The organism is Kordiimonas lipolytica (assembly GCF_001550065.1).
Genome location: NZ_LRUB01000002.1, coordinates 238301 through 293968 on the forward strand (window position 1 = coordinate 238301; position 55668 = coordinate 293968).

Annotated in this window: 61 protein-coding genes and 1 tRNA gene (2 of these 62 only partly in view); 27 read left to right on the plus strand and 35 right to left on the minus strand. The window is 56.2% G+C overall.

The window, feature by feature from the left end; all coding sequences use genetic code 11:
- A protein-coding gene (locus KORM41_RS01235; protein ID WP_068143547.1) for a TauD/TfdA family dioxygenase crosses the window boundary here: on the plus strand, window positions 1-1333 show its 3' portion. The gene continues 830 nt to the left of window position 1, outside the view; the window shows 1333 of its 2163 coding nt (coding positions 831-2163); the start codon falls outside the window, past its left edge; it ends in the stop codon at window positions 1331-1333.
- A gap of 176 nt (window positions 1334-1509) precedes the next feature.
- Window positions 1510-2082, plus strand: coding sequence for an HNH endonuclease (locus tag KORM41_RS01240; RefSeq protein WP_068143550.1), 573 nt, complete (start codon window positions 1510-1512; stop codon window positions 2080-2082).
- A gap of 152 nt (window positions 2083-2234) precedes the next feature.
- On the opposite strand, the gene KORM41_RS01245 is transcribed toward KORM41_RS01240, so the two are convergent.
- The 3 genes from KORM41_RS01245 to KORM41_RS01255 are packed head-to-tail and all read right to left on the minus strand — an operon-like array spanning window position 2235 to window position 3916.
- The gene (locus KORM41_RS01245) at window positions 2235-2831 is read right to left on the minus strand and encodes a demethoxyubiquinone hydroxylase family protein (RefSeq protein ID WP_068143552.1); all 597 of its coding nucleotides are present in this window, start codon (window positions 2829-2831) and stop codon (window positions 2235-2237) included.
- A gap of 10 nt (window positions 2832-2841) precedes the next feature.
- Window positions 2842-3327 carry a disulfide bond formation protein B gene (locus KORM41_RS01250; protein ID WP_068143554.1) on the minus strand — a complete coding sequence of 162 codons (486 nt, stop codon included), beginning with the start codon at window positions 3325-3327 and terminating at the stop codon, window positions 2842-2844.
- A gap of 10 nt (window positions 3328-3337) precedes the next feature.
- A complete protein-coding gene (locus tag KORM41_RS01255; protein WP_068143556.1) occupies window positions 3338-3916 on the minus strand; it encodes a YqaA family protein in 579 nt (192 codons plus the stop codon).
- 199 nt (window positions 3917-4115) lie between these two features.
- Between KORM41_RS01255 and KORM41_RS01260 the strand changes: the two genes are divergently transcribed.
- Both KORM41_RS01260 and KORM41_RS01265 read left to right on the plus strand, forming a co-directional pair.
- A tRNA-Leu gene (locus KORM41_RS01260) sits at window positions 4116-4200 on the plus strand.
- A 343-nt stretch (window positions 4201-4543) separates the two neighbouring features.
- Window positions 4544-5089, plus strand: a complete 546-nt coding sequence (locus tag KORM41_RS01265) for a hypothetical protein (RefSeq protein ID WP_068143558.1) — start codon at window positions 4544-4546, stop codon at window positions 5087-5089.
- 21 nt (window positions 5090-5110) lie between these two features.
- Here the strand turns inward: KORM41_RS01265 and KORM41_RS01270 are convergent, their stop codons facing one another.
- The 3 genes from KORM41_RS01270 to KORM41_RS01280 all read right to left on the minus strand — a co-directional run bounded on the left by KORM41_RS01270 (window position 5111) and on the right by KORM41_RS01280 (window position 7170).
- A complete protein-coding gene (locus tag KORM41_RS01270) occupies window positions 5111-5602 on the minus strand; it encodes a YybH family protein (protein ID WP_068143559.1) in 492 nt (163 codons plus the stop codon).
- Between the two features lie 89 nt (window positions 5603-5691).
- Window positions 5692-6318, minus strand: coding sequence for a class I SAM-dependent methyltransferase (locus KORM41_RS01275; protein ID WP_068143560.1), 627 nt, complete (start codon window positions 6316-6318; stop codon window positions 5692-5694).
- A 135-nt stretch (window positions 6319-6453) separates the two neighbouring features.
- Entirely contained in the window at window positions 6454-7170 is a 717-nt protein-coding gene (locus tag KORM41_RS01280) for a hypothetical protein (RefSeq protein ID WP_068143562.1), read from the minus strand.
- Between the two features lie 148 nt (window positions 7171-7318).
- Between KORM41_RS01280 and KORM41_RS01285 the strand changes: the two genes are divergently transcribed.
- Window positions 7319-7678, plus strand: a complete 360-nt coding sequence (locus KORM41_RS01285; protein ID WP_068143564.1) for a GFA family protein — start codon at window positions 7319-7321, stop codon at window positions 7676-7678.
- Between the two features lie 27 nt (window positions 7679-7705).
- Here the strand turns inward: KORM41_RS01285 and KORM41_RS01290 are convergent, their stop codons facing one another.
- The gene (locus KORM41_RS01290; RefSeq protein WP_068143566.1) at window positions 7706-9439 is read right to left on the minus strand and encodes a sensor histidine kinase; all 1734 of its coding nucleotides are present in this window, start codon (window positions 9437-9439) and stop codon (window positions 7706-7708) included.
- On the minus strand, window positions 9436-10407 hold the full coding sequence (locus tag KORM41_RS01295; protein WP_068143568.1) for an ABC transporter substrate-binding protein: 972 nt from the start codon (window positions 10405-10407) through the stop codon (window positions 9436-9438). Before KORM41_RS01295 ends, KORM41_RS01290 begins: the two co-directional genes overlap by 4 nt.
- Before the next feature lie 198 nt (window positions 10408-10605).
- Between KORM41_RS01295 and KORM41_RS01300 the strand changes: the two genes are divergently transcribed.
- On the plus strand, window positions 10606-11898 hold the full coding sequence (locus KORM41_RS01300; protein WP_068143571.1) for a serine hydrolase domain-containing protein: 1293 nt from the start codon (window positions 10606-10608) through the stop codon (window positions 11896-11898).
- Window positions 11899-11985: 87 nt separating this feature from the next.
- On the opposite strand, the gene KORM41_RS01305 is transcribed toward KORM41_RS01300, so the two are convergent.
- From KORM41_RS01305 to pabB, 12 genes are all read right to left on the minus strand, one after another.
- Entirely contained in the window at window positions 11986-12402 is a 417-nt protein-coding gene (locus KORM41_RS01305; protein WP_068143573.1) for an ExbD/TolR family protein, read from the minus strand.
- Between the two features lie 11 nt (window positions 12403-12413).
- A complete protein-coding gene (locus tag KORM41_RS01310; RefSeq protein ID WP_068143575.1) occupies window positions 12414-13037 on the minus strand; it encodes an energy transducer TonB in 624 nt (207 codons plus the stop codon).
- A gap of 70 nt (window positions 13038-13107) precedes the next feature.
- Window positions 13108-13698, minus strand: a complete 591-nt coding sequence (locus KORM41_RS01315; protein WP_068143578.1) for an NAD(P)H-dependent oxidoreductase — start codon at window positions 13696-13698, stop codon at window positions 13108-13110.
- Window positions 13699-13852: 154 nt separating this feature from the next.
- Entirely contained in the window at window positions 13853-15211 is a 1359-nt protein-coding gene (locus KORM41_RS01320; RefSeq protein WP_068143580.1) for a tetratricopeptide repeat protein, read from the minus strand.
- 15 nt (window positions 15212-15226) lie between these two features.
- Window positions 15227-15844: an energy transducer TonB gene (locus tag KORM41_RS01325; RefSeq protein ID WP_068143582.1), complete on the minus strand. Its 618-nt coding sequence runs from the start codon at window positions 15842-15844 to the stop codon at window positions 15227-15229.
- Window positions 15841-16245, minus strand: a complete 405-nt coding sequence (locus tag KORM41_RS01330; RefSeq protein WP_068143585.1) for an ExbD/TolR family protein — start codon at window positions 16243-16245, stop codon at window positions 15841-15843. Before KORM41_RS01330 ends, KORM41_RS01325 begins: the two co-directional genes overlap by 4 nt.
- A 63-nt stretch (window positions 16246-16308) precedes the next feature.
- Window positions 16309-16725 (minus strand): ExbD/TolR family protein, encoded by a 417-nt coding sequence (locus tag KORM41_RS01335; protein ID WP_068143586.1) that lies wholly within the window; start codon window positions 16723-16725, stop codon window positions 16309-16311.
- Window positions 16726-16748: 23 nt separating this feature from the next.
- Window positions 16749-17276: a MotA/TolQ/ExbB proton channel family protein gene (locus KORM41_RS01340; protein WP_068143589.1), complete on the minus strand. Its 528-nt coding sequence runs from the start codon at window positions 17274-17276 to the stop codon at window positions 16749-16751.
- Window positions 17263-18630 carry a MotA/TolQ/ExbB proton channel family protein gene (locus KORM41_RS01345; RefSeq protein WP_068143590.1) on the minus strand — a complete coding sequence of 456 codons (1368 nt, stop codon included), beginning with the start codon at window positions 18628-18630 and terminating at the stop codon, window positions 17263-17265. The genes KORM41_RS01340 and KORM41_RS01345 overlap by 14 nt, the downstream gene beginning before the upstream one ends.
- Before the next feature lie 2 nt (window positions 18631-18632).
- Window positions 18633-19400: a DUF3450 domain-containing protein gene (locus tag KORM41_RS01350; protein WP_197420915.1), complete on the minus strand. Its 768-nt coding sequence runs from the start codon at window positions 19398-19400 to the stop codon at window positions 18633-18635.
- Window positions 19401-20044: 644 nt separating this feature from the next.
- A complete protein-coding gene (locus KORM41_RS21635) occupies window positions 20045-20251 on the minus strand; it encodes a hypothetical protein (RefSeq protein WP_156431847.1) in 207 nt (68 codons plus the stop codon).
- Window positions 20252-20496: 245 nt separating this feature from the next.
- A complete protein-coding gene (gene pabB, locus KORM41_RS01355; RefSeq protein ID WP_197420916.1) occupies window positions 20497-22356 on the minus strand; it encodes an aminodeoxychorismate synthase component I in 1860 nt (619 codons plus the stop codon).
- A gap of 180 nt (window positions 22357-22536) precedes the next feature.
- Here pabB and KORM41_RS01360 point away from each other — a divergent pair, with 180 nt between their 5' ends.
- The 3 genes from KORM41_RS01360 (at window position 22537) to KORM41_RS01370 (ending at window position 27156) form a co-directional block, all read left to right on the plus strand.
- Window positions 22537-24897: a transketolase gene (locus tag KORM41_RS01360; protein WP_068143597.1), complete on the plus strand. Its 2361-nt coding sequence runs from the start codon at window positions 22537-22539 to the stop codon at window positions 24895-24897.
- Between the two features lie 95 nt (window positions 24898-24992).
- Complete coding sequence (locus KORM41_RS01365) at window positions 24993-25895, plus strand: TIGR02285 family protein (protein ID WP_068143599.1); 903 nt, start codon at window positions 24993-24995, stop codon at window positions 25893-25895.
- Between the two features lie 103 nt (window positions 25896-25998).
- A complete protein-coding gene (locus KORM41_RS01370; protein ID WP_068143601.1) occupies window positions 25999-27156 on the plus strand; it encodes an acyltransferase family protein in 1158 nt (385 codons plus the stop codon).
- Window positions 27157-27202: 46 nt separating this feature from the next.
- Here KORM41_RS01370 and KORM41_RS01375 read toward each other — a convergent pair whose 3' ends face one another.
- Window positions 27203-27592 carry an MAPEG family protein gene (locus KORM41_RS01375; RefSeq protein ID WP_068143603.1) on the minus strand — a complete coding sequence of 130 codons (390 nt, stop codon included), beginning with the start codon at window positions 27590-27592 and terminating at the stop codon, window positions 27203-27205.
- A gap of 68 nt (window positions 27593-27660) precedes the next feature.
- On the opposite strand from KORM41_RS01375, the gene KORM41_RS01380 reads away from it, so the two are divergent.
- A complete protein-coding gene (locus tag KORM41_RS01380) occupies window positions 27661-28248 on the plus strand; it encodes a hypothetical protein (protein ID WP_068143605.1) in 588 nt (195 codons plus the stop codon).
- An 88-nt stretch (window positions 28249-28336) separates the two neighbouring features.
- On the opposite strand, the gene KORM41_RS01385 is transcribed toward KORM41_RS01380, so the two are convergent.
- From KORM41_RS01385 to KORM41_RS01400, 4 genes are all read right to left on the minus strand, one after another.
- The gene (locus KORM41_RS01385) at window positions 28337-28516 is read right to left on the minus strand and encodes a hypothetical protein (protein WP_068143608.1); all 180 of its coding nucleotides are present in this window, start codon (window positions 28514-28516) and stop codon (window positions 28337-28339) included.
- A 122-nt stretch (window positions 28517-28638) separates the two neighbouring features.
- Window positions 28639-29775: an acyl-CoA dehydrogenase family protein gene (locus tag KORM41_RS01390; protein WP_380084399.1), complete on the minus strand. Its 1137-nt coding sequence runs from the start codon at window positions 29773-29775 to the stop codon at window positions 28639-28641.
- 231 nt (window positions 29776-30006) lie between these two features.
- Complete coding sequence (locus KORM41_RS01395) at window positions 30007-30357, minus strand: hypothetical protein (RefSeq protein WP_156431848.1); 351 nt, start codon at window positions 30355-30357, stop codon at window positions 30007-30009.
- A 156-nt stretch (window positions 30358-30513) separates the two neighbouring features.
- Window positions 30514-31299 (minus strand): hypothetical protein, encoded by a 786-nt coding sequence (locus KORM41_RS01400; RefSeq protein ID WP_068143614.1) that lies wholly within the window; start codon window positions 31297-31299, stop codon window positions 30514-30516.
- 244 nt (window positions 31300-31543) lie between these two features.
- On the opposite strand from KORM41_RS01400, the gene KORM41_RS21640 reads away from it, so the two are divergent.
- Window positions 31544-32017 carry a hypothetical protein gene (locus tag KORM41_RS21640; protein ID WP_156431849.1) on the plus strand — a complete coding sequence of 158 codons (474 nt, stop codon included), beginning with the start codon at window positions 31544-31546 and terminating at the stop codon, window positions 32015-32017.
- A 54-nt stretch (window positions 32018-32071) separates the two neighbouring features.
- Complete coding sequence (locus KORM41_RS01410) at window positions 32072-32551, plus strand: GrpB family protein (protein WP_068143618.1); 480 nt, start codon at window positions 32072-32074, stop codon at window positions 32549-32551.
- A gap of 8 nt (window positions 32552-32559) precedes the next feature.
- Here KORM41_RS01410 and KORM41_RS01415 read toward each other — a convergent pair whose 3' ends face one another.
- From KORM41_RS01415 to KORM41_RS01425, 3 genes are all read right to left on the minus strand, one after another.
- Window positions 32560-33087, minus strand: a complete 528-nt coding sequence (locus tag KORM41_RS01415; protein ID WP_068143620.1) for a hypothetical protein — start codon at window positions 33085-33087, stop codon at window positions 32560-32562.
- Between the two features lie 21 nt (window positions 33088-33108).
- Entirely contained in the window at window positions 33109-33408 is a 300-nt protein-coding gene (locus tag KORM41_RS01420; RefSeq protein WP_068143621.1) for an SCP2 sterol-binding domain-containing protein, read from the minus strand.
- 73 nt (window positions 33409-33481) lie between these two features.
- Window positions 33482-34207 (minus strand): DUF748 domain-containing protein, encoded by a 726-nt coding sequence (locus KORM41_RS01425; RefSeq protein ID WP_068143623.1) that lies wholly within the window; start codon window positions 34205-34207, stop codon window positions 33482-33484.
- A gap of 174 nt (window positions 34208-34381) precedes the next feature.
- On the opposite strand from KORM41_RS01425, the gene KORM41_RS01430 reads away from it, so the two are divergent.
- Window positions 34382-35896 carry an EAL domain-containing protein gene (locus KORM41_RS01430; RefSeq protein WP_068143626.1) on the plus strand — a complete coding sequence of 505 codons (1515 nt, stop codon included), beginning with the start codon at window positions 34382-34384 and terminating at the stop codon, window positions 35894-35896.
- A gap of 65 nt (window positions 35897-35961) precedes the next feature.
- Window positions 35962-36849, plus strand: a complete 888-nt coding sequence (locus KORM41_RS01435; protein ID WP_068143627.1) for a TIGR01459 family HAD-type hydrolase — start codon at window positions 35962-35964, stop codon at window positions 36847-36849.
- Window positions 36850-36916: 67 nt separating this feature from the next.
- On the opposite strand, the gene KORM41_RS01440 is transcribed toward KORM41_RS01435, so the two are convergent.
- Complete coding sequence (locus KORM41_RS01440; RefSeq protein ID WP_068143629.1) at window positions 36917-37891, minus strand: protein phosphatase CheZ; 975 nt, start codon at window positions 37889-37891, stop codon at window positions 36917-36919.
- Window positions 37891-38277, minus strand: coding sequence for a response regulator (locus KORM41_RS01445; protein WP_068143631.1), 387 nt, complete (start codon window positions 38275-38277; stop codon window positions 37891-37893). The genes KORM41_RS01440 and KORM41_RS01445 overlap by 1 nt, the downstream gene beginning before the upstream one ends.
- 257 nt (window positions 38278-38534) lie before the next feature.
- On the opposite strand from KORM41_RS01445, the gene KORM41_RS22330 reads away from it, so the two are divergent.
- The 13 genes from KORM41_RS22330 to KORM41_RS01505 all read left to right on the plus strand — a co-directional run bounded on the left by KORM41_RS22330 (window position 38535) and on the right by KORM41_RS01505 (window position 51051).
- Complete coding sequence (locus KORM41_RS22330) at window positions 38535-38663, plus strand: hypothetical protein (protein WP_269448945.1); 129 nt, start codon at window positions 38535-38537, stop codon at window positions 38661-38663.
- Between the two features lie 202 nt (window positions 38664-38865).
- A complete protein-coding gene (locus KORM41_RS01450; RefSeq protein ID WP_231727057.1) occupies window positions 38866-39906 on the plus strand; it encodes a bifunctional riboflavin kinase/FAD synthetase in 1041 nt (346 codons plus the stop codon).
- A gap of 36 nt (window positions 39907-39942) precedes the next feature.
- Window positions 39943-40665 (plus strand): TerC family protein, encoded by a 723-nt coding sequence (locus KORM41_RS01455; RefSeq protein ID WP_068143633.1) that lies wholly within the window; start codon window positions 39943-39945, stop codon window positions 40663-40665.
- A 146-nt stretch (window positions 40666-40811) separates the two neighbouring features.
- Window positions 40812-42068: a hypothetical protein gene (locus tag KORM41_RS01460; protein ID WP_068143635.1), complete on the plus strand. Its 1257-nt coding sequence runs from the start codon at window positions 40812-40814 to the stop codon at window positions 42066-42068.
- A 145-nt stretch (window positions 42069-42213) separates the two neighbouring features.
- Window positions 42214-42717, plus strand: coding sequence for a response regulator (locus KORM41_RS01465; RefSeq protein ID WP_068143637.1), 504 nt, complete (start codon window positions 42214-42216; stop codon window positions 42715-42717).
- Window positions 42718-42824: 107 nt separating this feature from the next.
- Window positions 42825-43358 carry a response regulator gene (locus KORM41_RS01470; RefSeq protein WP_068143639.1) on the plus strand — a complete coding sequence of 178 codons (534 nt, stop codon included), beginning with the start codon at window positions 42825-42827 and terminating at the stop codon, window positions 43356-43358.
- 225 nt (window positions 43359-43583) lie between these two features.
- Window positions 43584-46436 (plus strand): isoleucine--tRNA ligase, encoded by a 2853-nt coding sequence (ileS, locus tag KORM41_RS01475; protein WP_068143642.1) that lies wholly within the window; start codon window positions 43584-43586, stop codon window positions 46434-46436.
- Between the two features lie 8 nt (window positions 46437-46444).
- Window positions 46445-46978: a signal peptidase II gene (gene lspA, locus KORM41_RS01480; RefSeq protein WP_068143644.1), complete on the plus strand. Its 534-nt coding sequence runs from the start codon at window positions 46445-46447 to the stop codon at window positions 46976-46978.
- Complete coding sequence (locus KORM41_RS01485) at window positions 46975-47400, plus strand: DUF3035 domain-containing protein (protein WP_068143646.1); 426 nt, start codon at window positions 46975-46977, stop codon at window positions 47398-47400. Before lspA ends, KORM41_RS01485 begins: the two co-directional genes overlap by 4 nt.
- A 242-nt stretch (window positions 47401-47642) precedes the next feature.
- Window positions 47643-48002 (plus strand): hypothetical protein, encoded by a 360-nt coding sequence (locus KORM41_RS01490; protein ID WP_156431850.1) that lies wholly within the window; start codon window positions 47643-47645, stop codon window positions 48000-48002.
- Window positions 48003-48007: 5 nt separating this feature from the next.
- A complete protein-coding gene (locus KORM41_RS01495) occupies window positions 48008-48442 on the plus strand; it encodes a hypothetical protein (RefSeq protein ID WP_068143650.1) in 435 nt (144 codons plus the stop codon).
- A gap of 81 nt (window positions 48443-48523) precedes the next feature.
- The gene (gene mutL, locus KORM41_RS01500) at window positions 48524-50446 is read left to right on the plus strand and encodes a DNA mismatch repair endonuclease MutL (protein WP_068143652.1); all 1923 of its coding nucleotides are present in this window, start codon (window positions 48524-48526) and stop codon (window positions 50444-50446) included.
- 11 nt (window positions 50447-50457) lie between these two features.
- Window positions 50458-51051 (plus strand): hypothetical protein, encoded by a 594-nt coding sequence (locus KORM41_RS01505; RefSeq protein WP_068143654.1) that lies wholly within the window; start codon window positions 50458-50460, stop codon window positions 51049-51051.
- Here KORM41_RS01505 and KORM41_RS01510 read toward each other — a convergent pair.
- The 5 genes from KORM41_RS01510 to KORM41_RS01530 all read right to left on the minus strand — a co-directional run.
- Window positions 51035-52171, minus strand: a complete 1137-nt coding sequence (locus tag KORM41_RS01510; protein ID WP_068144072.1) for a DUF2891 domain-containing protein — start codon at window positions 52169-52171, stop codon at window positions 51035-51037. The two genes, KORM41_RS01505 and KORM41_RS01510, sit on opposite strands and share 17 nt — an antisense overlap.
- A 112-nt stretch (window positions 52172-52283) precedes the next feature.
- Window positions 52284-52505, minus strand: a complete 222-nt coding sequence (locus KORM41_RS01515) for a hypothetical protein (RefSeq protein ID WP_068143656.1) — start codon at window positions 52503-52505, stop codon at window positions 52284-52286.
- Between the two features lie 52 nt (window positions 52506-52557).
- Window positions 52558-52938, minus strand: coding sequence for a phage tail protein (locus KORM41_RS01520; RefSeq protein ID WP_068143659.1), 381 nt, complete (start codon window positions 52936-52938; stop codon window positions 52558-52560).
- Between the two features lie 205 nt (window positions 52939-53143).
- A complete protein-coding gene (locus KORM41_RS01525; RefSeq protein ID WP_068143661.1) occupies window positions 53144-55531 on the minus strand; it encodes a patatin-like protein in 2388 nt (795 codons plus the stop codon).
- Window positions 55532-55665: 134 nt separating this feature from the next.
- On the minus strand, window positions 55666-55668 hold the 3' end of the coding sequence (locus KORM41_RS01530; protein ID WP_068143662.1) for a phage tail protein. The gene runs 711 nt beyond the window's last position; only the last 3 of its 714 coding nucleotides appear in the window; the start codon falls outside the window, past its right edge; the stop codon is at window positions 55666-55668.

Sequence of the window (55668 nt, forward strand, 5' to 3'; positions counted from 1 at the left end):
TGTGCGGCGGGACCCTGTTCATGACCTTAGGGATCAGGTCGCTGAAAGCCCGGATGATCCGCTTCTGGTGCGGCGGCTTTCCACAATACTGGCCTCGCGCGGTGCTTTTTCAGAAGCCGCTGTGTGGAACCAAAAGGCGCTGGCGCTGGCGCCCACGGCGTATGACAATCTTGTCCTCAAGTCCTGCTTGCGCTGGGAAGAGGGGGACCGCGAGGGTGCGCAGGAAGCCCTACGCCAACTGGCGGAGCATCACCCCTATGAATTCCCGCGCCGCGCTGATCCGGCAGGCCCCAACATTCTTCGGGTGCGGGGCATGAAGAATGTGAAATATCAGCTGCGCACCAAGGCGCGCGGATTTGAACCCTCGCTTGAAGGCGGGCATTTCTCGGTTACCAATTTCCTCCGTGACCGGCGCTATAATGTGTGGCTGCATAATATCTATGATACGCCGGCTGAGTGGCCGGGCGACAGGCCAGCCCCTGACCTGGTGCTGAACACCATTGCCTGCGCCGACAGAATGACCGACAGCCTGAAGGCCCTGTCAAAGTTCCTGGCGGCATGGCCGGGCGTGCCGGTTATCAACCACCCTGACAAGGTGCTGCAGACCACCCGGGAACAGAACTGTCGCCGGTTGGGGGCTATCGACGGTGTGGTGTTCCCGAAAACAGAGCGTGTGCATTGGGACGGCGGCGACACCGGCAGCATGGTGTGTGCGATCACTGAGAAGGGCTTTAGCTATCCGCTGGTGCTGAGGCCGGTTGAGACCCATACCGGGGTTGAAGTGGCTCTGGCGGCGGACACTGAGGCGGTGCAGGACTATTTCAATGCCGCGCGTGCAGGCCGGGATTATTACTTCATCCAGTATCATGACCTGTCGGACGAGAGAGGGTTTTTCCGCAAAAGCCGGACCTTCTGTATCGACGGGCAGTTCCACCCGGTGGCGAGCCTCGTGCACAACGACTGGAATGTCCATTCGGGCGACCGCTACAGCGTGATGGTGGACAGCGAAGAACTTCAGGCCAGTGAACAAGCCTATCTGAAGGATTTTGAAGGCTGGCTGGGGCCGGATAACATGGCGCGGCTTGAAGAGGTGCGCAAGCTCATCGGCCTGGACTTTTTCGGCATCGACTTCTGCAAGCTGGATGACGGACGCCTGTTCATTTTTGAATGCAACGCGGCCATGCGCCACAACTATGACCACGCCGGTGCCTTCCCCTATACCGAACCCTATCTGGACCGGGTATCGGACGCCTTTGACGCCATGCTCACCGCCCGAACGGGGCCGGTGGCGCACGAATGGATGAAGCTGAGCCAGCGCGCCGCGCGTTTCTAGGGCAAATGTTCGACCCGGGGTTGATATGCTGTGCGGGCACAACATAATGCTTTGTCATCCGCGTGTAACACTGTATCTTGTATATATGACCTGTCGGAGTTGAAGCCCTTATGTTGCGGGGCGGTGCCGATGGTGGGCGTCGGTACCCTTTCCGGCTTGTCGGGGGGATATAGACTATGGGTGTTAACTTTACGCCCCACTTGCCTTCGCCGGACAGTTGTCCGGCCCTTGTGCTGAACGCCGATTATCGGCCGCTCAGCTATTTTCCGTTAAGTTTGTGGAACTGGCAAACGGCCCTTAAGGCCGTTTTTTTGGATCGGGTGTCGATCCTGTCGAATTACGAGCGTGAGGTGCACTCACCCTCAATGACCATGCCGCTACCAAGCGTGATCGCGCTGAAGAAATATATCAGACAGCCGAAATATCCTGCTTTTACGCGGTTCAACCTGTTCCTGCGCGATGAATTCACCTGCCAATATTGTGGCTCAACGGAAGACCTGACGTTCGATCATGTCATCCCCAGAAGCCAGGGTGGCAGAACCAGCTGGACCAACATTACGGCAGCGTGCGCGCCGTGCAACCTCAGGAAGGGGGGTAGAACACCGGAAGAAGCGCACATGTTCCCAAGGCGCAAACCCACGAGGCCCTCGGCACACGAGCTTCACGAACACGGTCGCCAGTTCCCGCCAAACTATCTGCATGAAAGTTGGCGGGATTTTCTTTACTGGGACGCGGAACTGGAGCGCTAGGCGAAGCGGGTTTGTTCGTCATGCTGAACTCGTTTGGCGCACCGCCAGCATTGCAAACAGCATCCAAGCTATGTCTGCGGCAGCGACCTTGAGTGATTTGGGCGACAAATAGACCCTGAAACAAGTTCAGGGTGACGGCCTTGCGTGTGATGTCAGACCCGCTTGGAGATCCAGATGGCTGCGCGGCAGCCGGCCTTGATGGCGGCGGAAAGAACCGGGTAACCCACGGCTTCTTCAGCGCCATGTTCTTCGGCGATCTTTTTGTGTTCGACCTCTTCGGCCTGGAACTTCTCAATCACCTCTTCAAGCTCGGCGTCCTTGCCCTTAAGCGCATCGCGCTGGTGCTGGTAATGGTCGTCGATCACTTCTTCGACCGCCTGGGTGCAGGCCATGGCGGCCTTTTCGCCCATCAGCGCGGTGGTGGCGCCAAGCGCGAAGCCTGCCACATGCCAGAAGGGAGTCATCAGCGTGGGGCGCACGCCGCGTTCGGTGATCATCTTGTTGAAGCGGTCCAGGTGAACCTCTTCCTGCTCATACATGTGTTTGAGTAAGCCCGCTTTCGGGTGTTTGTCACCCATCACGGCGCGTTGGCCCGCATAAATCCGCACCGCGCCATATTCGCCCGCATGGTCCACGCGGATCATGCGCTCGGTCTCTTCCTTCAGGCTGCGATCACCCGGCAGCGGGCGCGCAGGCGCTTGTTTTTCAAGCGTTGGCTTCGGAAGTGTCTCTTTTGCGGTTTTGCTCATATCCAGTCCTTCAGGCCGACCTTGCCTTGTTCACGCAAAACAGCGTCATGCCGGTTGCGATCAGGAAATTATAGCCTGCCATGGATATGCCGAAAAGGGACCATGCTATATCGTCGCAGCGAATAAGTGGCGCGTCCATGATGGCCTTCAGCGCGTCATCAATGCTGTCGGTGACATTCACATAGCTTGAGCAGGTCGCAAGGCCTTCCCACCAGCGCTGCTCGACCCCGAAGTGGAAGGCGGCGATGCCTGCGTCTGTCGCGAACAGAAGCGCCAGCAGAACCAGCACCCATTTGCGTGGCAGGCTTTTCATGCCGGTAGCCAACAGGCTGACGGCCATGATGGCCATATAGGGATAGCGCTGCCACCAGCAGAGCTCGCACGGCGGATAGCCCGCAAGCTGGAAGCCGAAGGCGGACCCAAGCACAAGCGTGGCCATAATGCCTGCAAACAATACCGGTTCGCGGTCAGGGAAGGATGTGAGTGTCTCGCTCATGCGGATGGTCCTACAAATATTTCAGCGCAACAAAGCCCAGAATGCCTACCACCATGAAGGCCGTGGTGACAAGCCCGAGGCGCTTTTCAATAAAGTCGCGGATTGGGTCCCCGAACTTCCACAGAAGCGCGGCCACAAGGTAAAAGCGCGCGCCTCGCGCCGGAATGGACGCGCCAATGAACACAAGCGGGTTCAGGCCCACAACGCCGCTTGCTATGGTGACCACCTTGAAAGGAATGGGCGTGAAGCCCGCCACCAGCACAATCAGGATGCCATAATCGGTGTAATAACCGCGGAAGGCTTCAAACTGCGGCCCGTAGCCGTAAAACTCGATGATCGGTCGGCCGATGGTTTCAAACAGGAACATGCCGATCAGATAGCCCGCAACGCCCCCCAGCACGCTGGTGATCAGCGTAATGGTGGCCAGCCGCCAGGCCTTCAGCCGGTCGGCCAAGATCATGGGGATCAGCATGATATCGATGGGGATCGGGAAAAAGCTGGATTCCGCGAAGCTGATCGCGCCCAGCCATTTTTCGGACGCCGGGCTCTGGGCCTTTTCGATCGTCCAGTCGTACAGTTTCCTGATCACGGTGGTTATGTCCCCTCTGAATGCTGGTCCAGCAGCAAACCTCAAACTTCCTTAGCAATGGGGCAAGCTCAAGGCAACTGAATGCGCGTGTGCGGCTGAATAATTTATAAGGGGCCCAAAGGGCGGCCATTGTGCGCTTGACGGGAAAAGAAACGCGTATATTATGCGCGGGCTTTCTACCGCAGATTCTATGCGCAGTGCCCCTGTGGCGGAACTGGTAGACGCGCGGGATTCAAAATCCCGTTCCTTCGGGAGTGTCGGTTCGATTCCGACCGGGGGCACCAAAACAAACGGCGACCATCTGGTCGCCTTTTTGTTTTGTACCTTCCTTGAGGAATAACCGTGTTCGTTCACGAAGCGAATGGAATGAGCGGAGTAGACGTGAGCATGGCAAAGCCTGCGCAACGTCATTCCGACCGGGGGCACCATATCTTCCAGTTGCAATATATCGTGAGCTATCGCGGGCCTTCTTGCACGGCTTGGGCCTATTCAAGCCTCTAGCGCGTCAGCCGCCTCAAATAACCCCATATAATACTGAACTATTTGCCACGATAGCTATCGCAATTTGTGCAGAAATGGCTACAATCACGGGGGATTGGCGGTCATAACTTGAGGGTGGGGGCTTTTATGCTTGGTTTCTTCGCGGATTTTGAAACGCTAAAGACGATCCCTAATATCCCGGCTTCCAGCCGCACGTTCCAGTTGCCCGTTTATGCTCAGGTGGGGGATGACCTGTTCCTCTCATACTATACCGACGAGCAGGCCCCGGGATGGGAAGATGCCCTGGCGCTGGACCCGGCGGGGGCCATGTCCCACATGGCTTATGCCGTGCTCCGCTTTCATGATGTACTGTATTTTTCCTGCGAGACCTACGAAGACGATACCATTCGCGAACACCGGCTGGCGGAGTTCGGGTTGAAGCCTTTCAGCCAATATGTGGTGGAGCATTCGGCGCTGGTCGAGCGCCTGTTCGATCGTCAAGAGAAAAGCACGATCAAGCAGCAGCGGTACCCGCGGGAGGCGAGGCATTTCATTTTTACCATGCATGGCCATGTGTTCGAGCTGGTCGCCGCTGGGTTTGAGTTGGCGCGTGGGCGTGGGTCGCTCGTGGATGCCATCGCGCCCATGGTGACACGCCGGATGAACGGCCACGCTGCCGCGCAGCAGCCCTGAAGTACCCCTTTTTCCGCGGCGCTATTCCGCCGCGGCTTCGGGCGCTGGGGGCGGGCAGAAGCGCTGGCCCTTGTCGAATATGATCTTCCACTCGCCGTCGGCGTTTTTGCGCCAGGTGCTGTGGAAGTAGGCCACAACCGTGCCGTCGGGCGCCATTACCGGGCCAGTGGAGCGGGCGAGCGTACCGCTTTCAAGCACCAGCACGGTCTCAGGCTTCCATGAGAAAGGCGCGGCCTCGCCCTCATAATAGGCTTTCCAGCGTGCCATCACGGCTTCCTTGCCGCGGTCCGGCACATTCGGGCCCCAGAAGACCGTCTCTTCATCCAGGAAGCTGGCGAAGGCTTCGAAGTCGCGGTCGGCCATGGTTTTGGCGAAAGCCGCCTCCACCGCCGCCACTTCTTGTTCGAGCGCCGTGGCCTCATAGCCTGTCAGCAAGTCTGCCGCACTGAGTGCTGGTGCGCCCATGGCCATGGCTGCTGCCAGCACCAAGGATTTGAATTGAATATGGGTCATGCTGTTTCCTCCCCAGCTTATGTCTGGCTACCAGTTTACCGCTAAGCTGGAAGGATTGTCTATTATACGTCCGTTCAGGGCAGGGCCGATTACTCCGGCTTCCTGAGTACCATGAAAAGCGCCTTCTTCGGCCCCGGTTGCCACTTGTAGGCCACGCTGAAGCCAGCGTCCGTGAACTCTTTTTCAAGCTCCGCCGCCGAGAAGAACTTCACAACACTTGGGGCAAAACGCACAAGGCGCATCAGCGGCAGCAGGAACCGCACCCAGCCAAGCCCATCCTTGAGACAGGCGGTGCTGGTAACCATCAGCCCACCGGGCTTCAGCATATCATAGCAGCGCTGGATGACGGCCTGCCGGTTTTCCAGCAGGTGCAGGATGGAATGCGCCATCACCATGTCCTGGCTTTCGTTCGGCACATCCAGATCATCAATGGCGGCAACCTCGAATGACACATTCGTCACGCCTTCCGCTTCCGCCTTGGTGCGCGCAATAGCGATCATCTCTTCGGAGATGTCAGTGGCGCGAATGTGCTTTACATGGGGCGCATGCAGAAGCGCCGTGCTGCCGGTGCCGCAGCCGATCTCAAACACCTCCATGTCAGGCGTGAAGTAACTGCGCGTGACCTCAAGCTTGCGCTCATAAGACGGCATGTCGCCGATTTTGGCTTTGGCATAGCGCGCGGCTACGCGGTTCCAGAATTTGGCATCCTGATGCATGAATGTTCCCCATCGCTGCTGTCGTTTACGGCTTTGGTGCCGATTTCTGTAAATGTGGGGTGTTTGATGCCTGGTGTAAAGGGCTGTTGCGGGGCAGACGCCCCGCGCCGGTTGGTTGACCTCTGCATAGGCGGATCAATCGTTCAGTTTGACGATATCCTCGATCATCACACTGGCTTCGCCAAGGAGGGTGTTGATGGTTTTGGGGTCATCAAAGATACGGTAGACATTGACCGACAGCATATGATCGTTGACCAGGGTTATCCCGATCACGGCACCAACCGGCATCCGGCCATTTTCTGTCGCGACCTGTAGCTGAAGGCCTGCATAGACACCAGCATCGGTTTTCGCCAACAGTGACGGTACGCCGGTGCCGGAAATTTCAATAGGCGCCATGTTGTCCGTGCCCAGAACGCTCTCGCCGGCCTGGTTTACATTTTTGCTGATCTCGGCAACATCCACCTTCACGCCCTTGTCGAATTCCACGGCCAGGGCCTCGACCAGCTGTTTTCGCGTTATACCCTTGATCGGCTGGGCTTTGGTGCCGCCCTGTAGCGGTGACAACAGGATGACCCAGCGGCTTAGATTCAGAGAAACCCCCTCACGCAGCTGAGCAAGCTCATCGCAAAGCAGGTAAGCCCCCGCCACTTCGTTGCTGCCGGCGTTGGCCCTTACCTGAATATCTAGCCAGGCCTTGTCGAAAGGCTGTGCTTTGTCGATGGCGCAGAAGTCATCGTCCGCACGAACCGTCACGCTTGTTTCACCGAAGCTGACCTGATTGTCACCAGCATGGGTGGCGATGGAAAGGGCGATGGCAAGGCTGAAGGCTGTGGCCAGACGAATAAGTTTCATGGTTTCCCCCGAAAAAAAAGATTGAAGGACAGGCTAAGTCATCGGTGTATCAGAGGCAACAGCTTTGGATACAGTGCGGCTTCAAGGTTGATCTTTCATTCATGTTGCAAACTACCGTATTGTTGCCCTGCAAAATTGGGAGGCTGGTATGATCAAGGGAAGTTGCCACTGTGGTGCTGTAAGGTTCGAATTTCCAGGTTCGCCGGAATGGCTGACGGAATGTAATTGTTCCCTCTGTCGACGTCTGGGCGCGCGCTGGGCCTATGCCGATGAAGCGAATGTGACGCTTCATATGGCTTCAGGCGCAACGGAGAGCTATATCCAGGGCGACAGGACGCTGGCGACACACCGCTGCAGGACATGTGGCTGTGTGACCCACTGGGAAGCCCTTGATAAGTCGGAAAGCAGCCGCATGGGCGTGAATATGCGTCTGGCGGACCCCGCGGATGTGGCCGGCATCCGCGTGCGGCATCTGGACGGCGCGGATAGCTGGCAATATCTGGATTAGGGCACCTGGCGGGCCTGCGCGGCCTGCTCAGATATAATCGAAATCGTCTTCCCCATGGTGCGCTTGCGGTGCCTCGGGGTGGATGGGCACGGTCAGGATGACGGTCGTTCCCTTGCCTTTTTCAGACTCGATCTGCATGCCCCCCTTCATCAACAGCATGAAATGTTCCACCAGCGGCAGGCCAAGGCCCGTGCCTTCGCCCTCGGCCTGAACATACATCTGTTTGCTGACCTGGGCAAAAGGCTGCATGGCCAGCTCGATTTCCTGTTTGGTCATGCCGATGCCGGTGTCCGTTACTTTCAGTTCGAACTGGTCTCCCAGTTCTGTGGCCTCGATGGATATATGGCCCTCGGCGGGCGTGAACTTCACTGCGTTCGACACCAGGTTGATGATTACCTGCTTGAGGATGCGCGGGTCCGTAGTGATCTCCAGCGCGGGCACTTTCAGGTGCAACTGCTGTTTCTTGCGGTCCATCAGTGGCTGGCTGAATGCCACGGCTTCTTGAACAATCTGGTCCAGATAGGCGTCATTGAATTGAAGCTCGAACCGGCCGGCTTCCAACTTCGACAGGTCAAGAATATCGTTGATAATATCCAGCAGGTGCTTGCCGCTTTCGCAGATATACCCCAGATATTCGTCAGTTTGCTCCGGCGTGACGGCCATGTCCTTCTGCAGCATTTCTGAGAAGCCGATCACGGCATTCAGCGGCGTGCGCAGTTCGTGGCTCATGGACGCAAGGAAGCGTGACTTGGCGATGCTGGCGGCTTCGGCCTCCTCTTTCGCCTGCGTCAGTTCCATGGTGCGTTCCACCACCATTTGCTCCAGCCGCTCTTTCTGCTCTTCCTGCAGCTTATAATGCAGCCTCAGTTCGTGGATCATGTCCGCGAAGGCGCTTTGCAGTATCCGCAGTTCATCATGGCTGTGGCGTTCGCTGTTGGCCAGCAGGTCGCGGGTGACTTCGTCGTCCAGTTCTTTCTGCAGGCCACCAAATCGGGCCCGCCGGGCCAGGCTCGTGACGGTCTGCAGGGGTTTCAGCCAACGCTTCAGAAGCCATGCGGCGACAATGAGCCCAAGGAGCGCAAGCCCACCCGCATAGAGGCTCGCCTGCTGGATCAGGGCGTTGATGTTGCCGCGCACCCGTTCGGTGGTGACGCCCAGATGCACGATGCCGATCAGCTCCTGCTTTGGCGAGGATGTTGTGGCTGGTGGCTCCGTATCATTGTCCTGCAGTAATTCTTCTTCGAACAGGTCGTCACTGTCGCTTGTCAGCAGATCGCGCCAGATGGGGGCACCAATGTGCATGCCCGCGCCCAGCGTATCCGTATCTTCATCGCTGCTTTCGGAATGCTGCAGCACGATAGGGCCCCGCGACCGTTTCACGCCCGAGGCGACATTGGCGTCTACGGCCTCTGATACTGCCCCGGCGGGCAGGGTGGCGATCACCTGTCCTTCCGGGTCCAGAATGCTGATGTAATTGATGTCCGGGTCCTCAAGGTATGGGCCTAATGTCTGCTCCAGAAGCAGCCGGTCGCGCACCAGAACCCCAAGCTTGACGTTCTTTGCGATGCCAGTTGCCGTGGCTTGGCCGCGGCGCGCCAGGTCGTCTGTGAAAACCTGCGATGATGTCACAACGAAAGCGGCGGCCAAAAGCCCACCAACGGAGACGACTAGCAGCACAAGGAAACCTGTTGCCCTTTGTGTCAGGCTCAGGTTGTCGGCCAGCCAGCGACCCGGCGCCCATGTCCGTCTTTGGGCTTTCATCGCATCACCATTTTCACCCCTGCGGGCGCACCGCCGGTAACATCCGGTGTCTGGCGCAGGGTTTCCTGGTTGACGAGCAATTGAAAGAGGGTTGGATCATCCGAAAGGTCAGGCGGTGTTCCGGTTTCCAGATAGTGTTCAATGGCCTTGCCCAGTTTTTCGCCCAGGCGCTTTGGGTCAATGGTCAGGGCCGCCAGCATGCCGCGGTCCACCAGCCTGTCGCTGTCCACCAATGTGGGGACCTGGTTTTCAAGCGTAAGCTGAAGGATATATTCCACCGTGTCGGCGTTGATCGCCACGCGGTCCTTGATGAAGACGATTGCGTCCATCTCCTGAATCGCGGTGCGCAGGCCCACCGGCACATCATAAGGGCGCTGGACATAATAGAATTTTATCTGCAGCCCCAGTTCCTGCGCGGCCAAGACCGTTGGCTCGCGAATATCGTCCAGCCTGTGCCGGGTGGCCAGGAAGCCGACGCGCTCGATATTGGGGGCCAAGGCCTTGAGCGCTTGCAGCTTCAACTTGGGTGAAGGAGGGACCACCAAGCTTACAACGCCTTTGCTGTATCGGGTGTCATCCATCTCAGACCGGCCCAGGCTGTAGAAGATCGGCACATCCTGAAGTTCGCGGGAAATCATGCGTGTGGCCGGTTTGCCCAGGGTGATCACCAGATCGAGTGCATTATTCTGTCTAAGCTGTGCCAGCTCATAGGAAATCTGGCGGCCGACCCGGACGCTGCCTTTCATATCCATATATTTGACAGGGCGGCAGGGCAGGCAGTGCTCATTAAGCGCTTCTGCAACCGTGATGCTGCGCTCGTGTTTCAGGGTATCGACAATATAAACTTCAGCGGCCTGAACGGTGGCAGGCGCATGCAACCAGCCCAGAAGCATCCATGCACTTCTGCATCCAATAAGCCGCCACAGCGGGCGAAAGAACCCGTCAAATTTCCTGTTTTCCGCCGTCATATGCGATCGGATTGTCCCTTTCCCGACAAAAGGGTTAGCGGCCCCAAGCGAGGCTTGCTTACCTTTTGTAATCATATCAGCCAATAGGTTAGTAGGCCGTTAAGGACAATTTTATCCTTTTTGGCTGATTTCCACCATATGTGACTTGCTTCCCCTCAACTGGGGCCTATTGTTTTGGTGAAGCTGGAAGGACGTCCTATGAACAAGCTGCGCCTGATTGCCCTGTTGTTTGTTGCCTGGTCGGTGATGCCAACCGAAGCGGCGGATATGCCGACTGCCGCCCCCGAAGATGTGGGCCTTTCGGCCACGGTGCTGGATGACATGACCCGTCATTTTGACGCTTATGTGCGGGAGGGAAAGCTGACCGGCCTTACGACGCTTGTGGCGCGCCACGGCAAGGTGGTGCACTTCAAGGCCTATGGCGACCGGAAGCTTGCAAGCGACGTGGCGCTTGGAAAAAATGACATCTTTCGGATCTATTCCATGACCAAGCCAGTCACGGGTGTGGCCCTGATGATGCTGTATGAAGAAGGCCGCTTCAGCCTTGATGATCCGGTTGGCGCCTATCTGCCGGAGTTTGCAGGCGCGCGGGTTTTCAAGTCGGAGCGTGAAGATGGCACAGTTGAAACCGTTCCGGCGAAGCGTGAGATCACCATCCGGGACCTGATGCGCCACACAGCCGGGCTGACATACGGTCTTTTCGCCGATACGCCGGTGGACAAGCTATACCAGAAGAATGGCGTTCTTGAATCTGGCCTGTCGGCCAAAGAATGGATTTCGCGTCTTGCGCGCCAGCCGCTTCTTTACCAGCCGGGGGACAAGTGGGTTTACAGCTTCGCTGTGGATGTGCAGGGCCGCCTTATCGAGGTGCTCTCCGGTCAGCCGCTGGACCAGTATTTTGAAGAACGCATTTTCGCGCCGCTGGGCATGAAAGACACAGGTTTCTATATTACCGACAGGCAGGCGGAACGGCTTGTGGATATGGTAAAACCCGACAAGGACAAGGGGCTTACGGTCATTGTCGATCCCTATTTCCCGGACTATACCAAAAAACCCTCCAGCTTTTCAGGCGGTGGTGGGCTGGTGTCCACCACAGTGGACTATTGGCGCTTCGCCCAGATGCTGGCGAACGGCGGCGAGCTTGACGGCGTGCGGATACTGAAGGGTGAGACCATTCGCCTGATGGCGACGGACCAACTGCCAGCGCCCGCGGCTGCGTCCTGGGGCGGTGATCGCGGGCTCGGATTCGGGCTGGATTTTGCGGTAGTGAAAAACGTCCAGAAATATGGCGGCTACGGCAGCGAAGGCCTTTATTATTGGAGCGGCATGGCCAATACCAATTTCTGGGTTGACCCCAAGGAAGACCTGGTAGTGGTGATGATGACCAACCTGCAGCCATATGGTGCCCTTCCGCTCAAGGAAGACCTGCACAAATATGTCTATGAAGCCCTTGGGCAGACGGGCGGCGCAAACGCCGCCCAGGCGCGTTAGTCTTTAGCAGCATTGATAATAAAGAAAAGCGGCGGGGCAAAAGCCCCGCCGCGCGCCTGTCGATCGCTCACAACTGAAGACCCCCATCTACTCAGGGCGAACGACAATGGCGACTTTACCCGCTGGCATACCTGCCTTGACGGCTTCGTCATGGATGCGGATGAACCGGCCCATGGCGGCGTCTTTGTGGGTTTCCACCAACACGGGCGCGTTTGGCCGCGCGGTGTGGGCTTCCTTCACGATTGCCTCAATCGACCAGTGGTCAATCATGCGGCCTGCGTGAAAAATGCGGCTTTGGGCATCGACGGAGAAGCCGATCGGCTCGGTGGGCGACTTCGGACCCGATAGCGGCTTCTGGAAGTTGGGCTCAATGCCGTTTTCCCGGACAAAGCTCGCCGTCACGATGAAGAAGATCAGCATGATGAAGACGATATCCAGCATCGGCGTCATATTCGGCTGGGCTTTGGCCTGTGTCTTCGCCTGTGTGCGAATAGGTGTGCGCATAGCCTGCCTCCTTACCCGTTTTCGGCCATTTCAAAGACCATGCGGAACTGGACACCCGGTGTGGCGCGGGCTTGCCCGTCTACAACGGTGGGCTTGTATTTATATTTCTTGATGGCGGCGAGCGCGGAGCGATCAAACCACCCCTTCGGATTTGCATCCACCACAACGGCGTCTTCTACATCGCCTGACTCGGAAACCGTGAATTCCAGAATCACCCAGCCTTCAACGCCTTGTTCCAGCGCACGGCGTGGATATACCGGCTGCACGCGTACTAGCGGCAAGCGTTCGCCGTCAGACAAGCCCAGCGCCAGCTTGGTTTTGCCGGGAGTAACGATCTGGGGCTTTGGCGCCCGTCCGACCGTGACATTGATACCTTCGAGCGAGGCAGAGCGATCCACTGTTATTTCCGGTTGAGGCTCGACTTCTGGCGGCGGTGTTACCCGGTCGATTTCCCGGGCCTTGAGCTCGGTGATCTTTTCGATTGTGAAATCGCGGAATTGCTTTCTGGGGGTCTCCTGAAAGTCGAGATCATTGGAGGCAACAAGCCCCTGCATCAGATAGAAGAGCCCGAAAGTGGCGGCCATAGCGCCGCCGGCAATGGGAACAAATTTGGATTGGTTGGTAGCTGCAAACATAACGCCCTCCATCAATGTTATGATGTAACATTAACAGACTTTTGGGCACCTGAAAAGTTATAATATAACTTTATTGAACAGAGGCCCCAAGGCGACGCATTTTGGCGAACCAGCGCTGTTTTTTGGTGTCCGTCGCACGGTCGACCATGCCGAAATAGCTGGTGCGGATCGGCCCACAACCGGAAAAGGCCAGCACATTGCGCGCGAAGAATTTAACCCCGTGGGAGAGATAGAAGAGGCGGTAGGCGAAAGCGGGCATGCCCATGGTGACCACCAGGCGTACCGAGCGGCCTTTCAACAGGCTGCGCCATGCCGTCAGCTCATCTCCCTCAGGCAGAAGGGTAGGGCGGAAGATCTGCTCGAAGAAACCTTTCAGAAGGGCCGGCAGGCTGCCAAGCCATAGCGGGAAAACGATCACAAGATGGTCTGCCGCCAGAAGGGTGGCCTGCACATCCAGAAGGCCGGCTGGTGTGGCCCCGCTGTTCCAGTCGTCGGGTGAGCGCAGCATGGGGAAATCCAGATCCGTGACCGCGACGGTCGTGACCTCATGTCCGGCGTCCCCGGCACCTGCTTCGTATGCGCTTGCGAGCGCATGACACAGGTGGTTTTTGGCGCTGTCAGGATGGCCCTGCAGGATGACGATTTTCTTCTTTGTGTCCATGATACCGGTCTCCGTGTTGGAAACTGGCAGTATAGTTCCAGGGCCAGACGATGTCCTTGATGCCGGTCAACCGGGGCGCAGGTGTTCATAGTGGGGCCAAAGAAAAACGGCGCCCCGTATGGGACGCCGTTTCTCGATTTTTCTGTGAAGGCCGTTAGCCGTTCAGCATTTCTTCGCGCGCTTCCTCAGCTTTGAGATAGCTCTCCCACTGAGTAACCATGCGCTTGTCTCTGCGGTCGGTTGCCATGCGCTTCGCGGTCTTGAAGGCCTCACGGGCTTCCTTGAACCGCTTCAGCTCGGTAAAGGCCTGACCCCGCTGCATGGTCGCAGACAGTGTCTTTTCCTTGGCCTTTTCCGACTTGTCCTTTTCGAACGCTTTTATAACGCTCGCGAAGGAATCAAGGGCATCCTTATAGTGACCAAGCTGCATCTGCACCTGACCGATCTGGAACCAGAGATCACCGTCTTCATCGCCAGCTGCAGCCTTGGAGAGAGGCTCGAGCGCCTTCTCATACTCATAGGCCATCATATAGCACTGACCGAGGATCTTCTCGTTCTTCGGGGATTTCTCGACACGGTTTTCCTTGAAAGCCTTTTCGAGAATCCAGGCACATTTGATTGGTGCACTACGCGCCAATTGGATTTGGGCAACATTCACAAGCTGTGTCTCGTTATCGTCGAGGAAGCCTTGCTTGTAAGCTGCTTCCGTCAGCGAGTAGGAGGTCTGCTCGTCACCCAGTTCCTGATAGATACCTGCCAGCTGGGTCCAATAGCGAGGCTTTGGCCAGTTGATCAGCAGGATCTCCAGCACGTCACGGACTTTTTCGTATTGGCCGAGTTCCCAGTGAGAGGAAAGAGCAATGCTGTACCAGCTTTCTTTCACTTCCACAGTTTCAAGGGAATTGCCAATTTCGATGGCCTGATAGATATACTTCAGACACTCTTCGAACTCGTTCCGTACATAGTGCAGGTTGGCGATGAACTGCAGGTTGCTGACGCTGATCAGCGTCGGGTCAACACGGTTCTGCCAACGCTGGATATATTCCAGCGCCTTGTCGAAATCTTCCTCACTATAATAGAGTTGCCCCAGATTATAGATGATGCCGATTTCAAGAGCTTCCGGAATGGAATCTGCGAACTGCAAGATTTTTTCGTAGGCACTGATAGTGCCGCGAACGTCATCCTGCTCGTAGAAAACCTGTGCCTTCAACTGCCAAGCGACGGCGCGCTCGTAGTCGTTGGCCTTGCGCGCAAGCGCATCGTCCAGGATTTCCATACCTTCCGCATAGTTTTTGGCGTCGATGGCTTCCTGAGCCTTCTGCAGCTTCTTGTGGAAGTCTGCAGTCAGCGCCTGAACCTTGCGGGTGCTCTGTTTCTTGTTTGATTCCGCCCGTTGGGCGAAAGCAGTTTGCTCACCAAAGATTGGCGTACCTTCCGGCATTGGCAGGGCAGCGAGTACCGCTGCCGCAGCCACAGCCATTGGAAGAGATTTGATGGTCTTGATCATGCTCATGACTTTTCTCCTCCCCTAGTCTGCCAGATCGAAGCTGAACCGGTATTTAACGCCGGTCACCTTCTGCGGTTGGCCATTGACGACTTTCGGCTTGTATTTGAACTTCTGCGCAGCTTTCGTTGCGGCACGCTCAAAGTAGCCTTTCGGGTCGGCCTCGATGATGATGATGCTGTCAGCCGGTACAGTACCGTCTTCGTTCACCGTCAGTTCCACAATCACATATCCTTCGATGCCGCGCTCCTGAGCCCGACGTGGATATTGTGGTTGCACGCGTACGAGCGGCAGATAGTCACCATCCTGGCTTGGGCCGAGGTCGATGGAACCCAGATCTACGCCAGCGCCACTGTTGGCACGGCCGATCGCCAGGTTCATCTTGTTCGGACCCTGAACGTCCACTTGCGGAGCTTCGATCTCCGGCGGTGGCGCCTCCACTTCTGGTGGCTTCTCTACTTTACGCTCCATGCGTTGTGGCGGTTGCTCCTCGATGTCTTCAACGACATCGACAAAGCGTACGCGGGTCTGTTCTTCAAGATTCACTTCCTGACCGAAATCAACAAGCGCCTGCATGACATAGAACAGACCGAAGGTAACGCCAGAAGCGGCTATAAGAGCTGTTACAAATCTTGCAATCATGAACTCTGCTCCGCTGCTATGGCAATTGTTGGGACGCCAGCATCGCGCACGGCGTCATAGACTTTCATTACCAAACCGGCCTTCGCACTTTCGTCTGCCTGGATAGCCACAGTCCCTTTCGGGTTTTCACTGTGCAGCTTCTCAACCGCCGTCCGCAGAGCATCAAGCTCTACCTCTTCACGGTTGATCCAGATTTCGTCCGTTGGCGTGACAGCGATCAGGATACTAACCTGTTTCCTGGGAATCGCTGTTTCGGCCTCGGGTTTCGTCACCTGGACCCCGGCTTCCTTTACGAAGACCGCAGTAACGATGAAGAAGATCAGCATGATAAACACGATGTCGAGCATCGGCGTCATGTTGATATCCGCTTCTTCTTCCTGTTTTTGTGCGTGGTCTCGCATTGTTTTCTCCACTATGCCCCCGAAGGGACTGCCCTTGAGGCAGGGGCGAAGCCCCTACCGGCTTTACTTCTTGGGCGTCATCACGACTTTGTCAGAGCTGATCCCGATGGCCATCGCCGCATCATAGATGCGGAGGGAAAGGCCAAAATGGGAATCTGCGCCAGCCTGAATTACAACCGGTGCCTCCGGACGCTCTACGCTTTCTTTCTTGATGATCGATGACACGGACGAGATATCCACATAACGGAACTCATGCATGATCCGGCCGTTGTTATCGATAATGAAAGCGATAGCGCGCTTGTCATCTTCCGGTGGCGGAGGAGTTTCACTATTGTTGTCCTCCGGTTTGTTGATCTCCAGACCAGACTCTTTGACAAAGGTTGCGGTCACGATGAAGAAGATCAGCATGATGAATACGATGTCGAGCATCGGCGTCATGTTGACTTCGGCTTCGTCGCCCCCTTTTGCAAATTTACGCATTGGTAAATACTCCGATTCTGGTCTTAGTGATCCGTTGTCAGGCTGTCTTCGAGCCGCTCGGATTCGCGTTTTGCACGACGTTCGATATAGGTGCTCAGGAAAATGCCGGACAGTGCAGCAACCATGCCCGCCATAGTCGGGATTGTTGCCTTCGACACACCTGCCGCCATGGCGCGAGCGTTCGATGAACCCTGTGTCGCCATAACTTCAAACACCTCAATCATACCCGTAACCGTACCCAGCAGCCCGATAAGCGGACAAAGGGCAACGAGCGTCTTGATCATGCCAACACCCTGATTCAGGTTGTTGTTGACCTCGGAAATCATGGCTGTGCGAATTTTATGCGCATACCATGACCGACGCTCGGCACGGGATTCCCATGCATCGACAACGCGATTCTTCTGCTTGTTGTACTCCAGTGCGAAGTACCAAATACGCTCGATGATCAGCACCCACATGATGAACGTGACGCCAAGCACCAGGAACAGGACGTTACCGCCCCGCTCCATGAAGGCTTGGATCGCGCCGAATGCTTCATTAAGCGCTAGCATTCGCGTGCTCCTTCTCTGCGTGAACCGCGATGATACCAGCGGACTGTTCTTCCAGTACGTGAATCACGGACTTGGAAGTGCCGGCAACAAAGCTGTGCAGGAGCAGAGTAGGGATTGCAACCACGAGGCCCTCTACCGTCGTCATCAGAGCGGCGGAGATACCTGCGGCCATCATGCTTGGGTCACCAGTACCGAACAGGGTAATCGCCTGGAAGGTCTGGATCATACCAGTCACTGTACCCAGCAGACCGAAGAGCGGTGCTACTGCGGAAATCAGCTTGATCAGCGTCAGGAAGCGCTCAAGGGCAGGCGTTTCCTTCAGGATTGCTTCGTCAAGCTTCAGTTCCAGTGTTTCGACATCAACATTCTTGTTGCTGTCGTAAACAGACAGAACACGGCCCAGTGGGTTGTTGGTGTCAGCAACTTCGGAGCGAATCTGCTTCTTCACTTTGCCGGAAACCATCATCAGATAGAGCCACTGAACAACAGCCATCAGAACACCGATCGCCCCCAGAGCAAGAGTGAGGTAACCGATGAAACCACCCTGAGCGAGATACTCAGGCAGTGTTGGCTTTTCAACTTCCAGGCTCAGGATCTGACCACGGGATGGGTCAAGAGCGATTTCAGAGAAGCCGCCGGATGCGTTCTGGAACGTGTCAATTGTACCAGTCAGACGACCGGAAGGCTGACGCTGCAGCTCTTCAACTTCGCCAGTGCTTGGCTTGTAGATGTAGAATTTGCCGTCGCCTACGATGCCGAAGTCACCGATACGGGTTACGTCGGTTTCGTAGGTGTTGCCATCTACGCCGCGAACAGTCTGGTTGAAAGTCACGATTTCAGACGAACCGATCATTTCCTGAACCATCACTACTGGCCATGCGCGGATTTCTTCAATCGTTGGCAGTTCAGCAGAGTCAGAAGCTTTTTCTACCAGCGTGTTGATTGGGCCCATACGGCCAGGGTTGTCGATTGTCACGTGAGACGTGGAGATAATCGACTTGGCGTCACCAGCGTTTTGTTGAAGAACACCGAAGAGTTCCTGAAGCTGACCGAGACGCTCGCGCTGGACTTCCAGTTGACGGGCGATTTCAGCTTCGTTGTTGCGGCGTGTTTCTTCAAGACGCGCGGATTCACGCTCAAGGCGTTGCTGCGTCTGGCGCTCTTCGGCCAGAAGCTGAGCTTGTTGCTCTTTGCGTGCCATGAACTCACGCTCACGCTCTTTGTGCTGTTGCGTTTCAGTAGCACGGCCTTCTTTCACTTTGTCCAGAAGGCTATTGAGGTCTGCGGTCTGGGCGTTCGCTACGGCGGACAGACCCATGACGAGAACTGCAGCAGAGGTCAGAATCTTTTTCATTGTTATCTCCCCTTCTGAACCGGTGCTTTGACAGGCAGTACCAGTACATCTACAGGCATCTGGCTGCGTGCCATGCGAATGAGCTGCTTAACTGGCGTTGCATATTCTGCGTCCAGTTGAACCCAAGAACGGGAGTCCTGATCCCAGGTAGCAGTCTCTTTACCGTCTTTCGTCTGGTAGTAGAAACCAACGCGACCGATACGAACGAAGTCAACACTACGACCGTCAGCCAGCTGACCTTCGTAGGCGTTACGCGTACGACCGTACTGAACTTCAGCTTTGTAAGCTTCAAGAATCACACGGAAACGCTCTGGGTCGCTTACGTTTGGATCGTCAATGACGTCCGTCAGGTTTGCGACACGCTCGCGGCGCTCTTCGATCTGGAATGGGATATCGAGCTCAACAAACTCAGACAGGTCTTTGACCATGTCTTCCATGAGCGGAATCACCTGACGTTTGATTTCGTCAATCTGCCCGATGGAGCGTTTGATTTTCTCGATTTCTTCTTCCTGCTTGGTGATCACACGGCGCTGTTGAGCATTGTAGGCGCGCAGGCCTGCATTGGTCTTCAGAACCGTTTTGAAATCCGTGTAAAGTTTGGAAGTAGCGTCGGCTGTTTTATCAATAGTAGCCTGGGACGCTTGTGCGATTTTATTGGCCTGGTTTACCTCTTCAACAATCGACTTCAGGCGTGCGTCTTGTGCGTTTGCAACAGTAGCACCCAGAAGGATCGAGGCAACCGCAGCCGTCGAGACAGCTATACGTTTCACTTTAGCCTTATCCATTTTCTGCCCACATGGGTTTTAACAAAGCTACCAGCCTCCTCGGAAACCGAGGCCGCCAGCAGCGGATTAAACCTTGCAAAGAAAAGGTGCCCGAAGGCTCCTAACCTTTACCCTTTCAAAAATTGGGAGCAAGCCGACAGCTATGCATAGTCCCGGACCCAAGAGCCCGTTCAGTCAAAGTGTCGTATCAAAAGGCTTTCCCGTACCTCTCCCAATTGTGCCGACCACCACACGGATTTTCTCCGCTTCTAATCTCATTGTCTCGCCGTCTAGGTTCCGACCTCGGGGAGGCAGGAGGACGATTTATTATGATTTTCCCCGCCTCCAGAAACTGTCGTCTCTGAAAGTGGAGATGAGACGGGCGGTCCGGCTCGGAGCCTATCATCCAAGAATCTTCTGTGATTCCAAGCAAAAATTTCACTTTTCGTGTCAGAATCCCGTCAAGCATATAATTTTACTGCTTTCATTCCTGTGGATGAATAGGTGAAACTAGTATGTAATAATATAACTATTGCAATGCAAAGTCAATTGTTTAGCAATGATCTATGCAAGCAGATGGGAATGTATCGGATGCATTCGGACTTTGATTGGCACCTGAGTGCGCTCGCCAAACCATGGTTTAGAAAGTGTCAGGAACGGGTAGCGTTTTTCTGCTGCAACTCCATCAGCGCGGCAACGACGCCGTGCCACTGATTCTCGGTAGATACCTGAATTGCATGTTCAATTCCCATATGGCTGGACAAGCGACTGGCCAACATCCGGCTATCTTCAGAGATGTGTCCGGTGTCAAAATCGCTCGCGCCGCCGTGGGGTGAAGCACAAGATGTTGAACGCATACTGTAACCCTTAACTAAGCACTTACCTCTCGCAGCCAGCTACTGCCGACAAGCAAAGATGCTAGCAGTCAGTTCTAAAAATCGGGTTAACAGTTGCCGACGAATTGATCCAAAGCAGGTGAAAATTTATTCAGCGCTGATCAGCTTTTTTCCACCAAATTGCATGCAAAACCTCCCCTGAGGGAGGGTGATTCGGTGTCACGGTACATAAAAATCGGCGCAGCAGGGAGAATCAGGAGCCGTTTCTAGCGGGTGTCGTCAGAGACCGTGACCCGCCGCAGGCCCCGTACGCTGTTGCCGATATATACCTCGTCTGCCGCCAGAAGGTCCTCGCGGCGAATCATCTGTTCTGCGATGGCGGGTGTATGGTCTGCCAGAAGCGCTTGCCTGAGCGTGCCAGCCAGAAGACCGCATGCAAGGGGCGGGGTCAGCCACAGGCCGTCCTTGACAATAAAGACATTGCTGATGGCGCCTTCCGTCAGTTCATCCTTTTCATTGAAGAAGAGGATATCGTCGTACCCGGCCTTGAAGGCGCGCGCGAAAGCGCCGTCATAGAGCTCTCGTCTCGTTGTCTTGTGGTGCAGGAAGGTATCGTCTGACTTCACGCGGTCTTTCGCCAGACAGACCCGTCCTGTCTGCGCCTGGGGCAGAAGCGGGGCACTGGTCACGGTGACAGCGCCAGTTTGGCCTAGCAATAGGCGCACCCGGCGCGGCGCATCCAGTGGCATGCAAGCCTCGCCGTGCTCATCAAGCATGGCCAGCGCGTCGGCGCGGTCTAAAGCGAAATCGAAATAGCGGGCGCTGGCCTCAAGCCGCGCCAGATGCTCGTCCAAAAGGTCGAAGTTGCCGTCCACCTCAAGCTTCATTGTTTCAATGAGCGAGAAATCCTTGGCTTCTGTGCGGGTGAAGCGCGCCTTCAGCAGGCATTCTTCATATTCGCCCGTCGGGTCGCTGTCCGCCACGACGCCGCTGCCCACGCTCAGGCGGCCTTTGCCGTCAGGCCCGAAGGTCAGGGTGCGAATCGGCACGTTGAGGGACCAGTCCATCTGGCCGTTTTCGCCCGCAGACGGATCAGGCGGGCTGAAGTGGCCGATGGCGCCGCAGTAGATACCGCGCGGCGCGGCTTCAAGCTCAGCGATGATCTCCAGTGCCCGTACCTTCGGCGCGCCGGTTACAGACCCGCAGGGAAACAGCGCGTTCAGAAGCCCTGATGGTGTCAGGCCTTCGCTGGCCTTTGCCGTGATGGTGGAAGTCATCTGCCACAGGGTCGGGTAGCATTCAGTCTCGAACAGGCCCGTGACCTGCACGCTGCCGGGCTCGCTGATGCGGCTCAGGTCATTCCTGATCAGGTCGACGATCATCAGGTTTTCGGCGCGCGATTTCTCATCGCTCTTGAGCGCGGCGGCCACGGCTTCGTCCGCTTCAAGGGTCAGCCCCCTGGGCGCTGTGCCTTTCATCGGCTTGCCGGTCAGCCTGTCGCCCTCGCGCCTGACGAACAGCTCCGGCGAAAGCGATAGCACCTTGTGCCCGCCATGATCCGCCCCTGTGTCGATATAGGCCCCGAAGGGCACCGGCTGGCTGGCCCGCAGGCGCTCGTAAAGCGCAAGCGCGTCGCCTTCAAGGGTGCAGGGAAGCGGGAAGGTGTAGTTGATCTGATACACATCCCCCGCATGAATATAATGATGCACCTTCTCGATCGCGGCCAGATAGTCGACTTCCGTGACGGGCGAATCACCGATCTCAAGCTTTGCCATATGCCGGTTGCCGCGCCGGGCGCTGAAAAGGGCTTCCGTCATATCTGATGGCGTCAGGGTCTTGCGGTGGCGGGTGGCCATCATCCAGATCAGCGGCTCATCGGCGCGCTTGGTCATCCGGGGCTTCAGGCGCGGCTCGAAATGGGCAGCGCATTCGTATGATATCCAGCCCGCCAGGTGCAGGCCGGATGCGAGCGCGGCGTCCATGGCCTCAAGCGCAGGGCCGACTTCCTCGAGCGTGTGTGCCACAATCACCGTTTCCGGGTCATGAAACAGAAGCGACCGACCCGCCCGGTGCGCCGGGCGGCTATCATCAAGGAGCACCATCGGCGCGTGTCTCAGGTCGGTCACATTCATGTCTCAAATTCGGGCACGCCGGTGGATTGGCGCGCTGGCCTGCTTTCCAATATTTAGTTACTATTGAAACTGTTGGGCTGGCGGATTAGAACCAGTCCCGAAATCCGGGTCCTTATGTGACACAGCTTCAGGCGCGTCAATATGCGTGCCCCATAATATAGAGGGAAAGTCCCGATGCCCCCAATAACTGATGCCGCAGGGAGCCAGCACGCCACCGTTGATCCGGCTGAGCTTGAAACCATCACTGATCTGTATGATCGGGTGCAGTGGCTGTCGTCCTGGACCATCCATCACGCCAACAATATCCGCGAAAGCCGCGACGGCCTCAAGGTGGGCGGGCACCAGGCCTCAAGCGCTTCGCTGGCGGCGATCATGTGCGCGCTTTATTTCGGGGTGCTTCGGCCCGAAGACCGGGTGGCGGTAAAACCGCACGCAAGCCCGGTGTTCCACGCCATCCAGTATCTGTTTGGCAAACAGACGCGCGAGCAGCTGGAGCGCTTCCGGGCGCTGGGCGGCGCGCAAAGCTATCCCAGCCGCACCAAGGATATCGACGATGTGGATTTCTCCACCGGGTCTGTAGGGCTTGGCGTGGCCATGACGGCTTTTGCCTCCATGGTGCAGGATCATCTGATCGACCGCGGCCTGATGGACGCCAGCAAGGCTGGTCGCATGATCGCCCTTATGGGCGACGCTGAGCTGGACGAGGGCAATATCTATGAAGCACTGATCGAAGGCTATAAGCATAACCTCAGGAACTGCTGGTGGGTGATCGACTATAATCGCCAGAGCCTCGATTCGATCACATCCGACCGCATGTTTACCCGATTCACTGACATCTTCGAGACAACGGGCTGGAAGGTGATCAATATCAAATACGGCAAGAAGCAGCAGGCGGCGTTCAAGAGGCCCGGCGGTATCGCGCTCCGTGACTGGATTGATGCCTGCCCCAACACGCTTTATAGCGCGCTGACCTACAAGGGCGGTGCGGCCTGGCGCGAGCGCCTGATGGCAGACATCGGCGCGAAGCGCGGCGTGAAGAAGCTGCTGGAAGGCTATTCAGACACTGAACTGCAGGCGCTGATGACTAACCTGGGCGGTCATGACATTGAACTCCTTTTGGAGACCTTCCGATCTATCGACAGTGACCAGCCACACTGTTTCATCTGCTATACGGTCAAGGGTTACGGCCTGCCGTTCCAGGGCCACAAGGATAACCATTCTGGCCTGATGAACCCATCCCAGATGGCGGAGCTGCAGGCGCAGATGGGCGTGCCGGAAGGCAAGGAGTGGGACCTGTTCGCCGGCATGGAAGACAAGGCAGCACACCTTGAGAAATTTCTGACGAAAGTGCCGTTCAACCAGCCGGCCACCCGCCGCCATGATGCGCCGACACTGAAGCTTGAAGACGCGCTTGAGCCCGGCTCAGGCAAGCAAAGCACGCAAGTTGCGTTTGGCAAGATCATGAACGCACTTGGCAAGGGCACCAGCAAGCTCGCAGACCGCATCATCACCACCAGCCCGGACGTGACGGTATCGACCAACCTGGGCGGCTGGGTGAACCAGCGCGGCATCTACAGCCGCGACCTGATGGAAGACGTTTTCAAGGCAGAAAAGGTGGTCAGCCCGCAGATATGGCAAGGCCACGGCAAGGGCCAGCATATGGAACTGGGGATCGCCGAAAACAACCTCTTTCTGGCGCTTGCTGCCATGGGGCTGGCGGGCAGCCTGTTCGGCGAACGGCTGATCCCGGTGGGCACGCTATATGACCCCTTCATTAACCGCGGCCTGGATGCCCTCAATTACGCCTGTTACCAGGACGCCCGCTTTATGCTGGTGGCCACGCCAAGTGGCCTGACGCTCGCGCCGGAAGGCGGCGCGCACCAGTCAATCCATACGCCGGTGATCGGCATGGCGCAGGACAAGCTGGTGTATTTCGAGCCCGCCTATACCGATGAGCTGGCGGCCATTATGGCCTGGGGGTTTGATTACATGCAGGCGCCGGACGGCAGCTCCGTCTATCTGCGTCTTTCCACCCGCGCGCTCGAACAGCCATCGCGTGATGGCGATGCCTGGCAGGCCGATATGCTCAAAGGCGCCTATTGGGAACACGCGCCGGCCCAAGGTGCGGAGCTGGCGATCATCTACACAGGTGCGGTGGCGCCGGAAGCAAATGCCGCCCTTCAGGAAATTCTGGAAGACGTCCCAGGCGCAGGCCTGATGGCTGTGCCGTCGCCGGACCTGTTGCACAAGGACTGGTCGGAAAGTGTTCGCTCGCTCGGGCGTGACGGCGTGCGGCGGGAAAGCCATATTGGCCGTCTGCTTGCCAGCCTGTCGCCGAACGCAGGGATCGTGACGGTGATTGACGGTGCGCCCACCACGCTCAGCTGGATAGGCGGCGTGAAAGGGCACCGCACCATGCCGCTGGGGGTCGATCAGTTCGGCCAGTCGGGCGACATTGATGACCTGTACGACAAGTACCGTATTGGCACGGATGCGATCCTTGATGCCTGTGCGTCGGTGTATGTGGTGGATTGATTGACACATTTCGCGAAAAATTTTCCCTTCTGAGTTGTTTTGTGTAGTCTGCCCTCATAAACAGCCCGACGTTTGGTGAAGGATAGGCAGTGCAAGTGTTTAGTTTGAAACGGCTTCAGGCGAATACCTGGTGGAAGAAGCTGGCCATGGTGCTGCCTGCCTTTTTTACGGCTGCTGCTTTTGCTGACAGCGACACGTCAGAACCTGTCGACATCTCATGGTATCTGTTTGACTATCCGCCCTCCTATATCACCGAAGGCCCCTATGAGGGACAGGGATACCAGGACCAGATTCTGGCAGATATCGAACGGTCCGCGCCTTCCATTCGTATCCACCGGATTGCCACGTCAATGGCACGGGTCATATCGAACATGGAACATGAAAAAGGCGCCTGTGCCGGGGCACTGGCGAAAACGCCCGAACGCATGACCTACATGGTTTTTTCTGATCCTATTCTTGTCTCCATGCCGCTCCGGCTGGTGATCAGGAAGGATATGATGGCAACCTTTTCGCCATTTCTTGATGACAAGGGCCAGGTGATGTTGTCGGCGCTTTTAAACACCGAAGCCGGACTGAAGGGCGGAGTTGTGAAGGGGCGTGCCTATGGTCAACAGCTGGACGTCGCCATGGATAAAGAAGCCCGGTTGGGCAATGTGGTGCGCGCGGGGCAGGGGCATCTGGTCCTCCGCATGCTGGCCCGTGGCCGCATCGGCTATACCTTCGGCTATCCGGATGAGATTGGGTTCTACGCCCGTATGCTGGAGAGCGAGGGTGTGGAAGCGAAATTTGCGATGCTTCCTGTTGCTGGTCATTCCACAAACTCTCACAGCCATATTGGCTGCACGAAAGATGCGGCGGGCAAAGCTTTCATTACGGCCGTGAACCGCGTCATCGCGGAACCAAAAACGCATGCAAGATGGCAGTCTTACTATCTGAACTGGGTGGACCCTTCGGCGCGCGCTGCAGTTACCGCCACAATTGATCAAGATATTCAATAGCAGTAGCCCATACAGCGCGCGGTACCATTTCAGCTAAATTGACAGCGCTGTCCTTAAGCGTATGATCGTCAAATAATACAAAAACATCAGCGAGGAAAATTAAGTGAGCGACCGTCAGGCGGGCTATTTGCCGTCATTAACCGCCATGCGCGGCATTGCCGCCACCTGGGTAATGCTGTTTCATATCGATGTAAGTCTGTTCTATCGCAATTTGGGGCCCTTGGTTCCGCATGAAGTGACGGGGCTGATCACCGGTGGCTACATGTGGGTGGACTTCTTTTTCGTGCTAAGCGGCTTTGTTATTACCCACGTCTATGCAGGTCATTTTGAGACCGGGCTGGGCCTTCCGGCGGTGCGTGCTTACCTGAAGGCCAGGTTCCTTCGGATTTACCCGTTGCATCTTTTTACACTGCTGCTGCTGATCCTTTTCTGGCAGGGACTGGAAGCGTTCCAGCCTCATCTGATGGATGACAGCATGCGAACCTATTTTTCGCCCGCAGCCCTGCCCAGCAACTTTCTGCTGACTAACGCGATGGACCAATATGTGTTTCTGTCTTGGAATATTGTGTCTTGGTCTATCGGTGCAGAATGGTGGACCTACTTTGTGGGCATGTTGATGCTGGTTCTGATTGGCCGGGGCAGGGCAGCGGCAGCGCTTGTCATTATGGGGTTTGCAGGCGTCTGCCTGCTATCTCTTGTGCATCCTGAAGGTAAGCTGGACATCACTTTCAACTATGGCTTCTTCCGGTGCCTGTTTGAATTTTCGATGGGGGTGGGCCTTTATCGTTTTTACAGGCAGGGGGTGTGGCAATCCTGGTTGAAGACGGACGGTGTTGTCTTCATCGTTCTCGCTCTGATTGCCCTGGCGCTGCATTACGACTGGAGCGACCTGACATTGCCGCCGCTTTTCGCCTTGCTGGTGATCGCGGGCGCAAGCAACCGGGCCAACTTCTCACGGATAATGGAAACAGCTTTGCCGCGCTATTTGGGCAAGATTTCCTACTCTGTCTATCTGATGCATGGGGTCTGGTTCATGGTTTTCTGGGCGTACTTGCCACAGCTGAAACAGGTCTTTGGATTTGACGCACTGCCGCTTCAATACCGGACTGTCTATCTGGTGGCCTTTGTGGCTGTGTCTGTTGTTTCGGCGACGCTGACTTACCGGTATGTCGAGGTGCCTGGCCGCACCCTGTTCAGGCGGCAGGCTGCCATCGCCAGGCCACAGCCTGTTGTTGCCACTGCGGACGTGCCTGAGAAATAGAAAAAGCGGCCGCAGCCGCTTCTTGATCTGCTTTTGCTGCAACTGACTAGATTACGCCGTAGCCGCTCAGAAGCCCTACGACGCTGGCGATCAGGATCACCAGCCAAGTGAAGACGGTGCCCCAAAAGCGGAACGGGTTGCGGCCTTCGAATTTGCCGAAAGTCAGCCCGTGCATATAGCGCCCAACCACAAAGAAGGCAGACAGCACGATCAGGAAAACGCTGTTCACGCCCCGATATTCCAGAAGCCCGATCAGGATCATGGCCATCGGCGCGTATTCGATAAGGTTGGCGTGTGCCCGGATGGCGTTCTGCAGGCCTTCGTCGCCGCCGTCGCCGATAGAAACTTTGGCGCGCCCTCTGTTTTTTGCAACGTTATATGATAAATAGAAAAGAAGCAGGCCCAAAAAGCTTGCAGAAATTATGGTAATAGTCATAAGCCCTCCCCGGTTGCTATGGGAGAAGGGTGGTGCCAGAAGGCATGAAGGTCAAGTAAGGAATACAAGTGGATCGGAAAGTCAAAGATCGGTTCAGGGACTGGAACTTGCTGCACAAATCCGTTGTGGCATTGATCGCGGCCTTTTTCGTAAGCGTTGCCTACCGGGCGGTCATCGTGATCGATTCCGCCTTCGAAGTGCAGCAGGAAGCCGTGCTGCCCTACGCCGCAGAAACTATCTGGCCCTGGATATATACACCCGAGCGCCGGAGCAACTGGCAGGCGTGGCAGATCGATTATGCGCCCTATATGGGGGCGCCGGATAAGGTCGAGTCGACACGCCTCGCGCGCTGGAAGAAAGAATATAAGCGGTGGCATGCCGTTGAGCGCACGACCGAAGTCGTGCAGGCCCGCGTCTACGCCACGGTTCAGGAATCGGACAAGGATACACGCTGGTTCCGTGTCGAGCTGACGCCGGAAGGGCCGTGCAGTACCCGCGTACGCCTTTATGACATGGTGCGCCCCAAGGGCTATGAAGAGCGGTTCTGGTTTTTTACCAGCCTGGACGACGAGCAAAAGAGGGTCGACGCATCGCTTAAGGCGCTGGATCGATGGGTAGACGGAACGTCAGAGGGATGCGCAACCACCGAAGAATAGATGGCGGTGAAGCTACTGTCTCGTGGGAGATATGGATGGATGTGGTTGTGGCAAGCGCCAGCCAGAACGCCCGGCAGTTACAGAGGACCTAGTCGTCGGCCACGTCAAAATCAGTGAATTCCCATTCGTCGATGTTTTCCATCTCGGCCAGGAACAGGTTCTCGGCCGCGACAACAGCTTCCTCTTCTGAGGACGCTTCAACATCGGTAACCCAATAGAAGGTGCCATGTGGAAGTGCTGCTTTCAGGGTAACTTTGCGGCGAGCCATAGGGGTGTCCTTAATTCTGCTTGTTTGGTGTTTTAAAAACATCTCACAAGCGCCGGTCTAGCATGAAGCAAAAGCCCCTGCAATCACCCCGATGGCTATTTTCGCCTTTTTGGTCGGGCAGGCTATAGCGAGCGCCCGATCAGTTCCTTCATGATCTCAGACGTACCGCCATAGATGCGCTGGACCCGGCTGTCTGTATAGTGGTGCGCGATCTCATATTCGGCCATGAAACCGTAGCCACCGTGAAGCTGCACGCAGGTGTCCACAACGCGGCCCTGCATCTCGGTTGTCCACAGCTTGGACATGGCGCCGCCCACAGCGTCCAGTTCGCCTTTCACATGGCGGGCAAGGCACTGGTCGATGAAGGCCCAGCCCACATCAATCTCGGTTTTCATTTCCGCCAGCTTGAAGCGGGTGTTCTGGAACTTTGCGATCGGACGTCCGAACGCCTGGCGTTCCTTGACATAATCCAGCGTGATATCGAACGCACGCTGCGCGCCAGCCATGGCAATCACGCCGATCGACAGGCGTTCCTGCGGCAGCTGCTGCATCAGATACATGAAACCCGCCCCTTCATGCCCGATCAGGTTGGTGGCCGGGACACGGACCTCGTCGAAGAACAGCTCTGACGTGTCCGATGAATGCTGGCCAATTTTCTCGAGGTTGCGACCGCGGCGAAAACCCTCGCGGTCGGCCTCCACCACAATCAGGCTGACGCCCTTCGCGCCTTCACCCGGGTTGGTTTTGCAGGCCACGATGACAAAGTCGCAATTCTGGCCGTTTGAAATGAAGGTCTTCTGGCCGTTCACCACATAATGGTTGCCGTCCAACTTCGCGGTGGTCTTGATGCCCTGCAGGTCAGACCCGGTGCCTGGTTCCGTCATGGCGATGGCGCCGACCATCTCACCAGTGGCCATTTTCGGCAGGATGCGTTCTTTCAGGTCGTCGGACCCATAGTGAAACAGGTATGGCGCCACGATGTCTGAATGCACCGCCAATGCTGCACCACCCGCGCGGGTGTAGACTTGCTCTTCGTTGATCACGCAGTTGAAGCGGTAGTCGCCGCCAACGCCGCCATATTCTTCCGGCATCTGCGGGCACAGGATTCCGGCTTCACCCGCCTTGTTCCAGAATTCGCGGGGCACCTGCCCGGCCTTTGACCATTCCGCTGTATAGGGGGTGGCTTCGGCTTCAAAGAATTTGCGGACAGCGTCCCGGAAAATATGGTGCTCTTCGTCATAAACTGCACGGCGGGCCAGCATGTGGTTTCCTTCCCATTTGTTCCCTCTGGTCTATGAAGATGGGGCGGGGTCGGGGAGCTGTCAAATAAAATGGACGGAACAGTCCACTAATTGCCGGTTTGTCAAGGGGAAGTAGCGAGCGTGCGGGCACAAAAAAAGGGACCGATTGGTCCCTTCCGTTCGTTGATAGGGCTTTTTGTTCCCTATGGGTGTGCCCCCCGAGTGCCCTTTTGCATTCGGAGTGCCCTTTTATCCGTCCTGTGACCGGCGGTAGGCGCGGATCGCTTCGTTCATGCGGATCTGCAGTTGGCGGCGGCGCTCGTGGACGGCGGCCAGGTCTTCATCCCAGCGCGCCTGCTGTTCTTTTGTCAGGTAAGGCATGATTTTCGCGGCCCGCTGGTCCATGCAGGTGAGATATTCATCCACCTTTTTGGAATATTCCACGATGGCATCGCGGCTGTCGCGAATCTGGTCGGCGGTTGCAACACTGCCGTCGGGAACGGGTGGCTGGTCCATCGGGGGCTCGCCACAATCGGCTGCAGTCGCAGGCGCGCTCATCACCAGGAAGCCAGCAAATACTAGAGACAGGGTTTTCATCATCGATTTCTTATCCTTACCAGTCAGAGACCGCATCATACAAAGTTTGGCTCATAGAACAACTGCCATAACAGCTTGGCCAAAATTGGGCGGCGACAGGTGGCGTTGAATGAAGAAAGGGCCGGCACTGGGCCAGCCCTTCTTTGATTGGTCGGCGTTCTAGTCAGCCTTCTTGGCCGCAGCTTTCTTCTTTGGTGCTGGTTTCTTGGCTGCCGGCTTTTTCTTCGGAGCCGCCTTTTTCGCAGGCTTTGCCTCTGCTTCGGCTTCACCGCCGGAGAGGTCGATCGGCTCGGGCGCTACGTCATTCGCCGCCGGTGCCTCGGCTGCCTGTGGCGCTGCAGATGGTTGCTGTGCTGCCGCGGCTGCTTGCTGGGCTTCCATTGCTTTCGCGCGGGCTTCGTCTTCCGCCTTGGCATGCTCCGGGAACAGTTGGCGATAGACGGCATTTACGCGGCCGCCAACGTCCGAAAGGGCTTTCGCCACGGCCTGTAGGTTATACCCGACGCCGCGATAGTAGAATGTATGTGTGTTCGGGTTATAGGCGCGGTAGATGCATTCTTCCGGCGTATTGCCGTCACCTATCTGGGCAGGGTCGCCGACGAAATCGAAAATAACCTGGCGGCCTTTGGTGTTGCCGATCCACTCCTCGACCTTCTCATCAGCGCGTTCCCAAAGCTCGGCCAGACGGCGGTCGTTCAGCGGGTGCTTCTCAGGCAGTTGCAGTGCTTTACGCAGCGCTTCTCCCCGACCGCGGGCACGGGCGCGCGTTGGCCACAAGAGCAATGAAATCTGGCTCGACGGCATCAGGACCATCTGGCCGCCGTAAAGGACACCATTGGCTGCCTGGTTCATAACAGCCTGGTTGAAAAGGTCGAACGAAGCCTGCGCGTGAAGGCACTGGTTCCTCAGTTCGTGAATGTAAATGGCAAGCGTATTATTATCCATGTCAACTATTCGCTTTATTCTTGAGTTTGTTCGCAGCTGTCCCTCTGCACCTCCTCCCAGATGGTGCGCCTGAATAGCCTATTCAAGCCAGAGACTGCCCCCTATGGCCTGAGCGATAGCACAAGCGATCCCCCAAATACCAGCACGGAATCGCGCCTTTTGGCACAAGACATCACGTTGCCTCATTGCCAGAACAGGGCGAAGACTGTAAACTGCCAGTGGGTGAAACAAGTTGGGTGCAAAAATGGCTGATGCTGCTTTTGCTGCAAGTTCGCGGGGTGCGAGCCCTGTTTCCCGTGCGGAACGTCCTTCCGCGCGCCCCAGCAGTGCGTCTTCAGGCCAGTCAGCAGACTTCAGTCGGAGCCTGAACCAGGGTCAGGGCGAATCGGGGCGTCTTCTGCCTGGGCAGGGCACGCCACCGCCACAACCCGGTCGAGGTTTGCTTGGTAACGGCGTTTCGTTTCTTCTGGCCCAAACAAGAACGCAGGAAGCCAACGCTCCCTTGCCGCCAGTCTCCAACTTCGAGCGGGCAAAAAACCGCTATCTGGCGACACAGTCCAACATCAAGGATACGATCGCGGCCAACAGCATCTTGCGTGGCGAAGCCAGCGATGCTTCCGTGGCCGAAGATGCGGCATCTCATGCTCATGTCTATGATGATGATGTCGAAGAAGCCCAGTCGGGCCCTGTGCAATATGCTTCCGGCAGCCTGATTTAGGCGCTGTTTTTTTTCCAGTCCCCTAATTCGTCCCTCAATCTTTTGAGCTAATCCATGACCGAAAAATTTTACATTCAGCACTGGGATGCTGCCTTGTTGAAGCGGCAGGCAGAGGCTACGGCGTCTGCCGTCAAGGCGATCTTGCCGGATGCGGATGTTCGTGAGGTCGGCAGTACCGCAGTGGCCGGTGCAATCGGCAAACAGGATATTGATCTTTTGGTGCGTGTAGCTCCAAACGCATTTACCGAGGCCCGCGATACTCTTGATGAAGTTTTTCCACGGAACTCTGAACAGCTTTCGACATGTGACTTTCAGGGCTATTTGATCCCCGATGATTTGGACGTTGCTGTGCAACTGACTGTCCATGGCGGGCAATATGATGTGTTTCTGCCTTTTCTGGATGCACTGACTTCAGATGCAGTGCTTCTCGAGGCCTATAATCAGCTAAAGCGGGATTGGCACGGAAAGTCCATGCAGGACTACCGTACGGCAAAGTCAACCTTCATTGAGGCTGTTTTGGCAGACCTTGGGTAAAGTGACAGTTAGGACGCGAGTTGGGAAGACAGGATCGTGAGCCAACGGTTTACCCGTTTCTCATGTTCGCCCGGTTTGCTGTCGCCAATCGGCTTGCGGCTATAGATTGCCAAGGCGCTTGTATAGTTGTCGATTTCGATGACCCGAACCGTCAGGACCGCTGGAATGCTCTCGCCAGGCAGGCGTTCGAGGAAGTCAAACTGGTTATTGACGGGATCAAAGCCATAAGTGCGGATCGTGGGCATGCCGTCCACATAGTCGGCAAGAGCGAGGCGGAGCGTACGGGCATCCACCTCGAAGCGGGCTGCTGGACCGTTGGTGATTGCTGCCTCGCACAGGGTGGCCGGGCACAAAAGGTACCCGCTATCGTCCCCCTCGAAGGCCAGCGTCTCAAACTCAACGGTCTCAAGCGTGCCGCTTTCATCGCCGAAAATACTATCGCCCCCGCCGATCTGGACCAGGAAATAGACTGCCAGTCCAATGACTATGACAAAAAGACAAAGCCCGATGGCGAGGGAGCGAAATTTTTCCAGCATGATAACCTTTAAACCAGTTGCTTAACCCAGGATCGAGCCAAGCTGCATGGCAAGGCTCATGTCGCCTTCTACACGCAATTTACCGGTCATGAAAGCCATCTGTGGATTGAGATTTCCTTCGGCGATCTGGACGAAGTTGTCCATGGTGACTTTCACAGTGCAGTCAGCCTCGGAATCCTCATTATCAACAACAGTTGGAGACGCTTTGCCGTCAATGCGGACAACGCCGTCGTCGCCGAAATCGAACTTGATAATGGCGGCGAGTGGGGAATGCGAACCAACGCGGCCGCGGATTTCTTCAGTGATTTTTTCCAGTGACATAATGTCCTCCCTTGCAACTGATAGTGAATATTGGACTTAACAGTCCAGAAATCAATCAGTTATTGCTTATATCTCAGTTCTGGTCGTCTTTTTTCTTCTTCAGCTTACCAACGAGGCTGGTGATGCCTTTTTCAAGCGACCCTTCCTTGTCTTTTACAAGCTCTTTCAGTTTGTCGGATGCGCCAGCTTTGATGAGGGCCTGCGCAATCTGTGGCTGCAGCACGGACATGACGTGGCGCGCGATCTCTGCTGGCGCCATGCCTTTCTCATCTGTGCCAAGGTCGGTTATGGTGAAGTCAGCGAGCTCGATTGTCTTGTCCACACTCAGCGCGCCTTCGGTTTTCACGGCAACCTTAGGCGCCCTGATCACCATTTTCTTGATGGTGAGGGTAATGTTTGACGGCTTGGTATCGTCTGCTGGGCCCACATTCTGCTGCAGCTGCTCGAAATTGGTTTTGCCGTCGATTCGGCGGGCATCCAGCATGGGAGAATCAATCACGATACTGTCGATGATTACATGGTCAGACAGGAGCGTGCTTGGCTGCAGCTGCATGTCGAAACTGCCAAGGCTGGCAATCTGGCCTTCCCCATAGCCTTCGGGCTGGCCGATCTCAAGCCCCTTGAAGCTGACTTTTCCGGAAAAGGGCGACAAGTTGATGCTTTCAACTGTCACAGGAACCTTGAGGGTTTTTGGCCCACCGGTTTCAACGCCGGCTTTTACGATGGTGTTGATCTGGCTGTAGGCGACGCCTACGCCTACCAGCAGAATAACCACCAATCCAAGAAATAGTTTTTTCATTGTCGTGCCTCCGTCCCGCTTCGATCCGATTGGCGATTATGATGGCACTGTTTTACGGCCTTGTTAAGGCATAAGGCTGAGGGAATGCGTGAACAAAAGTCTTAACGAATCCCGTCAGTTATGCCAGCATGGCGGCAAAGCTTGGCAAGTTGACCGATAAAGGGTGGTGATTTCATGGCTGTGCTGACGCAAGTTCTCCTGCTGGTGTCCTATATGATCTTGGGGCTCGCGGTGATGATAATCCCACCGCGCCTGTTCGGGATGCCTGAACAATTGGCGCAGCTCCTGGGGGTCGTGGTTTTTTTCGGGGCCTGGCAGATACAAAATCTTTTCACCGTAAGGCGGATCGAAAAAGAAACGTCCGCTCGGGTGGCCGTTCTTGAAGATGTGACAACCATCCTTCGTGGGGACTTGGAACGGACCCGACGCAAGACGGAGCAAGGTGACGAAAAAAGCGATGAAGTCGTCGGTGAACTGAAGGTACTGCATACCCTTCTGACGCAGCTGATGAAGCGCGAGGTGGAGCTTGAAGCCAAGGTGCCCAAGGCTACCAGAATCGCACAACGGGGCGGTAAGGCTGGTATCCTTGAGCCAACCGATGAAGAGGCGCTGGCGCTGAGCGCAGACCATGTGCCGGAAAAAGTGGTCGACACGAAGGCTGAAACCAAACAAGGCAAGACACCGGAATCGGCTCTTGAGTTGGAGCCTGAAGGTGACGTGGACGATGATGGCGGGCTTGAGCTTGATGAAATCGAACTGACGCCGGAAGAGGCCGCGATGGCAGTTGTGGACGAGGGCGACGGTGAAGAGATGGAGCCTTTGCCCCAGGATGAAGAGGGTGAGGATGAGGGCGTAGAGCCGGGCTCCGATGCGCCGCGGCCAAACCGCCCAACCCCCAAAGCGCCGGTGCGCGGTAAGAAAGCGCAAATTCGCCTGATCAAGCGCGAGGATCAGCTTCTGTCTGTGATCCGAAGTTCGCTTGCAGAGAACCGGGTTGACCTTTACCTGCAGCCGATTGTGACACTGCCTGCCAGGCGGTCGGTCCATTATGAATGTTTTTCCCGTGTGCGGGACGAAGAAGGTCGTATCATCCTGCCGCGCCAATATATGAGGGTGGCTGAAAACAAGGGGCTGATCGGGACAATCGACAACCTCCTGCTGTTCCGCCTGATCCAACTGGTGCGCCGGCTTGGCAAGCGGCGCCCGAAGGTGCGCTTCTTCATCAATATGTCCCGTTACTCAATGGAGGATGAAGAATTCTTCCCGCAGTTCATCGATTTCATGTCGGCCAATTCGGAGTTCCGTGACCGCCTGGTGTTTGAAATCAGCCAGGAAGATTATTATATGCTGCCAGGCGAGGTGAAGGAACGGCTTCTGGCGCTTGGGCGCAAGGGGTTTGGTTTCTCAATGGATCTGGTGAAGGATTTCAATAAGGACTTCACCTATTTGGGTGAGAATAAGTTCCAATTCATCAAGGCCGATTTGGGTGATTTGATGGCTGCGCATCCTGAAGAAGGGGATGTGGAAGCGATCAAATCGTTCCTGCGACGGAACGGCATGCAGTTGATTGCGAGCCGGGTTGAGAGCGAAGATGATGTGCTAATGGCGCTGGAGTCCAAGGTGGAATATGCCCAGGGATATCTGTTCGGCGAACCAACATCTGCCGCTAATCTGAGCAGCGAATTTTAATTTGTAACGAGTAGGTCATTCGGGTGTCCGCCTAAGCCCTAGCTCCAAAATCTGGAGGCAGTTTCATGCCGAACTCATCCGGTACCAGCGTGCATATAGCCGCTGGACTAAGTGAATTGATGGACGAAACAGACCTTGTGATCTGTGATCTTTGGGGCGTGATGCATGATGGCCTGAAGCTGCATTCTGGTGCGGTTGACGCGATCCAGAAGGCACGCGCTGCAAGGGCGAAGACCGTTTTCCTTTCCAACGCTCCGCGTCCGCGCGGCTATGTAAGGGATCATTTGCTTGAAATGGGTCTGCCTTCTTCGCTGACGGATTTCGTCGTGACCTCGGGCGGCTTGGCACGCGATGAGGTGCGCGAGCTGTATTCGGGTGCGAAGCTCTATCATCTTGGGCCGGAAGGTGATCGCAACACTGTTGAAGGCCTGCCAGTTCAAGAGGTGGGGCACCCGGATGATGCCGAGATCATCCTGGCGACTGATCTGGACTTCCGCGATATTGATGCCCATGGCCCCTGGTTGCGAACCGCCGCAGAGCGGGGTGTTCCCTTTTTGTGCGCGAACCCTGACAGGATCGTGCATGTGGGTGATCGCCTTTACCCCTGTGCCGGCGCTGTGGCGGACCTCTATGCCTCAATGGGCGGGGATGTGCATTGGTTTGGAAAGCCCACCCCGAAAGCTCTGAGGTCTTGTGTCAAGGAAGTCGGCCTGGACGCGGACACCACCGGCGAAAGGGTCATGATGATCGGGGACAGCCTGCAGACAGATATAGCGGGAGCAGGTGCCGCAGGTTATCGGGGGATCTTTATCACAGGGGGGATTCACCGCAATGATGCCCCGCTTCTCGACCAGGCCTCGAACAAAGGGCGTGTGCCTGTGCATGCCTTCCGAAAGATATTTGGTAAGGAAAAGGCTGTACCGCATGCTGTCATGCATAGCCTGAAGTGGTAGGAGCCCAAAGAAAGAACCGGGCCGAAGCAAGCTCCAGACCCGGTTCCTTTTGAACTGTCAAGCTGGCCTAGCCGAACAGGGCGTCGATATCGTCCTGGCTGACCTCTTCACCTTCGGGAAGATCGATCTCTTCCTCTTTGGCTTCTTTGGCCGGCTCGGCTTTCTTTTCAGCCTTTTTCTTTTCTTCCTCGGCTTTTTTCGCCTCTTCCGCTTTCTTCTCGGCTTCCTTTGCCTCGTGCTCGGCTACCGGATCGAAATCCTCCTCGAACATATTGTCGAGTTGTTTGGGCGAAACGGCCTTCGGAGCTTCTACTTTAGGTTCCGGTTTTGGCTCAGGTTTCGGGGCAGGCTCTGGAGCAGGCTCAGGGGCTGGTGCTGCAGCCGTTTCCGCAGCCTTGGCCTGGGTGCCCATGAGGGCGTCAACCTCTGACTGGTTGATGCCTTCGCCTTCGAGTGCAGGGCCGGACAGCAGCGATCTGTCTTCCGGAATAGGGCCTGCGGCTTCCTTGGCTTCCTCGATGTCCTGTTCGGTAACACCAAGAAGGTCACGCAGTTCCATGACGCGGGTTTCAATGTGTGCGAGCGTCTCAACGACCTTGGAAATGCGTTGGCCTGTGATGTCCTGGAAGGAACAGGCTTCAAAAATACGCATCACGGCGTCCTGGCTGGTGGCGACATAATTGTCTTTGTCGTCAGGGTCCAGCGCCATGATTTCCTCGGCAGCCTCCATGATGGTATTGGTGGCTTCCTCGGTCTGCTGAACAATCGCATCCAGTTCCAGGCCAGCGCGTGGAATCCTGGCGCTTTCCAGATCGCCCGGCTGCAAGGATGCAATCTCTTTCCGCGCGTTGGAGATATAATCGCTCAGCGATCGGCATTCCCGGTAAATAGACGTATCGATTGATTTGAAGAAAACCGACATTGTTCCGATCAGCACTTCGGTTACCGATGCGACATCGGTCAAAGACAGTTGCGTCGTATCTTGCTTCCGTAAGCTGTCGACTAGCAGTTGGATCTGCTTCGGAAGCGCCGGATTGGTCATCAGAAGTCTCCGAGCACCGCTACCAATTTGGTTTTCAGCGTCGCAGCGTTGAACGGCTTAACAATATAGTTGTTAACGCCGGCCTTTTTCGCCGCAATCACGTTATCCGTCTTGGATTCTGCCGTAACCATAATGAATGGTGTGTTTTTGATTACGTTGTCGGCGCGAACCTCTTTCAGGAACTCGTAACCGGTCATCGGCTCCATGTTCCAGTCGGAGATGATCAGGCCATATTGTTTGGCCCGTGCTTTTTCAAGCGCCATAGCACCGTCGGTTGCTTCGTCCACATTGTTGAAGCCAAGCTGCTTCAAAAGGTTGCGGACAATCCGCAGCATTGTCTTGTAGTCGTCGACGATAAGGATCGGCATACCCATATCAACGGCCATGATAATTCCTCAATATTATTGATTACGCACCCTCAGTGCCAACGTGACACCGCTAAATTCCTAAACAGGACACTAGCCCCGATAGCATGAAGAATTGGTTAACCCATCGCTGCGTAAGTTTCAAACACTAACTCGTTCATTTGAAACCATATTATTGCGCGCCAAAGCTATCATACCCAAGAAAAGGTGGACAAAATGCAAAGAATTCCGCCATTTAGGTCGATATTCCTGCTTCAGTATGCCTGAAGGAGGCATAAATGGTACAGCAGCTTTTTTTTGAAGATATAGCCATTGGCCAGAGCGAGTCGATCACAACAGCCGTTACGGCTGAAATGTTTGAGGCGTTTTCGGAAGTTTCCGGTGACGTTAATCCTTTGCACCTGTAAAAATTGGGGCACTGTCGTCGCAACGGTGGAAGTAACGTCTTTGGAAAAGAACCGGGTGTCTTCCAAAACCAATTGTATGGTAGGGGACAAAACAGTGGTGACGGGTGACGCATTGGTGTATGTCCCGAGCCGACCAGCCGCTTAAATTGCGGCAACTGAACAACCGGGCCCCAGAAAACACAGCGGTCGGGTAGCAACGAGGATGGTTCACACCATGCGCCTTCTGAGGCACATCAATGAGGTTGGCGCCGAGCATCGCGGCAATGTTGTTGCGCTCGGCAATTTCGACGGCTTCCACCGGGGGCACCAGGTGGTCATCGGTGAAGCAGGGCGTCTGGCACGTGAGATGAAGCTGGGCCTTACGGTGGTGGTGACAGAACCTCACCCGGTCAGCTTTTTTGCTCCCAAGGCGCCGCCGTTTCGCCTGACCCCATTTCGTGAGCGGGCACAGCTTTTAGAACAGTTTGGCGTTGACCAACTTCTGGTTCTGCCTTTTGACAAGTCTCTGGCCGGCATGCCTGCCCAGGATTTTGTTACTGAAATTCTCCTGAAGGGCCTTGATACCAAACATGTGTTCGTGGGCTATGACTACCGTTTCGGCAAGGGGCGCGGAGGCGGCACGGATGTGCTGGCCTGGATGGGAGAAATGGAAGGCTTTGGCCTCAGTGTCATCAAGCCTGTCACAGTTGGGCTCGAAGGCTATGCCGGAGAAGTCTATAGCTCTACCCTGGTTCGGCAGGCGCTGCAGGCCGGTGAGGCACGCAAAGCCGCCGCGCTTCTTGGGCACTGGTGGTCGATCAATGGCCGGGTAACGAAGGGCGATCAACGTGGCCGTACCATTGGATTTCCGACAGCCAATGTAGAGTTGGGGGAGAGCCTTCAGCCGAAATTGGGCGTCTACGCCGTGCGGGTGCATATCGAAGGCGATGATCGGGTAATCCACGGTGTTGCCAATGTCGGAAAACGGCCGACTTTCGATAAACGTGATGTCCTTCTTGAAGTGCATATGTTTGACTTCGATGAAACCTTGTACGGCAAGCATTTGCGTGTCGAACTGGTCGCTTTCCTGCGTCCGGAACAGAAGTTCGAGGGGATTGAGGCGCTCAAGAATCAGATACACCGGGACAGCCGTGTGGCGAGGATTGTCCTGGCAGAGCCCGAAAATGCCCGTGACCGCCTTGAGGCGCCAACACTTGATCGCTATCTCAACCTCTTTCCAGAGCCACATATCCGTGCCCGTTAGGGGTTTTGAAGCGCACAAATTCATACGGGGGACGCAATGGAACTTCTACTTGATTATCACATTTGGGTCAGCTTTCTGACACTGACATCGCTCGAAATCATTCTGGGCATCGACAATGTGGTCTTCATTGCGTTGCTGGTAGGGCATTTGCCGGAAGGTCAGAGGAAACGGGCCCGCATGATTGGCCTGACACTGGCGCTCCTGATGCGAATTCTGCTTCTCCTGGGTGTTGCCTGGATTATCAGCCTGCAGACACCCTGGCTGACGCTCTTTGGCCAGGAGTTTTCCGGTAAGGATATCCTGATGCTCCTTGGGGGTGGATTCCTGCTCTATAAAGGCACCAACAGTATTCACGACGAAGTAACGGGGGACTATAAGGCAGAGATCAAAGCCGCTACAGGCGGTATGGCTGCAGTGATTGCGCAGGTGGTGTTCATCGATATAATTTTTAGTTTCGATTCCGTAATGACTGCTGTGGGCATGACAAAAGTCATCCCAGTCATCATTGCTGCCATGACCATCGCCATGCTGGTGATGATGTTCTCAAGCGGCTATATCGCCAGCTTCATCGAGCGTTTCCCTACGCTCAAGATTCTGGCGCTTAGCTTTATCATGCTCATTGGTGTGTTCCTTGTGGCGGAAGGGCTCGGCTTCCATGTGCCCAAAGGTTACATTTACTTCGCGATGGCCTATTCCCTGGGTGTTGAATGCCTCAACCTTCTCAGGCGCCGCCGCAAGCTGGCAAAGCAAGAAAGCTAGTTCAAACCGCAAATGCAAAAGTGGAAGCCTGGTGCCGGAAGGGGCCGGGCTTCTTTGTGCCTGTGGTTCACAGAGGCCTCCTGTTTCCGTTTCTATTCAAAAGCGCCGCCCTCTTGGCGGCTTGACCAGGATCAGGGAGAGCGGAAATGATTATCACCTTCAATGGCGAAGATGCGGTACCAGCCTACGGCCCAGGGACAGAGGGCAACCCACCAACAGCTGCCCAAAGTCGGACCAATGTTGTCAACGCGGTCAATACGGCGATCAGCAACCGGATCAAGGCGGTGGGCGATGTCGCGAACGTCCAGGTGATTGATGTTTTCGGTGACCTGAAAGGGGCCGAGCTCCTGAACAGGGGGGAGCCGGAGCAACTGATATTCACGCAGTTGAATTATTTTTTCCGCGCCTCGACAGATGTGTCAGGACTTGCGCCTTTGCAGGGCGTTGAAGGATTGGCCGATGGTGGCCGTCGCAGGTCGATTGGACTGACTTCGTCGAGCTTGCAGCGAAGCCAGCTGACTTTTGCCGACTTCAATACAATCATTGAGATTGGCACTTTCTATTCGGTGGCCCGCCGTGGTGCCAGCCACAAGAAATACGGTACTCGGATTGTGGGTTTCTATTTCAAGGGCACGAACAATGACGGCCAGTTACTGCGACTGTATCTGCCCGATGATTGCGGCCGTATGAGGCCCATTCAGCAGCTGGTTGACCCAACAGTTGAGGATATTGAGGGTGAACTGGTGGGGATCAATACAGGCAGCGACTATCAGGTTGGTATCTTTAAAACGCCGCTATCTCTCAAGCTTCGCGATGGGCTCGATATCTGGCGCAACATTATCAATATCGGCGCGACAAGCTTCTCAGGTGATTCCAGCAAATATCTGGACAGCTTCGGCATGGTCACCAGCTTGACCCCTACGGGCAACTACATCGATGCCGGGTCAACGAGCGAAGTGATCTTTGCCTTGGACTTCGAGCTTGTGGATCGAGACGGGGAGGGCCCTTTTGGGACTTACGAAATGGATTTCCAGTCCTCCAACACAAACAGGAATCTTCTGGTGGACCAGCAGGGCAAGGAACGCACCTGGAGCATTCCGTCCGTGTCCGCGCTGGATGTCGAAATCGGAAGCCCTTTTTCGCAAAAAACAACCCATACCCGTACGCGCCAGCAGGAGTCCTCGGGCCAGAAGCAGATTCTGGAGAAACTGATCCAGAACCTGCCCGCCAAATATTACAAGCTCGTCAACTTTACCGGCACGGAAGTGGGTAGTGTTGATGCTGCAATCTGGGTGACAGACAACCTAGACCGCAAAACCAAGATCACGGTGCCTCTTGGTAAGAAGCTGCTGCTTGTTGAAGAAGAGGTCGAAGTGGTACAGGCCATTATTGATGCCATCTAGCGCCGGGGTGCCCGCGCTATTTGGTGGTGCTGTTCAACGTGATTAACGCACCTTTAATCATGGCACCTTAGGCTGGTCGTGAAACCACTTTGGAGGTGACGCGATTAGCGGTCCAATAGACAGTCTGGCCAATCTTCATGTCTTAATGGCGCTTGGGAACGCTCAAGCGGCTGCAAGCCTGAAAGATATCCTGCTCAGGCGGCGGGTGGGCGTCTTTACGCCCGCCAATAACCGCGACGCGGTGGAGATGATGCTGGATCATAGCTATAATATGCTGGTGATCGACGAGCATTTCCCTGACCTGGGGGGCATAGATTTCTGCCGGTTCCTCCGCCTGACCAACAGCCCGATGGCTGTGGCGCCGGTTATTTTCGGCATTCATGAGCCGAACCAGAAAAAGGTGATTGCGGCTCGGGATGCCGGAGCCACCAAGATTGCAGTGATGCCATTCTCCGGCGCTAGCCTGATCAAGGCAATGGAGGATGCGGCAAATGATCCGCGTCCCATTATCCAGGACACCAGCTATAATGGGCCGGATCGCCGGACCCGGAGTGTGCCACCCCCAGGTGGTGTTGACCGTCGCTCGAAAACGCCGACTTCAATCGACCGGGCCACCCAAATGAAGATTCTCCGTGGCGTGAAGAGCTGATCCCGGCAAGTCCATTAATGAAAATTATAAGCCGCGCTTGAGTTAGCTGCCTGCGTCTTATATGACGAAAGACGTCAAACATATAAGTCTGTCTGGGAGGGCCGCGCGTGAGGCTGGGCGAGAAATCCGATCTTCGAGTGCTGATCGCTATGGCCAATGGCCAGGCTGCCATTGGTGCGCGGGCTGTGTTCAAGGAACAAGGGGCCATAAGCTATCAGGTTGCTGAAAACAATCGCGATGCCATGGAAAAGATGAAAGCGGAACAGTTCAACCTTCTGCTAATTGAAGACACTTTCCCTGACATAGGCGGCATCGATTTCTGCCGTTTTATCCGCATGATGAATGCGCCAATCTCTGTTGCGCCCATCATATATGCGCTTAAGGACCCGGACCGTGAAAGCGTCCATCAGGCGCGTGATGCAGGTGTCAACAAAATGGTGGTGATGCCTTTCACCACGGCAAGCCTGGTGAAGAATCTGGAAGATATCCTGTCGCACCCAAAGCCCTTCATTCGTGTGACAGGCTATTATGGCCCTGATCGCCGTGTGGGTGGGGGAAGCTATTCCGGGCCCGAGCGCCGGAAGAAGCAGCAAGGTGTTTTCCCGGTTGCCAACCAGAAAAAGGTCTTCAAGGGGCTTTAAAAGACCGCCTTTCCGCTCGACACTTCCGGTCAAGATTGATAAAAGTGCGGCCATGCAAACCCACAGTAAATATGGCTGGCCTCGCGCTGGCATCATTATTCGAATTACTGGCCCGGCGCTAATAGACTAGCGACCGGGGTTTTAAGTTTACACATTTTCCAGAATTCAATTGGGTGCGACGCAATTTCAAGGCGGCCCCATTTATCAAGAGCGAGACAAACAGTCATGTCTGCCGACAATAGTGAAAAGCGCGATTATCGCGATACCGTCTTCCTGCCGAAAACAGATTTCCCCATGCGCGCGGGCCTGCCGCAGCGCGAGCCAGAGTTTCTGAAGCGCTGGGAAAAAGATGCCATCTACAAGACCCTGCGCGAGGACGCGAAGGGCCGCGACAAGTTCGTGCTGCATGATGGCCCTCCGTATGCCAATGGCAACATCCATATCGGCCACGCGATGAACAAGATCCTCAAGGACGTGATCGTCAAGTCGCAGCAGATGCAGGGCAAGGATGCCCCGTATGTGCCCGGCTGGGATTGCCACGGACTGCCGATCGAATGGAAGATCGAGGAAAAATACCGCAAGAAAAAGAAAAACAAGGACGATGTGGACCCTGTTGAGTTCCGCAAGGAATGCCGCGCCTTCGCCGACGAGTGGATCGATGTGCAGCGCGAAGAGTTCAAGCGTCTTGGCATCTTCGGCAACTGGGAAAAGCCCTACCTGACGATGGACTTTGACGCAGAAGCGCAGATCGTTGAAGAACTTCTGAAGTTTTCAACCTCTGGCGCGCTCTACCGCGGTTCCAAACCGGTGATGTGGTCGCCAGTTGAGAAAACAGCACTAGCGGAAGCTGAGGTCGAATACCACGACCATACAAGCGTGCAGATCGATGTGGCTTTTCCATTCCTTAAAGCGACACACGAGGATCTTGAGGGTGCGCGGGTTGTTATCTGGACCACCACCCCTTGGACCATCCCGGCAAACCGTGCTGTCTGCTATGGTCCCGATATCGACTATGTGGTGGTCGAAGCCACAGAAGTGGGCGAGGGCGCCCTGATGGCGGAAGGTGACCGTGTTGTCGTTGCCGAAGCTCTGCTTCTGGATTTCGTCAAGCGTGCGGGCATTGAGAACTATCTTGTGATCAGCCACCTGAAGGGCAGCGCCTTTGAGGGCGCTATCCTCGCGCACCCATGGCGCGGTCACAAAGACGGCAACCGGGGTTATGACTTTGATGTGCCGATGCTGCCGGGCGACCATGTAACCACCGAGGCTGGTACCGGTTTCGTGCACACAGCCCCTGGCCATGGTGACGACGACTATCAGGTTGCCCATGTGAAGTTCGGTATTGAAGTGCCTTACACGGTCGACGAAAGCGGGTGCTATTATGAGCATGTTCCGCTGGTGGCAGGCGAGCATGTCTATAAGGTTGCCGAAAAGGTATGTGAGCTGCTTACTGATGCCAGCGCGCTGATGGCGAAAGGCCATCTGACGCACAGCTACCCACACAGTTGGCGCTCCAAGGCACCGCTGATTTTCCGCAATACGCCGCAATGGTTCATCTCCATGGAGAAAACGGACCTACGCGCAAAGGCGCTTCAAGGCATTGAAGATACCAACTGGTACCCTGCCATTTCCAAGAACCGCATCAGGGCCATGGTTGCGGACCGGCCTGATTGGGTAATCTCGCGCCAGCGGGCCTGGGGCGTGCCGATCACAGTCTTCGTGAACAAGGCGACCGGCGAGCTGCTACAGGACGCAGATGTCAATGCCCGCATCATTGCCGCCGTCAAGGAAGGTGGCGCGGATGCATGGGTTGCTGTACCAGCGCAGGAGTTCCTGGGCGACAAATATGACGCCGAAGATTTTGAGCAGGTGCACGATATCCTGGATGTTTGGTTCGATAGTGGTTCGACGCACGCGTTCGTCTGCGAACAGCGTGAGGAGTTGCAGAGCCCAGCGGACCTGTATTTGGAAGGGTCAGACCAGCACCGCGGTTGGTTCCAGTCGAGCCTTCTTGAAAGCTGCGGTACGCGTGGCCATGCGCCTTACAAGAATGTTCTGACCCACGGCTTCACCATGGACGGCGAAGGCCGCAAAATGTCCAAGTCGCTCGGTAACACCGTGGCGCCACAGAAAATCATCCAGCAATATGGTGCAGATATCCTGCGTCTTTGGGTGACGTCGGTGAACTATATGGAAGATGTGCGCATCGGCGACCAGATCATCCAGGGGCAGGTAGATGCCTACAGGAAGATCCGCAATACCATGCGCTATCTGCTGGGCAATCTTGACGGCTTCACGGAAGAAGAGCGGCTGCCGGCAGCCCAGATGCCAGAACTTGAGCGGTATGTGCTGCATCGCCTGGCGGAGATTGACGCCCTGATCCGGGATCGTGCGAACCATTTCGATTACAACCCGATTTTCCAGGCGCTCTATCAGTTCTGTATCGTTGAGCTCTCAAGCTTCTATTTCGACATCCGCAAAGACGCGCTTTACTGCGATGCAGCGAACAGCAGTCGTCGCCGCGCTGTGCGCACGGTGCTGGATGAAGTCTTCATGCGTCTTACTACCTGGTTCGCGCCGATCCTTGCCTTCACGGCCGAGGAAGTCTGGCTGTCCAGGTTCGGAGATGACGCCCAGAGCGTGCACCGTCAGATGTGGCCTGAAACACCAGCCGACTGGAAAAACGACGCACTGGCAGAGAAATGGACCATGATCCGCCGCTTGCGCCGTGTGGTCACTGGTGCGCTTGAACTGGACCGCCGTGAGAAACGTATCGGCTCCAGTCTGCAGGCGGATGTGGCCGTTTATGTGGCCGACCACGCTTATGTGGACGCACTGGCGGGTCTTGACCTCGGGGAGCTGATGATCACTTCCTCAGGCCGCATCATTGAGGCAGATGCCCCAGAGGGTGCCTTTACCCTCGAGGATGTCAAAGGGGTTGCCGTGGTAACGGCGGCTGCAAGTGGTGACAAATGCGAGCGCTGCTGGGTGGTGTCCGAAGAAGTATCCGCCCACGGTGAGCTGTGCAACCGCTGTGCGGATGCTGTAGCAGGGCTTGATGCCCAGGCTGCGGGCTAATCACCCTGATGGCGGGGCCATATTTCAGAAAAGGGCTTTTGGCGGCTGCGGGTTTGCTTGTGGCCGACCAGCTCTCGAAATGGTGGATTCTCGAAGGCCTCCGTTTGCCAGAGAAAGGCAGTATTGAGCTGCTGCCTTTCCTGAATTTCTCCATGGTCTGGAACCGTGGCATTTCAATGGGTATCCCGCTTGGCGAATCCCTTGGGAGATGGGGCATCATTGTTCTGACCGGGCTAATCAGCCTGTGGGTGGCGAAATGGCTGTTTGATACGGCCAAGAAAGTGGAAGCCTGGGGGCTCGCGTTGATCCTGGGCGGCGCCATTGGCAACATCATTGACCGCTTCCTGCATGGTGCCGTGGTGGACTTTGTGCACCTGCATGCGTTGGGCTACAGCTTCTATGTTTTCAATGTGGCGGACGCGGCAATTACCATTGGTGTGGTGCTTCTGCTTATTGATGGGTTGCGGCCAGACAAGAAAGGCCCTAAAAATGCCCAAAAGGTCGGCGACAGTACGGCCGACCACAAAGGAGAGAGTTCATGAACCTCAAGTCTGTTTTGTTTATCGGTGCGGCTGCCCTGACGCTTGCGGCATGCGGTGGCGGTAAAAACAGCCCCGACGAGTTTGAAGTTGTCAGCCGTGCGCCGCTTGTGGTGCCGCCGGAAGCAGACCTGTCGCCGCCACGTCCGGGTGAGCCGAACGCTCAGACGATTGATGCCAGCGGCCAGGCTTACGAAGCGCTGTTCCCAGGTAAGAAATTCAAGCGGTCTGAGCCAAAGTCTGACTCTGAGCGTGATCTCTTGTCCCGCGTTGGCCCAAGCGAGCCGGACGTGCGCTCCAATGTTGGCCAGAAGGACCTGGCTGTCGTGAAGAAAACTCTCCTGCTGGCGGATATTCTTGACGCCGAAGAGCGTGAGTTCCGGACCGACAATGTGTCTGTACGCCGGGTGTCTTCTGGCAGCTGAAACTAGCGCTATAGAGTATGGGAAAGCCGCAGGCGTTGATGCTGCGGCTTTTTTTGTGCCTGCTCTCCTGGCTGAACGCCTCGTCCATCCTCAACCAAAATGCTATGCGCATTTGGCACGCCCGTTGCTTATAGAATCGCGCCGGTTGCGTTACGAGGACAAGTGATATGGACATCGCAAAAACAGACGCCAGTACGCAACATACTGAATCTTTTGGAAGAACCGGAACCAAGACGGGGGTCATGGATACAGTTCGAGATTTTCGCGCTCTCATGGAGCAGTTCGACGGGACGGGTGAGACGCGCATTATTGCCCACCAGAGGAACGGTATTGCCGAGTTGGGCGTGGTTGGGTGGGCAATGCGTGCCCTAGAACTTGACGCCTATATGGTCGCCAAGAAGGACCTTCTGGAAGAAGAAGGCCTGACCGTTGATGACCTCTATGAAATGAAAGCATCCGAGCGCGCCGTTTTTGAAGCTCGTGTTATCAACAGTATGCGCAAGGAAGACATGGCGCAGGCGGTCAGGGCGTATGAAGAGCTCGAGCTGGAGCGGAAAAAGCAGAATATGTACAGGGTGGTTACAATTCCGGATCCGGAGTAGGCCCCATGAAAATAATTCCATCATTTCCAGGCCTGGCTCCTTCGCCTGACAGCACAGCGGACACAAGCGCGCCTCAACCCAAAGAAGGCACCCGAGAAGCCTTCAGTGAGTATCTGCAGGCTTTTGATGCCGCGGGAAAGGCGCGTGTGAAGGCCGATTTTGCCCAGAAAGCCGAGGGGTTTGATCCCATTGCCTGGATGTTGCGTGTTCGGCATCTTGGCCTTTATGACCAGGCCCGCCATGACCTGATGGCCGAAAAGAACCTCGACCATAGCGACCTCGAAAAAATGAGCGAAGAAGACCGTATCATCTTCGAATCACAGGTTTATGACCGTGTGCGCGATAAGCTTGTTGAGCGCATGGGCAGGCACCATCACTGCCACTGTGACGAGGAAGAGATCAGGCTTTATCGCGCCGCGCCCTTCCTGATTTCAAACTAAGTTTCAGCCCCTTTTGCTGCTGGCGATAAATTGCGCTTGGCGGCTCTTCCATGGCCCAGAAAACCCTGATAGGGTCGCGCCATGACAAGCCAGAACAGACATGATCTTCCGAAACAGGCAGGCATCATCCACCTGCTGAGCGAACGCACCATCAACCGCATTGCGGCAGGTGAGGTGGTCGAACGGCCCGCGAGTGCCGTCAAGGAACTGGTGGAGAATTCGGTCGACGCTGGCGCTACCCGCATTGATGTTGTGATGCGCGATGGCGGCAAGGCGCTTATCCAGGTGGTGGATGATGGCCGCGGCATGGATGCTGAAGAGCTGAGTCTTGCGGTGGAGCGCCACGCAACTTCCAAGCTGAAGGATGACGATCTGGTCAATATCGCCTCGCTTGGTTTCCGGGGCGAGGCGCTGGCGTCCATTGGCGCGGTAGCTCGGCTCACCGTTACATCGAAAGCCAGGGGCACAAATGAGGCCTGGGCCGTGCGCGTAGAAGGCGGGCAAAAGCACGCGGTGGAGCCCGCGGCGCTCACCACAGGCACCCGCATCGAAGTGCGGGACCTGTTTTATTCCACGCCCGCGCGGCTGAAGTTCATGAAAACGGCGCGCACGGAATATGCCCAGGCAGGCGACGTGATCAAGCGGCTGGCGATGGCGCACCCGGATGTGGCCTTCACCCTGTCTGACGGGGACCGCACCACCTTCCGCGCCCCGCAGGTGACAAGCCTCACGGGTGATGTACGGCTGGAGCGGCTGGGCGCGATCCTTGGCAAGGAATTCCGTGAAAACGCGCTTGAGATTGATGCCGAGCGAGAGGAGCTTCGCCTGACCGGTTTTGCGGGCCTGCCAACCTATTCGCGCGGCAATGCCCAGCACCAGTATCTTTTCGTCAATGGCAGGCCGGTCAAAGACAAGCTGTTGAACGGGGCCGTACGCGGCGCGTACCAGGACTATCTGGCGCGGGACCGCCACCCCATTCTGGCGCTGTTCCTCGATGTACCCTCAAGCTTTGTGGACGTGAATGTGCACCCCGCCAAGGCAGAGGTTCGTTTCAAGGACGCTGGCCTTGTGCGGGGCCTTATTGTCTCCGCGCTCAGGCACGCGCTCGCTGCAGCCGGGCACCGGGCGTCGACGACCGTCGCAGGCGCAGCGCTTGGTGCCATGCGCCCACACACGGGGCTTTCCTCCCTGCCGATGGGTCGCCCGCACGAGCGCCCAACCTTGCCTGCTGGATTTAACGAAGTCGCCGAACAGATGTATAGCCCGTCCGCCGGGTCATATGGCGAGATGCGGGAAAGCCAGCTGGCGTTCGACCGCACGGGCGATATGGCAGCACCTTCCGCCCGCCCGATTGACGAGCAGGCCACCTATGGCGCGCGGGCGGCGGATGTGCCGCAATCTGCGCCGCAGGACCTCCCCCAAGATTTCCCTCTGGGGACCGCGCGGGGGCAAGTGCACGCCACTTATATCGTTAGCCAAACCGCCGACGGCATCGTGATCGTTGACCAGCACGCGGCCCACGAACGGCTGGTTTATGAACGCATGAAAAAACAGATCGCAGCTACCGGCGTGGCGCGGCAAAGCCTGCTGCTGCCGGAAGTGGTGGAACTTGAAGACGGCCCGGCGGAGCGCCTTCTCAAGCGCATTGATGAGCTTGAAGCTTTGGGGTTGGTGATCGAGCCTTTCGGTGAAGGGGCCGTGGTGGTGCGTGAAGTGCCCGCGATGCTCGGCAAGCTGGACGTGCCGGGCCTTGTGCGCGATCTGGCCGATGAGCTGACAGACCTTGATGAAGCGCTGAGCTTAAAGGAAAGCCTTGAAGAGGTGTGCGGCACCATGGCCTGCCACGGCAGCGTGCGCGCGGGCCGCAGGCTGACCGTGGACGAGATGAATGCATTGTTGCGCGAGATGGAAGCCACGCCGCATTCCGGCCAGTGCAACCATGGCCGCCCGACATACGTGGAGCTGAAGCTCAGCGATATCGAGAAGCTGTTCGGGAGAAGATAGGGAGACGGAGAATGAGCATTCCTCAATCCGAAGTGCCGAAGCATTGGAATTACTTTTTGATGCTAGAAAATGACCTTGCCCAGATTGCTCGGTATATAGAATTCCACGAGGACAACTACGAGACCTATTCACTCGAATTATCCCGACTTTTAGTGTCTGCATGTGGCGAAGTCGACGCTGCCATGAAGCAAATTTGTAGTTCTTTGGGAAAAAAGCTTCCCGCAAATCCTAACATTGAAACCTACCGAGAGGTTGTTAGTGAACTCCTTCCAAAGTTTGCCTCTAAGGAGGTGAGTATTCCCCGATTTGGGTTGATGCTAACTCCTTGGTCAAATTGGCTGGACGATGAACCAAAGCGGCCAAATTGGTGGAAGGGGCACAATGGTATAAAACATAGTCGGCATACAGAATTCCAAGAAGGCAATCTTAAGAATGTCCTCAATGCAATGGGCGCATTGTACATTGCACTCGCTTGTTTCTATTCTAGGAGAGGTGAGGAGCATCGATTGCCTCCTGTGCCAAGTTTATATTTCCCAAAAGGCTTTTACGGCGGAGAAACGTTCGCGGCAGGCTTTTTTTTCTATAACTTCATAGATTTTCATTAATCCCCCGTTTCGTCTCCAGATAGGTTGCGAAGCTGGCGAGCCAGTGGCTGCCGGCATAATGCTCGTCGCTTACGGCCTTGATGCCGGTGTCCTTATGGATGCTGGCGGCGGCAAGAAGCGACGCCTTGCGGGGGTCGCCTTGCGGCAGCGCTGAGGCAATGCCTTCCAGCGCCCAGGCGCGGGAAAGGTTCACGCCGTCCAGATGCACCAGCTTGCCGTCCGTCGCGTCTTTCACAATCGCGGGCTCAAGCCAATCGCCCTTGCCGTTTCTGGGGATGCGCGGCAGGAAGCGCCCCAGCCAAACGGCGAAGTCCGCCTGGTTCATCACCCGGCGCATCAGGTCAGCCTCCATCAGGCAGGGGGAGAGGAAATCTTCGCCCGAAGGCTCATAGCCGATGGGGCAGCTTGTATCGTCCTCATAAAAATCCAGCGTGCGTTCGGTAAGCAGCGCCTCAAATGCACCGTCATCCACCGTGCGGGCGTAATCCAGCATCAGGCCAAAGGCGAAAGCACTTTGGTTGTGGGTGCCAAGGCGCACGGGATAGGCAAGCTTCGGCAGCCATGCAGTCATCTTGGCTACAATCGCGTCTTCAAGCGGGCGCAGGGTTTCCCGCCATTTCTGGTGCAACGGGTCACTGCTTTCATGCAGTTCCGCCACCAGTTGCAGGTACCAGGCGATGCCGTAGGGGCGCTCGAACCCCTTGCGGCCTTCCGCCATATAATAAGCGACTTCGGCTTCGATGTTCTTAGCCGTGAAGCTTTCTGCCAGCGCGTCTGTTGCAATCTCTGCAAACGGGCCTTCTGGGTCCTGTTTGATCAGGCGCACCAGAAGCCAGTGGCCATGGACTGAGGAGTGCCAGTCGAAGCAGCCATAGAAGGCGGGTGTCAGGTCCCGCGGCGCACCTACGTCAGCATCGGAATTCAACACATGGCTGATCTTGTTCGGGTATTCCCGGTGAATGCAGCCAAGCGCCATACGGGCGAACCGGTCTGTCACCACGCCTTCGCGGGCAGGCGGCAGGGAGATGTCCGCTGTATCATGTTTGGCGCCATCGTCGCAGGCCGTCAGCGTCAGCCCGCCCAGAAGTGCAAGTGTGAGTGCTGATTTTTTCACCGGTATCCTCCCCGTGGATTGCTTTTCCAACCCATAGCACCATAGCGGGCGAGACGCCACGGTGAAGGGGCAGATTGGCCCGGCCAGCACTTGACCGGGCCAAAACATATTCAGAAGATCATTCAGGAGATTTTTCGGCGTCGTCTTCAAAGCGGGGCGGAAAGTCACCTTCCAACATGACGCAGTAATTGACTGTCAGGCGTGGTCCCACGATGGCCATATCCGAGCCAGAACCAGTGGGTGCGATGGTCACGGTGGTTGTTTCCTCCGGAGAGCTCATTTCCTCTGCCTCGGTTTGCATGTCAGGTTCGGGCGCCATATGGGCATGAGGGGCGGTCATCGCCGCGTCCGATGAGACCGTAGCTGTGTGCGTATGATACGCTAGTTGATTTTCATTTTGATTGACGTACACGCGCCCAAGGTTGACTCCGACACGGGTTCCGTAGGCTCCCCCCTCCATATGGTGTGGGGACAAATTCGCCAACCCCAACAGGGGAACGCATGGCAAGATTTGGCAGGGCAAATGTCTTCACGCCGTCCCCGCCATAACTGTTGCCATATACGGCATAAAGTTCCGGGTTTGCGGTAATTTCAATCAGCTGCCCCCTGGCCTGAGCAGTGCCGACAGGACAATAACTCGCGCCGGTCATGCAGATGTCGCCAATGTAGGAATACTCTGGCTTGCAGCCTGCCTGGGCCTTGTCAGTGGTGAAAAGGCTGGCGGCGGTGCCGATGACAGCGCATACGGCTAGGTGGGTGATCTTAAGTGTCATTGTTGGTCTCCGTGCAGGGGGAGGGAGGGCAGCGTGCGCGCCCATATATGCAACTCAAGACAGGGGGCAGTGCCGCCCCCAAATGCGGTACTGCAAAGCGATTGTAGGGTGAAGCGGAACAACCAAAAAGGGCATTAAATAAATATATGCTTTTTCAGGTTGTGCTTTCGGGTGATGTCATTGGGCAAGGTTTCGGCAAGGAAGGTCAGGCACTGAAGCGTGCTTTCAGACCCTTGATCAGGGCTTTGCTTTCTTCCATGTGGGCTTCTTCGGTCTCTAGGATCGTCAAGAACAGCCGCTTCTTGAAGCCTTCAAGGTCATAGTCCGCCGGTAACGGGTCGTCGCCTGCGGCATCCAGCATAAAGTCGACCAGCCTGCTGGCAGCATGGAGGCGGCCCCAGATATAGTCATTTTCGCGCGCCTTGCGGCTGAAGAAGGCGCCAAAGTTATAGAGCTGCGTGCCCAGAAGCGGTTGCTGGTCGTGGGTTTCCTGCATGTTTTCACAGTCCAGCGGGCTGATGCGCGCGACACGGATTTCATCCACCTCCAGCAGGTCGGCGCCTTGGCTCATGGGCAGCATAAGCACGTCATAGAAGGCATACCCCACATAGGCGCGGAACAGCGTCAGGCGAAGCGCATTCTGTGGCAGTACGGAAAGCGCCAGCGCGAAAGTTTCGTCCTGCTCATAGTCCAGGTCTTCAAGTTCCATCGCCTTGGCGACGGAATCAAGAAAGGCTGTGATGGCCATGTCATCAACTGGTTGTGTGACCAGACGCTCGAAGATGGCCTCGTCAAAATGCTCGGGTGCCCAGCGGGTACGGTAGCTTTCCAGCATGGTATAGATCTGGCGCTTGATTTTCTTGACCGGTTCCACCAGGTGGCTCTGGTTGTCTTGCTGCATGAAACGGTTCAGCTTCATGATCACAAAGCGCAAGCGCCGGATGCGGTAGTCTACATCCAGTTCACGCAAACGCCGCACATGGTGCTGCTGACCTTGTTCAGGCACGATATCCACGACGCCGCCTTCGGGGCACAACATGCCTTTGCGTTCGGCCCACTGCCGCAGGGCCTCAAACATGTCGGATTCTGATAACTTCACGCCGCGAAGTGCCGCACCTTCCACCATCAGCTGCGCGAGCCGCTCGAACATGCGAACGGTCTTTGACTGCATATAGCTTGAATAGCTGAAGCCTGTGTGCTTGTGCGCTTCTTCGTGCGCGCGCTCACGCCAGCTGGCAAGCATGGCGGTGTCCACCTTGCGCTCCTGGTCCAGGTTCAGCACCTTGTCAACTAGGCGGTTGACCTGTGCTTCTGCCGATTGCAGCGTGGCCTCGAACCGGCGGGCGTTTTTATTCTGCTTGTCGATGGCGCGCAGGTCCTCATATATCGGCTCACGGCGCGGGATTTCAGCAAGAGCAGACAGGATCGTGCGGAAGAAACCGGGCAATTCCTTGTGGCGCTGACCCTCAAGCAGGCTTTGCGGGTCGTCCGGCAGGGGGTCGACATAGATGATGCGGCGGTCTACCTCGCGGTGAGCCGGGCGCTCATACACCGCCCCGATCGCTGCGCCAAATGGTTTGTTGTTGGTGACACCGCCATCAATGAAGGACATGTCATAAAGGGTGTCCATATCGCTCACGAGCGCGGGGAAGTTCTTGGTCATGAAGGCATCACGGCCAGGCCATGGTTGCCGCCTTGCCTTCAGGCGTTCTTCCAGGTCCTTGAACCTGAGCGGGGGGAAGGCGCCCGGGAAGCTGGATGTCGCCCTTGCGGCAAAACCAAGGCCGGGGATGTTGTCGTCGCCAAAGTCACTTACCATGGCGCCGGTGGCGGCCTGGCGGAAGCCGAAATTAAGCGTGACACCGTGCTGGTGCTCAAGCACTTCCTTGGGGTCATGAAGCTTGATGCGCCGCGGCTGGCCGAAAAAGTTGGTCAGGCTGACGAACAGGTCCAGCTTGTGACCTGGCGGCATCAGTGTGTGGCCACTATCTACCTGGCCCATATTTTCGCAGGCGTTCAGCATCCATGTCAGCATATGGGTGCCGGAAAAAGGCGGCTGGAACCAGCGGGAGCGAACAAAACGGAAGAGCTTGCGCTTTGTTTCCTGGTCAGGCGCATGGTCCCCAAACGCCTTGCCGCCGAAAAGCCAGATGAAGGGGTAAAACCACAGTTTGCTGGTGCGGTCGGCGATGGTGTCTTCTTCCATCAGTTCTTCAATGTCTGCCAGGTTGAGCCACATGGTTCGTAGGGGATCGAAATCCAGGTCGTGCGCCAAGGCTCGGGCCAGGAAGATGCCGTTGATGCCTCCGGCTGATGCACCTGAGACAACATCCACAATCACCCGAAGTTCAAGTTTGCGCCCGATGGCCTGGAACAGCTCAAAATAGAGGCTTTCCGTGTCGGTACGGTAAGGGCGTTTCGGCGCTGCTTTGTCAAAGGTGGTCGCAGCACGTTCGATCCGGTCGGATACGCCGTGATAGGCTTTTGAGGCGCGCACAAGTTTCAGGACCTCGCTTGAGATGCCGTTCATATAGATGGCGAGCGATGCCCCGCCATAACATACAAGCGCCAGTCTGAGTTCCTTTTCCCGCATATCCGCCTAAATCCTTATGCGAGCTGCGGTGTCCGCAACCCTATGGATAGTTTGCGGTTTTTTGCGCGAAACGCAAATGGTTGTTTGGCCGGACGAATGGGTCCGGCCAGAACGCATTTCTCTGTATCGTGATTTTA

Bases quoted from the DNA above. Each gene is read 5' to 3' on its own strand.
- KORM41_RS01420 (WP_068143621.1), bottom strand. From the start codon at position 33,408: ATGTCACTGGAAAAAATCACTGAAGAAATCCGCGGCCGCGTTGGTTCG.
- KORM41_RS01360 (WP_068143597.1), top strand. From the start codon at position 22,537: ATGCCCCCAATAACTGATGCCGCAGGGAGCCAGCACGCCACCGTTGAT.
- KORM41_RS01525 (WP_068143661.1), bottom strand. From the start codon at position 55,531: ATGCGGGAAAAGGAACTCAGACTGGCGCTTGTATGTTATGGCGGGGCA.
- KORM41_RS01385 (WP_068143608.1), bottom strand. From the start codon at position 28,516: ATGGCTCGCCGCAAAGTTACCCTGAAAGCAGCACTTCCACATGGCACC.
- KORM41_RS01285 (WP_068143564.1), top strand. From the start codon at position 7,319: ATGATCAAGGGAAGTTGCCACTGTGGTGCTGTAAGGTTCGAATTTCCA.
- KORM41_RS01515 (WP_068143656.1), bottom strand. From the start codon at position 52,505: ATGACCGCCCCTCATGCCCATATGGCGCCCGAACCTGACATGCAAACC.
- KORM41_RS01320 (WP_068143580.1), bottom strand. From the start codon at position 15,211: ATGAGCATGATCAAGACCATCAAATCTCTTCCAATGGCTGTGGCTGCG.
- KORM41_RS01485 (WP_068143646.1), top strand. From the start codon at position 46,975: ATGAACCTCAAGTCTGTTTTGTTTATCGGTGCGGCTGCCCTGACGCTT.
- lspA (WP_068143644.1), top strand. From the start codon at position 46,445: ATGGCGGGGCCATATTTCAGAAAAGGGCTTTTGGCGGCTGCGGGTTTG.
- KORM41_RS01430 (WP_068143626.1), top strand. From the start codon at position 34,382: ATGGCTGTGCTGACGCAAGTTCTCCTGCTGGTGTCCTATATGATCTTG.
- KORM41_RS01375 (WP_068143603.1), bottom strand. From the start codon at position 27,592: ATGACTATTACCATAATTTCTGCAAGCTTTTTGGGCCTGCTTCTTTTC.
- KORM41_RS01490 (WP_156431850.1), top strand. From the start codon at position 47,643: ATGGATACAGTTCGAGATTTTCGCGCTCTCATGGAGCAGTTCGACGGG.
- KORM41_RS21640 (WP_156431849.1), top strand. From the start codon at position 31,544: ATGGCTGATGCTGCTTTTGCTGCAAGTTCGCGGGGTGCGAGCCCTGTT.
- KORM41_RS01270 (WP_068143559.1), bottom strand. From the start codon at position 5,602: ATGACCCATATTCAATTCAAATCCTTGGTGCTGGCAGCAGCCATGGCC.
- KORM41_RS22330 (WP_269448945.1), top strand. From the start codon at position 38,535: ATGGTACAGCAGCTTTTTTTTGAAGATATAGCCATTGGCCAGAGCGAG.
- KORM41_RS01325 (WP_068143582.1), bottom strand. From the start codon at position 15,844: ATGATTGCAAGATTTGTAACAGCTCTTATAGCCGCTTCTGGCGTTACC.
- KORM41_RS01410 (WP_068143618.1), top strand. From the start codon at position 32,072: ATGACCGAAAAATTTTACATTCAGCACTGGGATGCTGCCTTGTTGAAG.
- KORM41_RS01345 (WP_068143590.1), bottom strand. From the start codon at position 18,630: ATGAAAAAGATTCTGACCTCTGCTGCAGTTCTCGTCATGGGTCTGTCC.
- KORM41_RS01520 (WP_068143659.1), bottom strand. From the start codon at position 52,938: ATGACACTTAAGATCACCCACCTAGCCGTATGCGCTGTCATCGGCACC.
- KORM41_RS01290 (WP_068143566.1), bottom strand. From the start codon at position 9,439: ATGAAAGCCCAAAGACGGACATGGGCGCCGGGTCGCTGGCTGGCCGAC.
- KORM41_RS01460 (WP_068143635.1), top strand. From the start codon at position 40,812: ATGATTATCACCTTCAATGGCGAAGATGCGGTACCAGCCTACGGCCCA.
- KORM41_RS01305 (WP_068143573.1), bottom strand. From the start codon at position 12,402: ATGCGCACACCTATTCGCACACAGGCGAAGACACAGGCCAAAGCCCAG.
- KORM41_RS01300 (WP_068143571.1), top strand. From the start codon at position 10,606: ATGAACAAGCTGCGCCTGATTGCCCTGTTGTTTGTTGCCTGGTCGGTG.
- KORM41_RS01505 (WP_068143654.1), top strand. From the start codon at position 50,458: ATGAGCATTCCTCAATCCGAAGTGCCGAAGCATTGGAATTACTTTTTG.
- KORM41_RS01440 (WP_068143629.1), bottom strand. From the start codon at position 37,891: ATGACCAATCCGGCGCTTCCGAAGCAGATCCAACTGCTAGTCGACAGC.
- KORM41_RS01315 (WP_068143578.1), bottom strand. From the start codon at position 13,698: ATGGACACAAAGAAGAAAATCGTCATCCTGCAGGGCCATCCTGACAGC.
- mutL (WP_068143652.1), top strand. From the start codon at position 48,524: ATGACAAGCCAGAACAGACATGATCTTCCGAAACAGGCAGGCATCATC.
- KORM41_RS01245 (WP_068143552.1), bottom strand. From the start codon at position 2,831: ATGAGCAAAACCGCAAAAGAGACACTTCCGAAGCCAACGCTTGAAAAA.
- KORM41_RS01465 (WP_068143637.1), top strand. From the start codon at position 42,214: ATGGCGCTTGGGAACGCTCAAGCGGCTGCAAGCCTGAAAGATATCCTG.
- KORM41_RS01455 (WP_068143633.1), top strand. From the start codon at position 39,943: ATGGAACTTCTACTTGATTATCACATTTGGGTCAGCTTTCTGACACTG.
- KORM41_RS01335 (WP_068143586.1), bottom strand. From the start codon at position 16,725: ATGCGTAAATTTGCAAAAGGGGGCGACGAAGCCGAAGTCAACATGACG.
- KORM41_RS01265 (WP_068143558.1), top strand. From the start codon at position 4,544: ATGCTTGGTTTCTTCGCGGATTTTGAAACGCTAAAGACGATCCCTAAT.
- KORM41_RS01415 (WP_068143620.1), bottom strand. From the start codon at position 33,087: ATGCTGGAAAAATTTCGCTCCCTCGCCATCGGGCTTTGTCTTTTTGTC.
- KORM41_RS21635 (WP_156431847.1), bottom strand. From the start codon at position 20,251: ATGCGTTCAACATCTTGTGCTTCACCCCACGGCGGCGCGAGCGATTTT.
- KORM41_RS01445 (WP_068143631.1), bottom strand. From the start codon at position 38,277: ATGGCCGTTGATATGGGTATGCCGATCCTTATCGTCGACGACTACAAG.
- KORM41_RS01310 (WP_068143575.1), bottom strand. From the start codon at position 13,037: ATGTTTGCAGCTACCAACCAATCCAAATTTGTTCCCATTGCCGGCGGC.
- KORM41_RS01425 (WP_068143623.1), bottom strand. From the start codon at position 34,207: ATGAAAAAACTATTTCTTGGATTGGTGGTTATTCTGCTGGTAGGCGTA.
- KORM41_RS01435 (WP_068143627.1), top strand. From the start codon at position 35,962: ATGCCGAACTCATCCGGTACCAGCGTGCATATAGCCGCTGGACTAAGT.
- KORM41_RS01250 (WP_068143554.1), bottom strand. From the start codon at position 3,327: ATGAGCGAGACACTCACATCCTTCCCTGACCGCGAACCGGTATTGTTT.
- ileS (WP_068143642.1), top strand. From the start codon at position 43,584: ATGTCTGCCGACAATAGTGAAAAGCGCGATTATCGCGATACCGTCTTC.
- KORM41_RS01295 (WP_068143568.1), bottom strand. From the start codon at position 10,407: ATGACGGCGGAAAACAGGAAATTTGACGGGTTCTTTCGCCCGCTGTGG.
- KORM41_RS01395 (WP_156431848.1), bottom strand. From the start codon at position 30,357: ATGATGAAAACCCTGTCTCTAGTATTTGCTGGCTTCCTGGTGATGAGC.
- KORM41_RS01330 (WP_068143585.1), bottom strand. From the start codon at position 16,245: ATGCGAGACCACGCACAAAAACAGGAAGAAGAAGCGGATATCAACATG.
- KORM41_RS01275 (WP_068143560.1), bottom strand. From the start codon at position 6,318: ATGCATCAGGATGCCAAATTCTGGAACCGCGTAGCCGCGCGCTATGCC.
- KORM41_RS01240 (WP_068143550.1), top strand. From the start codon at position 1,510: ATGGGTGTTAACTTTACGCCCCACTTGCCTTCGCCGGACAGTTGTCCG.
- KORM41_RS01450 (WP_231727057.1), top strand. From the start codon at position 38,866: ATGGTTCACACCATGCGCCTTCTGAGGCACATCAATGAGGTTGGCGCC.
- KORM41_RS01280 (WP_068143562.1), bottom strand. From the start codon at position 7,170: ATGAAACTTATTCGTCTGGCCACAGCCTTCAGCCTTGCCATCGCCCTT.
- KORM41_RS01340 (WP_068143589.1), bottom strand. From the start codon at position 17,276: ATGCTAGCGCTTAATGAAGCATTCGGCGCGATCCAAGCCTTCATGGAG.
- KORM41_RS01400 (WP_068143614.1), bottom strand. From the start codon at position 31,299: ATGGATAATAATACGCTTGCCATTTACATTCACGAACTGAGGAACCAG.
- KORM41_RS01495 (WP_068143650.1), top strand. From the start codon at position 48,008: ATGAAAATAATTCCATCATTTCCAGGCCTGGCTCCTTCGCCTGACAGC.